This is a genomic window from Streptomyces sp. AA4 (assembly GCF_000158875.1).
GTDB lineage: Bacteria > Actinomycetota > Actinomycetes > Mycobacteriales > Pseudonocardiaceae > Amycolatopsis.
In genome coordinates this window covers 3,408,667-3,456,806 of sequence record NZ_GG657746.1, presented here as the reverse complement: position 1 = coordinate 3,456,806, position 48,140 = coordinate 3,408,667, and the positions used below count along the sequence as shown (strand labels likewise).

The following is a 48,140-nucleotide window of genomic DNA, read 5'->3' as shown; positions in this document are numbered from 1 at the left end:
CGCCGCCGTCGGATCGTCGAGGCCGACCACCACCGGTCCGTCCTGTGCCGCGCTCCCCCGGATGACCACCACCGGACACCGAGCCGACGCCGCCGCCCGCAGCGCCACCGAGCCGATCGCCCCTCCCCGCGCGCCGCCGAGCCCGTGCGCGCCCAGCACGAGCAGCCCGGCTTCGTCGGACAGCGCGGCCAGCAGTTCGGCCGCCGTCCCGAGCCGCACGCACATCCGCACCGGCACCGCGGGCGCGGCCACGCGGGCGGTTTCCGCCGCCTGCCGCAACAGCCGGCGCGCGGGTTCCATCTGCGGTTCGGCGTCGCCGGGTGGTTTGCCGTGCGGCAGGAGGTCCGGGTCGTCGCACAGCTCGGCGTGGAACACCACGAGCCCGGCACCGCGCCGGCCGGCCTCGACCGCCGCCCAGCGGACCGCCGCGAGCGCCGCGGCGGACCCGTCGGCGCCGACGACCACCGGCCGGCTCACTCCCGGATCTCCTCGCTCTGCTTTCCGGGCAGCTCCTGGCTCTCCGGGTCCGGCCCGCCGTGCGCGCCGCGTCCGGCGGGCGGTCGGCGGGCGGCCCCGGGCGACGGGGTCCTCCGCTCCTCGTCCATCACATGCCTCCTCCGGCCGGTTCCCTCGTCGTGTCGCGGCCGACGCTAGGCCGCCGCGCCTCGGGACCACTGCGGGCGGACGTCCGCGGCCCGGGAGTCTTTGGTCCCAGCCGGAAAGGCGCTGCGGCCCTTCGCGCGGGTTCGGCGGGCAGCGGCGGGTCCGCACGCTGGCCCGGGCTGCGCCGATCAGCGGTCCTCGACGGCGAAAGCACCTCCGACGACGCGCAGTTTCCCGCTCGCTCCGCCGACCCGCCGGAACCGGACGACTTGCCCGACGGCACGGCCTGGACCGATCAGCGGAACTCCAGCCGAAATCCCGGTTCCGCAGCAGCGCAACGCCGAACGCGACCCCGGTTCGACGGAACCGATCAACGCAACTCCAGCCAGAAGTCCGGGTGCGGCAGCAGGATCGCTCATCGCACACCCGCCCCGCGGACAACGCTGAACTGCACTTCGCGCACCGCGGAAAATTGCGCCATTCCTCCGAACCGCGTTCCGTCTTTCGGACGTCCCCCGAGGCTCCGGTTATTCCACCGGACGGCCGGATTTCGCGTTCCGCCAATCAGCCGCCACCGTTTCGCGGAGAATGCGCTGCGCGGTCATCCGCGTGGCCTGCAGCGACGAATGCGCTTCCCGCGAATTGAACACCCGCCGCGGGGCCGCGACGCTCAGCGCCGCCACCGCTGTCCCGGTCACGTTGAACACCGGGACCGCCGCCGCGAGCAGCGCGCCCGGGAGCCGCGGGTTGAACGACACCTCGCGCTGCCTGATCTCGCGCAGTTCCGCGCTGAGCCACGCCGGGAGGCCGCCGCCGTTCTCGTCCTCGCCGCGGTATCCGGCGAACACCGCGAAGCGCGCGGCGAGCCCGGGGTCGAACGCCATCAGCACCCGCCCCGCCGCGCTTCCGGCCAGCTGCGAATCGTTTTCGATGCGCTCGGCCAGCGAACAGTAGCCGCTGCTGTAGATCAAATGCACGAAATCGACGACATTGCCGCTGGCCACCCCGAGGCCGACGAGGTAGCCGGTCCGCCAGTGGATGTCGATCAGGGACGGGAGAATGTCTCTGCGCAGCCGCTGCAGTTCCTGCGTCGAACCGGGCCGCGCGAGCCGGCACACCGCTTCCCCGTGCCGGTAATGGTATCCCGCCCGCACGACCATTCCGTATCCCTGCATCTCGGCGAGAAGCCGGTGCACCGTGCTTTTCGGCAGCCGCGTCGAGCGCGAGATTTCGCTCAGCGTTTCGATCCCGCCCGAATCGCGGATCGCGCTCAGGATCGAAAGCGCGCGGGGAATCGGCCTGCGCGGCACCACGCTCGTACAAGTCCACCGCCCGTTGTCGTCGCTCACAGTCACGACCGCACCCTCCACCGAATCCGCCAGTCCCTCGTGCGCACGCGCCGGGGCCGCCCTGCGCGCGTGCTCCGGCGAGGCCGCGCGACCGCTGCCCTCCGCGGTCCCGGCTCCTCCGCCGCTCGCGGGCGGCGCCGCGCCTCACTGCCGCCCGAATCCTTCGCCACCCGCGTCTTTCCCGAGCCATTCCTGCTCTCGCGCCTTCATGCTTGCCCAGCGCCGCGTCCGGCACAACCGGTCGCACCCGTTCACTGAAAGAGATCGCCCCAGTGGCGCAGCGGGTCCGCCTGCCCGTCTCGTCGCGCGACAAGTCCGTCCCCGGAACCGGTGGCCTGCAGTCACTTTCCGTAGCCAACGCGCGTTCGCGCGCCGCCGTGGTCGCACCCCGTGACAATGGCTTCCCACCGCTTCGCCCGTCGGGAAAACTGGACGGAACCGCCTTTCCGCCGGACAACTCCGGGCGGAGCCGCCGTCGCCCGCGGGCCGGGCAGCCCGCGGTCGGCGGGCGAGTCCGGTTCCGGAACGACAATCGGCCGAGCCAGCCACGGCGACCAGGTCGGCGCGTCCGTGCTGACCGCGGGAAACCGCGGGAGCCAGGTCCAGCGGCCGCCGTGTCTCCGCCGAAAGACGATACCAGGACTCAGTCGACGGCGAGCGACCAAATGCGGACGCACAGCGATGTTCCAGCACGCGGAACAGGGTCTTGACTTTCGCGGGAAGCGGCAACCAGCGAACTGCGCTGGCGGTGGCGATTGTGTTGGCGCACAACGCGATGCCGGGCGGAACCCGCGCACGGCGGGTCGGTCACGCCGCTTCCGCGCGCGCGACCAGCCGCGCGCACACTCGCAGAATCGTCCGCCGGTCCGCGATCTGCCAGGGCTGACCGGCCGCGAGCCGCCGAAGCTCCGCGCCCGGTTCGAAGGCCACCGCTTTGCCCACGCAGGGGAAGATTTCGGCGTCCGAAGCGGAATTCCCGATCGCGATCGAGTTTTCCGTGTCGAAACCCGCCGCTTCGGCCAGGCAGCACACGAAAGCGAGTTTGCCTCCGGCCGCGCCGGGAGCGGACAGCAGCCGTCCGGTGAACCTGCCGTCGGCCACCTCCGCGACGGCGCCGTGCCCGCCGGACAGCCCGAGGTCCATCGCCGCCTCCTGCACCGGGAAATCGGGGTTCCCGGACAGCAGATGGATCCGGTACCCGCTCGCGCGCAGCAGCGAAAGCAGCTCCGGCACAAAGGAAAACAGTTTCCCGCGGCTCGCCCGCCAGGTCTTCTCCGCCGCGAACCGGGCCTGCTCGACCGACGCGCCTTTCATCGCGAGCGCGTACCGCCGGCAGATCGCGTCCGCCAGCCCGGCCGGCGGGTTCTCCGCGGCCGCGAACTGCCCGATCGCTTCCAGGCAGGACAGTCCCGCTTGCCGGTCGCAGGCGCCGTCGTCGAGCAGGACCCGCAGATAATGCCGCGAAGTGCGCCCGGGAAGCAGGGTGCCGTCCAAGCCGAGAATGGCGTATTTCGTCGCGCGGTTCATGAGTCGCGCGGAGTCGTCGCAGCCACGAAAACGGTCCTTCCGTGCGCGCTTCCGGTGATGATCCGGGCTGACGGTACAGCGGCGCACGCACGCGCGGAGCGGCTTGTTCCATGCCCCGGGACACCACTGTCCCGGCCCGGCGACGAGGGAAAACCCGCCCTCAGCCGGTCAACCGGCGGGCGATTCCCGCGCGAGTCGAGAGGTCGAGTTTGTTCAGCACCCGAGCCACATGCGCGTCCACCGTCCGCGGGCTCAGGAACAATTCCGCGGCGATTTCTTTCGTCGTCAACCCCCGCACCACCATCTCCGCCACCTGCCGCTCCCGGCGCGAAAGCGTCCGTCCGCCCGAAGGCGACTCCAGTTTGCGCTGCCCGGCCAGCCGCCGCTGCACCTTCGTCGTCTCCCGCAGCAACGCATGGGCGCCCGCGCTCTGGAAAACCTCCCGCGCCTCGCCGATCCGCTGGGTCGCGGCGTCGAAGTTTCCCTGCCGTCCCAATACTTCCGCCACGAACAAGACCGCGCGGCCACGGTGCAGCACCATCGCCGCCCGGCCGAAGGCGACAGCCGCGGCGGAAGCGTCCGTCAATGCGGCGGCGAGGTCGTTGTCGGCAGCTGACACCGTCGCGCGCGCCAGCAACGCAATGCCGAGGTCGCTCTTCAATCCAGTCGCCGCGGCCCGTTCCATCGCCTCGGAAGCCGATCGGCGGGCGTCCGCGAGCGCGCCCTCGGCGAGCGCTCCCCGGCAATCCAGCGCCAATCTGGCTACCCGCAACGGATTCGCTGTCCGCTCCATCGGCTGTTCGACCGCGCCCGGGAACATGCCGAGTTCGAGCCCGGCCTCGGCGAGAATGTGTTCCACCGTCCGCCGCCACCATTCGACGGTCGGCCGCGGCATTTTCTCCACTGTGCGCCACTGTTGTTCGGCGGACGACCGGTCTCCGGTCGCGAGCAGCACTCGCAGCCGGATCGCGGCGGCCATCGGCACCACATCGTGGTGGCCGAAGCGGGTCGCGGCGGTTTCCGCTTCCGCGGCAGCCTCCGCGGCCTCGGCGAGGCGGCCCAGTTTCCACAGCACGTAGCCGCGCACCGAATGCCGGAACGGCAGCCCAGGCGCGCTCAGGTACTGCGCCCTATCCAGCAGCGCGAGCGCTCGCCGGTCATCGTCGAGGAAGCACGAGGCCCAGCACAGCGCGGGCACGGTGTAGAGGACTGAACGCAACTCGTTGTCGTCCAGCAGGTCGAATCCGTCGGCCGCGGCCTGTTGCGCGTGCCGGGCTTCGATGGTCCGCCCGGCGCAGACCAGCCCGATCGCGGCGAGTGCTGCGATCGCGGACTGCACCGCGGGCCCGGCGCTCGGGTCGGCCGCGGTCCGGCGGAGCCGTTCCTGCGCTCCGACGAGGTCGCCGTCCAGCAGCTCCAGGTGTGCCAGTTCAAGTTGTGCCCGCGCGTCCGGCTTGCCCGAAGCGGCGATCGCGGCCTCAGCGATCGCCCGCGCGCGCCGGGTGCGGCCGAGCGCGTGCTCGCACCGGGAAAGCAGCGCCAGTACCCGCGGCGAGTCCGGAAGGCCCGCCAGCAGCGACCGAGCCTTAGCAGGTTGTCCGGACGCGAGCAACGCTTCGGCCCGCAGCACGGACAGGCGGCAGTGCTCGTGCCCGCCGCGCATTCGTTCCGGCAGGTTCGCCACCGCCGCGCCGAGCCAGCGCGCGCATGCCGCGGGATCGGTGCCGAGCACCTCCTCCCCCGCCGACGCCAGTTCGCCGACCGCGACCAGGTCGTGGCGGTACAACGACTTCTCGAGGTGGTAAGCCCGCACCGTGAGCGGCGCGTCGAGTTCGCGCAGATAAGCCGCTGCCCGGTGGTGCGCGCCGGCGGCCCAGCCGCGTCCGGCCAGCCGGGCCGCCGCGACCCGGACGAGCGGATGCCGGAACCGCGGCCCCGCCGCTCCTCCCGCCAGCACGCCCCGGCCGAGCAGCCGTTCGATCGCGCGGCCGACCTCGGCCCGGGGCAGCGCAGTCATGGCCTGGACCAGGTCCGCGTCGATCTGCCCGCCACCGCACGCCGCGGCCTGGGCGACCAGCCGTTCGGGCTCCGGCAGCGCCGACACCTCGGCGAACAGCACGCGTTCCGCCGGCAGCATCGGCCGGTCCCCGTCCGCCGGGCTGTCGTCTCGCCCCGGCCACTCGTGCGGCGGCAAATCGGCCAGCAGCAACAGGTACAGCGGGATCCGCTCGGCCGCCGCGGCGATCCGCGCCCGCTCCGCGGCGGCGTGGCCGGGCAAAAGCCGGGCTACCTCGTCGTCGGTGAACGCGGGCAGAGTCACGTAGCGGACCGGGACGCGCTCGGCATGCAGCAGCCTGGTCAGCGCGGGCTGCCCTTCGCGGACCGACAGCACCAGCCGCCGGCCGCTTTCCGGTCTTCGGACCAGCGACATCAACTGCCGCAACGACGCTTCGTCCGCCCATTGGGCGTCGTCCACGACCACCAGCGATTCCGAACCGAGCGCGTGCGCCAGGCGGCGCGGGAACTCCGGCGCGCCCCCGGGCACCGCGCACACCGGATCCGGCGCCTGCCGGGCGACCTCGGCCAGCAGCCGGGTTTTCCCGATCCCCGGCAGCCCTTCCACCACGGTCACCGCGGCCGCGCGGTCAAGGCACGCGGCCAGTTCCGCCGACCGGCCGACAAACTCCTTCTCGACCACGGTCTCCCCCTTCGCGCGACCCGCGAATTGCGGTAATTATACGGATGCTACCACCCGTTAACTTCCGGTCTATTAAGTGCCGGGACATCCCCGGTAAATCAGCCGGGCGAGCGGGAACAGGTTAGTGCCCGCACCCGGCGCGGGCTATCGGCCAGCAGGGAGAACCTCGGCCGCGCGCCCGGCCGGCCACGAATCGCGCAGGAGGATCGGTGAGCAGCAGCGAACCTGGGCGTTTGCCGCGACCGGGACGAAAGCCGGGCACTCTATCGGAACGCGCCCGCGAAACGTTACCGAAATGGTCCGGCGACTTTCCGCAACCGGACGAGCATCCTTTGCTCGCGATTAATCGGGATTGCTTCCGACGCGCAGTCGGGAATGCTGCTCCGATCGGCCGGATTGCACGTCCGGCCGCCGGTTTCCGCACACCGGAAAAGCACGCCGGACGGCGACGGCACAATTGCCCTCGCGCGGAACGGCGGCGGGCGGAATGAGCGGCAGACGGGTTCTGGTGGCCGGGGCCGGACTGGCCGGTTCGCTCGCCGCGATCCACTTCGCGCAGCTCGGGCACCGGGTGGAGATCCACGAACGCCGCCCGGATCCGCGCGGCGCCGGCGCGGGCGGCGGGCGATCGATCAACCTCGGCCTTTCCCAGCGCGGGATCCGGGCGCTGGACCAGGTCGGGCTGCTCGACCCGGTGCTGGCCGCGGCCGCCCCGATGCGCGGGCGGGTGATCCACCAGCGCGACGGCGAGCTGGATTTCCAGCCCTACGGCAGCCACGAGGACCAGATCCTGCGCTCCGTGCTGCGCGACGACCTCAACCGCATCCTGCTCGCCAAAGCGCTGGAATACCCGAACGTCAGCGCCCGTTTCGGCGTCACCCTCACCGATCTCGACCGCGGCTCGGCGGCCGAGGAACCGGTCTGCACGTTCGACAGCGCCAGTGGTCCATACCATGCTTCCGCCGATCTCGTCGTCGGCGCGGACGGCGCGTTCTCGGCCGTGCGCACCCGGCTGCTGCGCGGCCTCCCCGCCGACTTCCGGCAGCGCGTCCTGCCCTGGGGCTACAAGGAGTTCGCGATCGCCGCCGGCCCGTCCGGCGACGTGCGCAGCAGCCCGGACGCACTGCACGTCTGGCCGGGCGACGACGGGCTGATCGTCGCGCACCCCAACGTCAACGGTTCGCTCACCGCGACCGTGTTCCTCCCGCTGTCCGGCGAGCAGAGCTTCGCCACGCTCACCACCGAAGATTCGGTGCGCGCGCTCTTCGACACCCGGTTCCCGGACGTGCGCCGGCTGGTGCCCGACATCGTCGAGCAGTTCCTCTCGCACCCGACCGGACATCTCGTGACCGTCCGGAGTTCGCCGTGGCAGCACGAGGGCCGCGTCGTGCTGATCGGCGACGCCGCGCACGCCGTGTACCCCTTCTACGGCCAAGGCATGAACTCGGCGCTGGAGGACTGTGCGGTGCTGCGCGAATGCCTCGCGAACGACGACTGGGCCGAAGCGCTCCGCGCCTTCGAACGCCGCCGCAAACCGCACACCGATGTGCTCGCGGACCTCTCCGAGGAGAACTTCGACGAACTGCGCAGCCGGGTGGCCTCGCCGCTGTTCCTGGCCCGCAAGAAGGCGGATCTGGTGCTCAGCCGCGTCTTCCCGAAACGCTGGATGCCGCTCTACACCATGGTTTCGCACACCACGATCCCGTACGCGGACGCCCTGCGCCGCGCCCGGCGCCAGCACGCCGCGCTGGCCTGGGGCAGCGGCGCCGCGGCGCTCGCCCTCGCCCTGACCGGCGGCGCGCTCGCCCGCGGGAAGGCCGCCGGACCGCACTCGCCTGGAGACCGAAGCTGATGCTCATCCATCCGACCGATCCCGGCCGCGTCCTGGTGGAGCGGCACGACCTCGACCCGCTCGCGCTGCCCGAACGCCTGCTGCGGTACGAAATCCACCTGCGGGCGATCTTCGACTGGGGCCGCGGCTACCTGTCCGGCCCGCATCCGGACCTCGGCCGCGCCGGCAACGTGTGCCCGTTCGCGCAGCCGTCGCTCGAGCGCGGCCGGTTCTACCTCGCCGTCGAACCGGGCGTCCCGGCCGCCGGCCCTCGGCTCACCGCGACCCTGCACAGCTACCGCGACTGGTTCCTCGAACTCGCGCCGCGCGGGCATCCGGGCGCGCAGCTGACCACGATCCTGCTGCTGTTCCCGGACGCGCCGCCGGACGACCGCTCCGGCGTGGTCGACACCGTGCAGCACGCGCTGAAATCGGAGTACGTCGCCGAAGGCCTGATGATCGGCGAGTTCCACAACGGGCCGCCGGACAAGGGCGGACTGTGGAACCCCGCGTTCCGCCCGCTGCGCAGCCCGGTGCCGATGCTGGTCGTGCGGCACATGGTGCCCACCGACTACCCGTTCCTGCGCGCCGACCCGGACCAGGCGCGCGCGTACCTGCGGCTGTTCGGCGACCAGGTGCCGGTCCAGCTGCGCGAACTGGTCGAGCACGACCGGCTCGCCCGCGAGCTGGACGAGACCGAGGCCGACCAGGCCGGAATCGGGGCGCCGTGAACGTCTTCCCGTGCTCGCCCGGACAGGAACGGCTGTGGTTCCTCGACCGGCTCGACCCCGGTTCGCCGGTCTACCACGTGCCCACCGTGCTGCGGCTTTCCGGACCGCTCGACGTCGACGCACTGCGCCGAGCCTTCGCCACGATCTCGGCCCGGCACGCCGCGCTGCGCACGATTTTCCGCGAACGCGACGGCGTTCCGGAGCAGGTCGTCACCAAGAACGGCTTTGCCTTCTCCGTCCGCGCGGTGAGTGACTCGATCGAGCAGACGGCCGCGGCGGAAATCCGCACCCCGTTCGACCTGACCGCCGGGCCGCTCGCCCGGGTCCTGCTCCTGCGCCAGGCCGAGGACCAGCACGTTCTGGTCCTTACGCTGCACCATGCCATCGCCGACGGCTGGTCGGTCTCGCTGCTGCTCGACGAACTGGCCGAGAGCTACCGCGCCGAGCTGTCCGGCACGGAACCGGACCTGCCGCCGCTCCCGATGCAGTACACGGATTTCGTGCGCTGGCAACGAGAACACCTCGACGGTCCGGAGGGCGTCGAGCTGCTGCAGGAATGGTCAGACCGGCTGCGCGGCGCACCAGAGCTGATCACGCTGCCGACCGACCGCCCCCGGCCTGCGACGGCGAGCTACGAAGGCGGCATCCACGAGTTCCGCTTCCCGCCCGAACTCACCGAGGCAGTGCGCGCGCTCGCGGATGCTTCTGGCGCAACGGTTTTCATGACCGTACTGGCCGCCTACCACGCGTTGCTCGCCCGGTACAGCGGTCAGGACGACGTGGTGGTCGGCACGGTCGTCGGCCAACGTTCGCAGGTCGAGACCGAGCGGCTGATCGGCTTCTTCGTCAACACCGTCCCGGTCCGAATCTCGACCGCCGACGACCCGACCTTCGCCGAACTGCTCCTCGACGTCTGCGACACGCTGGTCGACGCGCTCGGCGGGGCAGAAATCCCGTTCGAGCGCGTGGTCGAAGCCGTCCGCCCCGAACGCAGCCTCGGACATTCGCCGATCTACCAGGTCGGCTTCAACGGGCACGGCGACGGCTCGCTGCCACAACTGTCCGGGCTGACGGTCACGGACTTCGCCGGCCCGCACACCGGCACCGCGAAGCTCGACCTGATGCTCGGCGTCCGCGACGAAGGCGACTGCCTGCACGGCTACCTCGAGTACCGCACCGACCTGTTCGACGAAGCCAGCATTGTCCGCTTCGCCGAGCACCTGTGCACCTTCCTGACCTCCGTCACCGCCGACCCGGAGCAACAGATCGGCGCGGTCTCCCTGCTGGACAGCGCACAACGCCGCGCGGCTCTGGACAGCGGCCTCACGCGCCCGTTGCCCGCCACGACCGCGCTGGACCTGATCGCGCCGCACGTCCGCGACCGAGGTTCCGCACCCGCGATCGCCGGTTCGCTGACCTACCGCGAACTGGACGCCCGGGCGAACCGGCTCGCGCACGCCCTGCGCCGCCGCGGAGTCGGCCCGGACGTCCCGGTCGGGCTCTGCGTCCGCCGCTCCGCCGAGATGGTGGTGGCGCTGCTGGCGATCTGGAAGGCCGGCGGCGCGTACGTGCCCCTCGATCCGGAATGGCCGCTCGAACGGCACGCCTACGTCATCGCAGAGGCGGGCATCCGGATCGCCGTCGTCGATCGCGAAACCGCCGGTCGGCTGCCCCGGTTCGAGACCTCGCTGGACGTCGACCTCGACTACGCGGAACCGGACACCGCCCCGGACGTGGTATCCGACCCGGCCGATCTGGCATACCTCATCTACACCTCCGGCTCGACCGGTCGGCCCAAGGGCGTCGCGGTGCCGCACCGCGGCGTGGTCAACCTGCTCACCGCATTCGCGGACCGGCTCGGCGTGACCGAGAACGACGTCTGGGCGTCGGTCACCACGCTGGCGTTCGACATGTCGGTGCGGGAACTGCTGATCCCGCTGATCCGCGGCGGCACGGTCGCCGTGCTCAGCACCGAAGACTCCGCCGAGCCGGTCGTGCTGGCGCGGCGGCTGGCGGAATGCGGCGCGACGATCCTGCAGGCCACGCCCACGCGCTGGCGGATGCTGCTGGCGTCCGGCGGCGTGCCCGCGAACGTCCGGGAACGGCTGTGCGGCGGCGAGGCGCTCGACCGGGAACTCGTCGACGCGCTGTCCGACGGCCGGGTCTGGAACCTCTACGGCCCCACGGAAGTCACGATGATCGTCTCGGCGGGCACCGTCCGCTCGGACGCCCCGGTGGTGCCGCTGGGCCAGCCGTTGCCGAACACCCGGCTGCACGTCCTGGACGCCGGGCTGAACCCGGTCCCGCCGGGGGTCGCGGGCGAGATCTTCGTCGGCGGCGCGGGCATCAGCCGGGGGTACCACCGGCGTCCCGGCCTGACCGCCGAACGTTTCCTGCCCGATCCGTTCGCCGCCGACGGGAGCCGGCTCTACGCCACCGGCGACCTCGCGCGCCGCCGCGCCGACGGGACGCTGGAGTTCCTCGGCCGCACCGATCACCAGGTGAAAATCCGCGGTCTGCGCATCGAACTCGGCGAGATCGAAGCCCGGCTGCGCGCCGATCCGCAGGTCTCCGACGCCGTCGTGCTGGCCCGCTCCGCCGGTCCGGACGACGTGCGGCTGGTCGCTTATGCGGTCGCCGAAGAAACCGAATGGGCGCCGCTGCGCGACCGGCTTTCCGCGCAGCTGCCCGCGTACCTGGTCCCGCAGACCGCCGTGTTCCTGCCCGCGCTGCCGCTGACCAAGAACGGCAAGACCGACCGGTCCGCGCTGCCGGAACCCGTCTGGGAATCCCGGGAAATCGACCGGGTCGCCCCGCGCGACGCCGTCGAACGCGAACTGGCCGGGCTGTGGCGGGAGGTGCTGGCAGTCGAGGACCTCGGGGTGCACGACGATTTCTTCCACCTCGGCGGCCATTCGCTGCTCGCCGCGCGGCTGCTGGCGAAGGTGCGCGAGCACTTCCAGTCCGACGTCGGCCTGCGGACGCTGTTCGCCGCTCGCACGATCGCTGCCTTCGCCGCGGCGCTGCGGGCCGCCGAGTCCAGCCCCGGGGCCACCGACGAGATCGCGGACCTGCGGGAACGGATCGCCGCGCTGCCCGACGACGAGGTTCTCGCCCTGCTCCACGCCGATTCCCCTCCAGGAGCGCATCGATGACGCAACCCGAGCGAGAGCGGCTGTTCCGGCTGCTGGCCGCACGCGACGGCCTCGGCGCCGCGTCCGGTTCGATCCCCCGCCGGACCGGCGACGCCCCCGTCCCGCTGCTGCCCGCGCAACGGCAGCTGTGGTTCCTGGACCGGCTCGGCGCGCGCGACGGCGTCTACACGATCTCCCAGTCTTGGCGGCTCACCGGCGCACTCGACGTCGCGGCGCTGCGCCGGGCGCTCGCCGCGGTCGTCGATCGGCACGAGGCGCTGCGGAGCGGGTTCGCCGAATCCGACGGCGAGCCGGTGCAGATTCCCGCGCTTCCCGGAACCGCACCGGACCTGTCCTATGTAGACCTTCGCGCTACGCCGTCTTCGGCGGATTCGGTCCTGGCCGCCGAACGAGCCCGCCCGTTCGATTTGACTCAACCGCCCCTGGTCCGCGGCCTGCTGGTCGCCGTGGCCGACGACGTGCACCTGTTCGTGCTGACCCTGCACCACATCATCGCCGACGCCGCGTCCGTCGGGATCCTCTTGCGCGAGCTGTCCGCGCTCTATCCGGCGAACGCTCCGGCCCTGCCCGAACCGCCTGTGCGCTACGGCGATTACGCGGCCTGGCAGACGGCCAAACCGCTCGAAGCAGGCGAGCGGTACTGGCGCGAGCAGCTCCACGACGCCCCGGCGCTGCTGGAACTGCCGACCGACCGGCCGCGTCCGCCCGCCGAATCCTTCCGCGGCAACGGCCATTCCTTCCACCTGCCCGCCGCTGATCTCACCGCCTTCTGCCACCGGCACGGCGTCACCGCCAACACCGTGCTGCTAACCGCGTACGTGCTGCTGCTGGCCCGGCATGCCGGTCAGGACGACGTCGTGGTCGGCATGCCGATGCGCGACGAGACCGTGCCGGGGATCGAGCAGTGCGTCGGGATGTTCGCCAACACCGTCGCCGTCCGGACCCGGCTGACCGGCGATCCGACGGTCGCTGAGATGCTCGCGCAGGTGCAGGACGCCTGCCTCGGCGCGCTGGAGCACCAGAGCTATCCGTGGGAACGGGTGGCGCAGGACCTGCGGCCGGCCCGCGATCTCAGCCACAATCCGGTGTTCCAGGTGATGTTCGTGCTCAACTCCGCCGGTGCTGGACTCGACCTGCCCGGCGTCCGCGCGGACTGGCTCGACCTCCCGGTCACCACCGCGCGCTTCGACCTGACCCTGGCGCTGGCCACCACCCCCGACGGGATCGAGGGACGGCTCGACTACGCCACCGACCTGTTCGACGCCGCCACCGTCGCGCGATTCGCCGACCAGTACGAACACCTGCTGCGAGCCATGCTCGCCGATCCGGACGCCCCAGTGTCCACAGTGGACGCCCTGCCTGCCGCGGATCGGATCCGGCTGCGGAACGGCGGGCACGCGGCCGCACCGGCGGTCTCCGACGGCACCCTGGTCACCACGCTGATCACGCGCCAGGCCGAGCGGACTCCGGACGCCATCGCCGTAGAGGACGACGGCCTGCTCACCTACGCGGAACTCGTCTCCCGCGCCCGGCGTATCGCCGGAGCCTTGCACGCCTCCGGAATCCGGCGCGGCGACGTCGTCGCACTCGCCTTGCCTGCCGGAGCTGAGGCGACCACCGGCCTGCTCGGCGTGCTCCTGGCGGGTGCCGCGTACCTGCCGCTCGACCCCGGGCACCCGCCCGCGCGACTGGCCGAACTCCTGTCCGACGCGTCCCCGGCCGCCCTGATCGCCCACCACGACCTGGCGTTCGACGGCCCGGTGCTGCGCACCGACGATCTCCCCGCCGGCGACCCGCCCGAGATCGACCTCAGCCCGGACGATCTGGCGTACGTCATCTACACCTCCGGCTCGACCGGAGCCGCGAAACCGGTCGCCGTATGCCACGGCGCACTCGCCGAACTGGCCGATTCGTTTCGCCGGCTGCACGGATTCGGCCCCGGCGAACGCGTGCTGATGATCCCGCCGCTGACCTTCGACGCCGCCGCGGGCGACCTCTTCCCCGCGCTGGTCTCCGGCGCGACCGTCCTGCCCTGGCGCGACCCGGCGTCGCTTACCGGCCCCGGGCTCGTCCGGCTCTGCCGCGACCGCGGGATCACCATGGTCGACACCGCGTCCGCGCTCTGGCAGAAGTGGGTTGCCGAACTGGCAGCGGAAAATACGCCGTTCGACTGTCCACTGCGGACGATGATGGTCGGCGGCGAAGCGGTCCCGGCCACCGCCGTGCGGACGTGGGCCGCCCGCACCGGCGGCCGCGTCGAACTGCACAACCACTACGGCCCCACCGAAGCGACCGTCTGCGCGACCAGCTACCGCACCGTCGACGCCGCGGAACTCGACGGCCGGGTGCAGCTGCCGATCGGCACGCCGCTCCCCCACGCCCGCGTCTACGTCGTCGACGACCGGCTGCGTCCGGTGCTTCCGGGTGCCCCGGGCGAGCTGTGCATCGGCGGCGACGCACCCGCAAGGGGCTACCGGGACCGGCCCGGCGCCACCGCGGAGAAGTTCGTCCCGGACCCGTTCTCGCCGGTGCCCGGCGCGCGGATGTACCGGACCGGCGACCTCGCCCGCCTCGACGCCGAGGGACGGCTGGAATTCCTCGGCCGGGTCGACCGGCAGCTGAAGGTCCGCGGCCACCGCATCGAACCGGCCGAGGTCGAAGCCGCCTGCCGGCGCCACGCCGGCGTCCGGGACGTCCTGGTCACCGCCCGCGCGGACCGGTTGGTCGCCTACCTCGTCGGAGACGCCGACCCGGTGTCGGTCCGCTCCGCACTCCGCGCCGCCTTGCCCGGCTACCTGGTCCCGGACGCCTTCGCGGTGCTCCCGGAGCTGCCGCTGAACGCCCACGGGAAGGTCGACCACCGTGCGCTGCCCGAACCAGCCGCCCCCGCGACTGCCTTCGCCGAACCCGAAGGCGAACTGGAACAACGGCTGGCCGCGATCTGGGCCTCGGTGCTGGACGTGGACCGCATCGGCCGCGACGACGACTTCTTCCTGCGCGGCGGGCATTCCCTGCTGGCCGGGACACTGATGGCGAAGGTGCGAGCGGAACTGGACGTCGAGGTCCCGGTGCGCACCCTCTTCGAAGCCAGCACCCTGGCCGCCTTCGCCGACGCCGTCCGCGCCCCCGGGTATCGCGAGGACGACCGTCTCGCCGAAGTCCTCGCGGACGCCGTGCTGCCCGCCGACATCGACCCGCGCTGCACCCCCGCGCAGGCCGAGGCCGCGATCCAGCGCGCGATGGCCCCGCGGACCGCCCTGCTGACCGGCGCTTCCGGCTTCCTCGGGCCGCACCTGCTCGCCGACTTGCTGCGCCACAGCGACGTCGTGGTGCGCTGCCTGGTCCGAGCCGCCGACGCCGTCGAAGGGGCCGCCCGGATCGAGCAAGTGCTGCGCGACCACCTGCTGTGGGACGACAGCTTCCGTCCCCGCATCATCGCCGTTCCCGGCGACCTCGGCGCTCCTCGGCTGGGTTTGTCCGCGGCTCAGCTGTACGCGCTCGCCGCCGACCTCGACGTCATCTTCCATTGCGGCGGCGAAGCGAACTTCCTGCGCCCGTACGCGCAACTGCGGCCCGGCAACGTCCTCGGCACCGTCGAGTTGCTGCGGCTCGCCTGCCGGGGCGGCGGAACCCCGGTGCACCTCGTGTCGTCGCTGGGCGTCTACCCGCTGGACCGCGAGGCGGTGATCACCGAGGACGTCCCGCCCGACGATCCCGCCGGGTTGGATCGCGGCTACGAACTGAGCAAATGGGCCGCCGACCGGCTGGCCCGGGCCGCGCGCGAACGCGGCCTGCCGGTGACCGTGCACCGTCCGGCGCGGGTCACCGGGCACAGCCGGACCGGCATCGGCCCGCTCGGCGACCGGTTCGCGAACCTGTTGCGCTGCCTGGTCCTGCTCGGCTCCGCACCAGAGGAGGACTTCGACCTCGAGGAAGACATGGCCCCGGTCGACCACGTGGCCGCCGCCATCGGCCACCTTTCGCGACGGCGCACCGGCTACGGCTGCGATTTCCACTTCCACAACCAGCGCACGATGCGGTTCGGCGAGGTGGTCGCCGGATTGCGCGAGTTCGGCTACCCGATCGACGCGATCCCGTTCGACGCTTGGCACACCGCCCTGGCCGCGGCGGCGGTTGAAACGGCAGACCCGGCACTCAGCGCGATCACGGCGATGGTCGAACGGACGTCCTCGCCCCGGCGCACGGTCTTCGACTGCTCGCACACCGAGGTCGTGGTCGCGGCGGGCGGGCTGGTCTGTCCGCCCGCGGATCGCGTGCTGCTGCAACGGTATCTGGCGCACTACGTCCACATCGGACACCTGCCCGCGCCCTCCGCCGCGGGCACCCGAAAGGAGCACCGTTGACCACCATGGGAACACGGGGATTCGTCCTCCTCTGGTCAGCCCAACTGGTCTCGATCGTCGGCTCCGCGCTCACCGGGTTCGTCCTCGGCGTCTGGACCTACGAACGATCCGGCTCAGCCACCCAATTCGCCCTGATCATGCTCTCCGGCGCGATCCCCGCACTGCTCATCGCACCGTTCGCGGGAGCACTGGCCGACCGGCTGCACCGCCGACGGCTCCTGATCGGCGCGGACTGCGTCGCGCTCGTTTCGGTCGGCGCGCTGGCCTTGCTGATCGACGCGGACCAGCTGCAGACCTGGCACGTGTACGTCGTGACCGCGCTGACCGCGATGTGCGGGACCCTGCAGCAGGTCACGTTCAGCGCGATGATTCCCCTGCTGGTGCCGAAGCAGCACCTCAGCCGGGCGAACGGGCTGTCGCAGGTGGTGTTCAGCGCGCAGATCGCCGCGCCGGTCGTCGCCGGGACGCTGCTCGCGCTCACCGGCCTGCGCGGGGTCGTCCTGATCGACCTCGTGACGTTCGCCGCGTCGCTGCTGGTCGTCGCGCTGGTCCCGCTGCCCCGCGCCGCCGTGCGCACCGCCGCCCCCGAGCCCGGCGCTCCCTCGATCTGGCGGCAGGTGCCCGCTGGCTGGGCCGAACTGCGCCGTCGCCCCGGGCTGACCGGACTGCTCGGCGTCCTCGCCGGGTTCTACTTCTGCTTCGGCATCGCCGGAACGCTCGTCCGCCCGCTGGTGCTGTCGTTCGCCAGCCCCGCCGGACTCGGCTTCCAGGTGTTCGCGGGCGGCTGCGGGCTGTTCGCCGGAAGCCTGGTGATGGGCGTCTGGGGAGGGCCGAAGAAGCGGATGCGCGGGATCGCCGCGTTCATGGCGTTCGGCGGGATCGCGCTGGCGGTGCATTCGCTGGCGCCGTCGCTGGCGCTGGTGATCGCGATCGGGCCGTTCTTCCTGTTCACGCTGCCCGTGATCACCGGGACCGCGCAAACCGTGCTGCAGAGCAAGGTCGACCCGGCGAACCTCGGCAAGGTCATGGCGACCTCGCGGGCGGTGTCGCAGGCCGCGAGCCCGGTCGCGTACCTCGTCGCCGGCCCGCTCGCCGACGGCGTGTTCGAACCGCTCATGCGCCCGGGCGGTGCGCTGGCCGGTTCGGTCGGACACCTGATCGGCACCGGCCCCGGCCGCGGCATGGCGCTGATGTTTTTGCTGGCCGGACTGCTGCTGGTCGTCCTGGGCGCTCTCGCCGCCCGCCCTTCGCTGCGGCGCGTCGAGGATCTGCCGGATCTGCTCGAAGAACCCGAACCGGAACCCGCCGCGGTGGCGACGAGCCGAGAGGAGAAGGCACAATGACGACCCTCGAACGGACCATCCCGGTGCGCGTCCTCGCCGCCGACCCGTTCCTGCGCGCCGGACTCGAAAGCGCGCTCCGCGGCTGCGCGGAATTCACCGGGTCCGACGGCGGAGTCGCGGTCCTGGCGGTCGACGAGGTCGACGACGCGGCCGTCTCCGCGATCCGGGCCGCCAAGGAACGCAACGCCGCCGTTCTCCTGGTGACCGGCAAAGTCGACGCGGTCACCGCCGCCCGCGCGATCGAGGCGGGCGCGTGCGGGGTGCTGCGCCGGGAACAGGCCTGCGAGCAGACGCTCGTTTCCGCGGTCCGCGCAGCGGCGACCGGCCACGGCACGATGCCGCCGGACCTGCTGAGCGACCTGTTCGACGCCCGGCACGCAGCACCTCCCGCGCCGACGCTGGACGCCCGGGAACGCGACGTCCTCCGCATGGTCGCCGACGGCCACGAGACCGCCGAGATCGCCTCCGCACTGGCGTATTCGGCCCGCACGGTGACGACGATCGTGCACGACATCACGCACCGGCTGCGGTTGCGGAATCGCGCGCATGCGGTGGCGTTTGCGTTGCGGCAGGGGCTTATTTAGGGAGTGCGGTGGGACCCCGGCCCGACGGGGTTTTCGGACGCGGGATCCGGCGATCCAGATTTCGCAGTGAGCATGGGCGAGCAGTGCTGGGCGGGTCCGCAGCCGGAGGTCCAGCATCGTTCGCCCGTGCGCCGAGGGAACTTGGCGCTGCTACGGGAGCCGCGCGCGCAATTCTCGACTCGGACGCAGAGACACACCCCGTCCAGGGCCTTTGCCGGAACTGGACGATCCTCGGCGGCCGCGCGGACCATTTGGCGCGGCGAATCGGCCTAGATCAAGCCGTTCCGCACCGCGTACGCCGCCGCGTGGGCGCGGTTACGCACTCCCAGCCGGGCCATCAGGTCGTACAGCGCGTTTTTCACCGTGTGTTCCGACCAGCCGAGTTCGGCCGCGATCTCGCTGTTGCTGTACCCCTCGGCGACGAGCCGCAGCACCCGCAGCTCGCGTTCGCCGAGCTGCGGCCGGTATGCCGCCTCGCCGTCCACGCGTCCAGTGTAGGAGATCCGCTCATCCCGGCAGCTCCGAACCGCGCGTCGACGGGGCGGCCGCGACCGTCCGCACGACCTGCGCGAACCGGTCGGCCATCGTCTTCGCCGCGGCTTCGGTGAACAACGCGCGGTCGTAATGCAGCGTCCCGGCCACGCCGTCGGGATGCTCGCGCACCGTCACCAGCACGTCGAACGGATTCCCGCCCTGTCCGGCCCGCCACGGCTCGGCACGCACGCCCTCGAGCCGGAGCCGGTCGGCGAGCGAGCCGAGCGACTGGAACGCCACCTGCGCCACCGGATTCCGGCTCAGATCGCGCGGCGGCCGCAGCGCCGCCACGACCTGGTCGAACGGGACGTCCTGATGCCGGAACCCGCCGAGCACCGCCTCGCGGACCGCGGCCAGCACCTCCGGATACGCCGGATCGCCCGGAACCCGCACGCGCAACGCCAGCGTGTTCACGAACAGCCCGATCAGGTCCTCCGCCTCGACCGACGGCCGGTTGCCCGCGAACGTGCCGACCACGAGATCGTCCCGCCCTGTCACGCGGCGCAAATCGAGGACGAACGCGGCGAGCAATGCCATGAACCCGGTCGCGCCCGCCTCTGTCGCCACAGTTTCCAGCGCCGCGATGTCCTGCCGCGGCAGAGAAAACTCGACCGTGCCTTCCAGCTGCGCTTGCCGAGCCGGTCGCGGGAGGCTGTCCGGGAGTTCGAGCGCCGGCGGCGCACCCGCCAACGTCGACTTCCAATACTCGAGACCGGCCTCGTCCGGTGTGTGCGCGGCTGCGGCCAGCTCCGGCAGCTCGGCCCCTCGCCCGGCGTAGCATTCGGCGAGGTCGCGCCAGAAGATCTCCATCGAGGTGTCGTCGGCGATGATGTGGTGGATCACCGCGAGCAGCGTGAACCGCCCAGGCTCGCCGCGGATCACCGTGCACCGCAGCAGCGGCCCGCGCGCGAGGTCGAACGGCCGCTCAAGTTCCGCGTCGACGACCTCCTCCGCCGACCCGTCCACCACTGTCAACGGAATCTCCGCCTCGGCGGACACGCTGATTTCCGGTTCTCCGCGACGGCTTCGGAAGGTCGTCCGCAAGGTCTCGTGTCGCTGGACTACCTCGGTCAACGCGCGCCGCAACGCCTCGATGTCCAGCTCGGCGGTGCACCGATAGGCCTCGTACATGGTGTAAGTCGAGGACGGTCCGGACAGTTGATCAAGAAACCACATCCGGTGCTGCGCCGCCGAAATCGCCCTTGGTCCATTGTGGATTTCCGGGGCCTGCGGAGCCGCCGCGACCACTTCGGCCAGCTCCGCGACAGTCGGCGCGGTGAACAAATCCGCGACGGACACCTGCCGTCCGGTGCGGCGGGACACCCGGGCGCAGATCCGGGTAGCGGCCAGCGAACGGCCGCCGAGTTCGAGGAACGGGTCGTGGACGCCGACCGGCCGCACCCCGAGTGCGTCTGCCCAGATCTCGGCGAGCTCCGCCTCGGTCGCGTTCCGGGGTCCGACGTAGCCGACGGCCAGCGCGGGACGCGCACCATCCGGCGCGGGCAGCGCGTTGCGGTCGATCTTGCCGCTGGGCGTGAGCGGCAGCGCGGCCAGCGACATCCATGCCGACGGCACCATCGGCTCCGGCAACGTGCGGGCCAGATGCGCCCGCAGCTCGGACGTCGAGGGCACTGACCCTGCTCGGTACACGCAGTAGGCGACCAGCCGATCGTCCCGCACCGCAGCAGCCGCCGCGGCGATCGCCGGATGAGAGTGCAGCGCCGCCTCGACCTCGCCGAGTTCTATGCGGTTGCCGTGGAGCTTGACCTGATGGTCGAACCGGCCGAGGTACTCGAACGCGCCGTCCTCGCGCTGCCGCGCCCGGTCTCCCGTGCGGTACAGCCGCTCCCCCGGCGTCTCCGCGAACGGATTGGGCACGAACTTCTCGGCCGTCAGCGCCGGGCGGTTCAGGTAACCGCGCGCCAACTGGATCCCGGCGATGGTCAACTCGCCGTCCACGAGGTGGATGCGGGTGTTCGCGATGGGATATCCGATGGTGACGGGTTCCCCTGGCAGGCAGCGGGTCGCCGTGACGTCGACTGACGCTTCGGTCGGCCCGTAAAGATTATGCAGCTCCGCGTCGATCACGCGGTGGAAGCGTTCCGCCAGCTCGTCCGGGAGCGCCTCGCCGCTGCACAGGACCCGGCGCAGCGGCAGCTTCGGCACCGGTCCGGACAGGAACGCCCGGAGCATCGACGGCACGAAGTGGACCGTCGTGATCCCCTGCGCCAGGACTTCGGTGAGATAGGCCGGATCGCGGTGCCCACCCGGCCGAGCCATCACGAGTGTCGCGCCGGCGGACAGCGTCCAGAAGAACTCCCAGACCGAGACGTCGAAGCCGAACGGAGTCTTCTGCAGTACGCGATCTTCCGGTGTCAGGCCGTATTCGTCCTGCATCCACCGGAGCCGATTCACGATCCCGCGATGCTCGATGACGACGCCCTTGGGCTTGCCGGTCGACCCCGAGGTGTAAATCACGTACGCCGCGTTCTCCGGCCGCACCATGACATCCACCGGTTCGCAAGGTTCGCGGAGATCCGTCAGATCGCCGGGCTCGATCACCGTCGTGGTGCCCGAATCCTCGACCATGAACCGGAGCCGGTCCTCGGGATAATCCGGATCCAGGGGCAGATACGCGGCTCCCGCCTTGAGGATCCCGATCAGCGCGACCACCATCTCCAGGCCGCGCTCGAGCCGAACCCCCACGACCGACTCCGGCCCCGCCCCTCGCGCGCGCAGCCGGTGCGCCGCCTGATTCGACAGCTCGTCCAACTCGGCATAGGACACTTCCCGACCGTCGGCAACGACCGCGATTCCTCCGGTGGCTGTTCCTTCGGCCAGGAGATCCAGCAGTGTCTCGCTCATGCGTCCTCGCTCACTGGCCGCACCGCCGCACGCGGGCGGATCGTCGCCCGCACAACCGGTTGCGAACCAAGCCCCGGATACCCCGCCACCGCGGCCGCGCTCTCGACCGTCGGGTGGTCAAGCAACGCCCGCACCGGCACGCACGCATCCCAGCCCTCACCAGCGGCCAGCACACCCAGCGACACCCCGCTCACTGGTGCACCATCCTTGTGTCGGTAGCCGTGAGGTTGCCGATGCACCCGAGGTGCTGCCGGGTTATCGCCCCGCTCGCTTGACGCGTTCGACGTCCAGCATGAGTTCCGCGGGACCCGGCAGTTCCCGGGGCGTGCCGACCGTCGACAGGGCTGTGCGCCACCGAGCGCCGATCAGTGAGCGAAGCGGCAGACACGCCCTGGCACCAGAACAAGGGTGCCTCCCCACTGGGATCAGCAGCGAGGAGGCTGTCATGAAGTCTGCCCCGTCCACTCTGCCCGAGGAACCACCCAACAGCGTGACCAGCGGCATCGACTGGGCTCGCGACGATCACGCCGTCGCGGTTGTCGATGGCCGTGGCCGCCTGGTGGCCCGTGAGACGGTCGAGCACAGCAACACCGGTCTGCGCACTCTGCTCGGCCTGCTCGCCGAGCACGGCGCCGCCGAGGTCGCGATCGAACGTCCCGACGGACCAGTCATCGACGCGCTGCTCGAGGCCGGCCTGACCGTCGTGGTGATCAGCCCGAACCAGGTCAAGAACCTGCGCGGCCGATACGGCTCGGCCGGCAACAAGGACGACCGGTTCGACGCGTTCGTCCTGGCCGACACCCTGCGCACCGACCGCGTCCGGCTGCGGCCGCTGACCCCCGACGACGAGACCACCCTCGCCCTGCGACGCGCCTGCCGCGCCCGCAAGGACCTCGTCGCCCACCGCGTGGGCCTGGCCAACCAGCTGCGTGAACATCTCAAACGCGTATTCCCCGGCGCCGTCGCGCTGTTCGCCGACATCGACAGCCCGATCAGCCTGGCGTTCCTGACCCGCTTCGACTGCCAAGACCGCGCCGACTGGCTCAGTCCCCGCCGCCTGGCCGCCTGGCTGGCCAGCGCCGGCTACTGCGGCCGCGTCGACCCCGCCGTGCTGCACCAGCGCCTGACCGCCGCACCCCGCGGCGCGGCCGGTGACCACGGCACCGCCGAAGCCCGCATCACCCGCGCCCTGCTCGCCGTGCTGACCAGCCTGGTCCAGCAAATCAAAACCATCTCCGCACAAATCGCCGAGCAGCTCGCGCTGCACGCCGACGCGCACATCTTCACCAGCCTGCCCCGCGCCGGCCAGGTCCGCGCAGCCCGCCTGCTCGCCGAGATCGGCGACTGCCGCGCCCGCTTCCCCACCCCCGAATCGCTTGCCTGCCTGGCCGGCGTCGCACCCTCGACCCGACAATCCGGCAAGATCCGCGCCGTCGGTTTCCGCTGGGCCTGCGACAAACAACTCCGCGACGCCGTCACCGATTTCGCCGGCGACTCCCGCCGCGCCAACCCCTGGGCCGCCGACCTCTACAACCGAGCCCGAGCCCGCGGCCACGACCACCCCCACGCCGTCCGCATCCTCGCCCGCGCCTGGCTCTACATCATCTGGCACTGCTGGCAGAACAACACCACCTACAACCCCGCCAACCACAGAGCACTCCAACGCCTGATCAAAGATCAACAACAGGCGCCTTGACACAGGGCTACTCATGCGTCCTCACCCACCGACCGCACCACCGCACGCGGACGAATCCTCGCCCGCACACTCGGCTGCGAACCAAGCCCCGGATACCCCGCCACCGCGGCCGCGCTCTCGACCGTCGGGTGGTCAAGCAACGCCCGCACCGGCACGCACGCTTCCCAGCCCTCACCGGCGGCCAGCACATCCAGCGACACCCCGCTCATGCGTCCTCACTCACCGACCGCACCACCGCACGCGGACGAATCCTCGCCCGCACACTCGGCTGCGAACCAAGCCGCGGATAGCCCGCCACCGCAGATGCGAGGCTCGCGACCGTTGGGTGATCGAACAACGCCCGCACCGGGACGTCCGCGTTCAGGGCCGTGCGCAGGCGGACGGCGATCCGGGTGGCGGCTACGGAATGCCCGCCTAGGTCGAAGAAATCGTCGTCAGCGCTGATCCGCTCCGCGCTCAGGACCTCCGCCCACACCCCGGCGACCAGTTCCTCCACCGGACCGCGCGGGGCGACGTACGCGCGTTCGCGCACCATCGGTTCCGGCGCGGGCAGTGCGGCCCGGTCGAGTTTTCCGGCGGGCGTGCGCGGCAGTTCCGGGAGCAGGACGAAGCCGCTGGGGACCAGGTAGTCCGGGAGGACCCCGGAGAGTCCTTTTCGGACGTCCGCAATGGACAGTTCCCCAGCTGCGACGACGTAGGCGGTCAGCTCCAGGCCGTCCGCAGACGGGGTCGGCTGGACGGCGGCGTCCCGGATCCGCGGGTCCGCCCGCAGCGCGGCTTCGACCTCGCCCGGTTCGACGCGGTGTCCGCGCACCTTCACCTGGTCGTCGGCCCGCCCGAGGATCTCCACCGCGCCGTCCAAGCGGCGCCGTGCCAGGTCGCCGGTGCGGTAGAGCCGTCCGCCTGGGCGGGGGCCGTGCGGGTCCGGCGCGAAGCGGTCCGCGGTCAGGCCCGGACGCCCGGCGTAGCCGCGGGCGAGGCCGTCCCCGCCGATCCACACCTCGCCGACCACTCCGAGCGGAACCGGTTCGAGGTCGTCGCCGAGCAGGTAGACGTCGGTGTTCGCCACCGGTTCCCAGGCGACGACCGCGTCCCCGTCCAACTCGGCGACGGTCGACCAGACCGTCGTTTCGGTCGGGCCGTAGAGATCCCACAGCCGCGCCCCGCCCGCCGTGAGCCGCCGCGCCAGGTCGTCCGGCAGCTTCTCGCCGCCCGCGAACACGGTCAGCTCAGCAGGCGGAGTCCACCCCGAATCGACCAGCAGCCGCAAGCCCGACGGCGTCGCCTGCACGACCGACGGCGCGCTCCGTCCGATCAACGCGGCCTGCCGCTGTGGATCAACGCACTCCTCGGCAGTCGCGACGATCACCTGACCGCCCACCAGCAGCGGCAGATACAGCTCCAGCGCGGAGATGTCGAACGAAACCGTCGTCAACGCGAGCACCGCGGCACCCGGCGCGACACCGGGCCGTTCCCGCATGGACAGCAGGAAGTTCGCCAGCGCAGCGTGCCCGATCTGGACGCCCTTGGGCTTGCCCGTGGAGCCAGACGTGTAGATGACGTACGCGAGTTCATCGCCGTGAGGCCGAGGCGCGGGAACGTCCGCCGGGCAGGCCGCGACCGCCGCCGCGTCCCGGTCGAGCAGCACCGCCGAACAGCCGGTCCCCTCCAGCAACCCCACCAGCGACTCTTCGCTGAGCACCACCTCCACTCCTGAATCAGCCAGTACGTAACCGACCCGCTTGGCCGGATAGCGCGGATCGATCGGCAGGTACGCGGCACCCGCCCGATGCACGGCGAGCAACGCGACGAGCAGGTCCGGACCTCGATCGAGCAGCACCCCGACGAGCGCCCCGCGCCGCACACCTTGTTCCTTCAGATACCGCGCCAGCTTAACGACCCGCACCGACAATTCTTGATAAGTCCGCGTCACCTCGCCGCACCGCAGGGCCGGCGCGTCCGGATGTTCCGCCGCGGCGGCCTCGAACAACTCCGGCAGCATCCGGCCGGCCCGCTCGGTCCGCGACGGGTTCCGCAGCAGCAAAGCCCGATCGGGCGCGGGCAGGCCGCACCGCCGCGGACCGGAAGCCGGAGCGGCCACGATCCGCTCCAGAACGTGGCGATAAAGCCGCGCAAGGAACTCAAGATGCGCAGCGGCGATCCGGTAAGTGAACGCCTCCAGCACAAACGCCCCGGGAACCGTCGAGACCGACAAGCCGAACTCGTTGGGCGTGCTGTCCGCCACCTCGGCGAGGTCGACCAGCGCGTCCGCGAGCACGTGCATGTCCGTGTGGTTGAAGAAAACATCCACGAGCGGAGCCTGCCCGCCCCACGCCGCCTGCATCGCCGGCAGCGGGAAATGCCGGTGCGGCCACATCCCGGTCTCCTCCGCGAACACCGCGCGCGCCAGCTCCGGCCAGTCCCGCGCGTCCGCTGGCGAACCGAACGGCACGGTGTTCAGGAACATGCCGCGAACCTGGTCGCCACCAGCGCGTTCGAGCCTGCTGTTGGTCACCACCCCGGTATGAAAGGGCCGATCGTGCCCGGCGACCGTACGCAGCACGGTGAGATGTGCGGCCAGCAGCAGGCTCTTCAGCGGTACCCCGGCCGACGAAGCCACCGCCCGCAACCGGGAAGTCAAGTCGGAGAAGGGCACCCGCACCGTGCGGTAAACCCCGTCGTCCTCGCCTGCCCAGCCCGAAGGCACGGCGAACCGCTCGGCCGCGTTCACCCGGCCCGCCCAGAACTCTCGGTCCACAGTGGACTCCAGCGATTCTCGTTCCCGGGCGACGGTGTCCGCGAACCGGACCGGCGGCGGTTCGACCGGCTCCGCCGCACCCGCCCGGTAGTCCTCGATCAGTTCGGCGACCAGCGAATTCTGGCTCCAGCCGTCGAGAATCGCGTGCACATAGCTGAACGACAGCCGCCATTCCCGGTCGGCGAGCCAGTGGACGTGCAGCCGCAGAAGACAAGGACGGAGCAAGTCGAAACCGCGCGAACGGTCCTCCGCCGGGTACCGCCGCACCCGCTCGGCCTGCTCATCGGTGGGCAACGCGCGCAGATCGTCGCAGGTCACCTCCAGCACGGCGGTCTCGTGCACCCGCTGCAACGGCGGGTCCGCGGCGAAGTCGATGGAAGTACGCAGGATTTCGTGCCGCTCGACCAGCCGGTTCGCCGCCTGCTGCAGTGCGTCCAGGCGGAACTCCTCGTGCACCGGGTAGCCGAGATGGTTCAGGTAGAGGCCGCGGTCGGCCCCGGCGAGCATCTCGTGCACCATGCCCGCCTGCGCGAGCGACAGCGGGTAGGCGTCGAGCACGTCGTCCGGCAACGTTTCGCGCTGCCCGGCGGCAAGCTGCGCGAACGGTTCGACTGCCTCGATCGTTGCCGCTGGACCGCCCAGCCCAGCCGCGAAATCGGCCACGCGCTGCCGACGGAAAAGGTCCGCGACGCTCGCCTCGATGCCCTCCGCGTTCAGCAGTCCCACCGCGCGGATTGCTCGCAGAGAATCGCCGCCCAGTGCGAAAAAGCTGTCCTCCGCTCCGACTCGGTCGACACCGGTCGCGGCCGCGAACGCACGGGCCACCGCGGCCTCCGCCGGGGTGCGCGGCGCGACGTAACCATGGCTCGTGCGCGCACCGTCCGGTGCGGGCAAAGCGTTGCGGTCGATCTTGCCGCTGGCGGTCAACGGCAACGCGTCGAGCGCCAGCCACGCCGACGGCAGCATCGGCTCCGGCAGCGTGCGCGCCAGCTGCGCGCGCAGTTCGGCCGGGTCGGGAGTGTGGCCGGGCTCGGCGACGAAATAGCCGACCAGCCGGTCGTCGCGCACCGCGGCCGCCGCCGCGCGCACGCCGGGATGGGCCAGCAGGGTCGCCTCGACCTCGCCGAGTTCGATCCGGTTGCCGTGGATTTTGACCTGGTGGTCGAGCCGCCCGCGGTACTCGATCCGGCCGTCGGGCAGCCGCCGGGCGAGGTCGCCGGTGCGGTAGAGCCGGTCGCCGGGCTGGCGCGCGAACGGGTCCGGAACGAATTTCTCGGCGGTCAGCGCGGGCCGGTTCAGATAACCGCGCGCCAGCTGGACCCCGGCGATGACCAGCTCGCCCGGCACCCCGACCGGCATCTCGCGCAGCTCGGCGTCCACGATGTACACCCGGGTGTTCGCGATCGCCCGGCCGATCGTGACGGTCTCCCCCGGCAGGCACCGGGTCGCGGTGACGTCGACGGACGCCTCGGTCGGCCCGTAGAGGTTATGCAGCTCTGCGTCGAGCACGCGGTGGAACCGTTGCGCCAGCTCGTCCGGGAGCGCCTCGCCGCTGCACAGGACCCGGCGCAGCGAGGGCACCGGCCCGGACAGGAACGCGCGCAGCATCGACGGTACAAAGTGGACGGTCGTGATCCCCTGGTTCAGGACTTCGGCGAGATAGGTCGGATCGCGGTGTCCGCCCGGCCGAGCCATGACCAGGGTCGCACCGGTGGAGAGCGTCCAGAAGAACTCCCAGACCGACACGTCGAAACCGAACGGAGTTTTCTGCAAAACGCGGTCTTCCGGCGTCAGGCCGTATTCCGCTTGCATCCATCGGAGCCGATTCACGATCCCGCGATGCTCGACCACCACACCCTTCGGCCTGCCCGTGGATCCCGACGTATAGATCACGTACGCCGCGTTCTCCGGCCGCACCACGACATCCACCGCATGCCGCGGTTTGTCCAGCCCAGTGAGGTCGCCCGGCTCGATCACGAGATCAGCACCGGAATCCTCGACCATGAACCGAAGCCGGTCCTCGGGATAATCCGGATCCAACGGCAAGTACGCCGCCCCTGCCTTGAGAATCCCGAGAAGCGCGACCACCATCTCCAACCCGCGCTCCAGCCGAACCCCCACCACTGATTCGACGCCCGCGCCCCGCGCCCGAAGCCAATGCGCCGCCTGGTTCGACAGCTCGTCCAACTCCACATAGGACACTTCGCGGCCACCAGCGACGACCGCGATTCCGCCAGCGGCGACGCCCTCGGCGATGAGCGACAGCAAAGTCCCGGGCTCAAAGGAGACGTCAGTGTCGTTCCACCGCGCCAATTCGATCTTCTCCGCAGCGTTCAGCCAAGGAAGCTCCGCCAGGCGCGCGTGAGGGTTCGCGACAATCCCCCGCAGCAGTTCGGTGAAATGCCTGCCGATCCGCTCCACAGTGGATCGGTCGAACAACGCGACCGGATACTCCAGCACGCCGTCCAGGGCGCCGTCCGGCCGCTCGGTCAGCTCCAGCGTCAGGTCGAATTTCGCACTGTGCCAAGGAGAATGGATCTGTTCGCCGCGCAGTCCGGCTGCGGCGAACCCGGCGTCAGCGGTATTCTGCAATACGAGCATGGCTTGGAAGAGCGGGTTGCGGGACAGATCGCGTTCCGGTGCCAGCTCGTCGGCCAGCCGCTCGAACGGCGCGTCCTGATTGGAGTACGCGTCGAGGGTGTCTCGGCGGACGCTGTCGAGGAAGTCCCCGAACGACCACGCGCCGTCCACTTCGGCCCGCATCACCAGAGTATTCAGGAACAGCCCGATCAAATCCTGTGCCTCGGCCCGCGTGCGTCCGGCGACCGGCGTGCCGACCGTGATATCCGCTTGCCCCGAATACCGGCTCAGCAGAATCTGATACGCGGCCAGCAGCACCATGAACGTGGTCGCGCGATGCGCCCGGCCCAGCGCGGCGACGGCGGCCCCGAGTTCGGAGTCCACAGTGAATCGCAGGATGTCCCCACGCGGATCGTGCACCGGCGGGCGCGGACGGTCGGTCGGGAGGGTCAGCGGGACGACTCTATCGAGGCGGCGGCGCCAGAACTCGACTTGTTCCGTCACCCGCTCGCTGGCCGCGTGCTTCCGTTGCCAGGACGCGAAATCGGCATATTGAACCGGCAGGTGAGGCGGCGTCTTCCCGCCGTACAGCGCCTGCAGTTCGCGCGCGACGACGGACGTCGACCATCCGTCGTACGCGATGTGGTGCACGACCAGCAGCAACACGTGCTCGTCCTCGGACTGGCGCAGCACCCGAACCCGCAACGGCCGGTCCTGCGCCAGATCGAAGGGCACCGAGGCTACTTCCCGCGTGACCGCCTCGACCTCCTCCGCGGCGACGTCCTGGACCGTCAGATCGACCTCGGGTTCGCCGACGACCTGTTCCGGCACGCCGTCGCGTTCGACGTAGGTGGTGCGCAGGATTTCGTGCCGCTCCACGATCGTCTGCCAGCATGTCCGCAGCCGGTCGACGTCCAGCGGGCCGCGCAGCCGCCACGCCGCGGTGACCACATACTCGGTGCCGCCGGGCCGGAGCCGGTCCAGCACCCAGACCCGCTGCTGCGCCGGGGAAAGCGGCAACGGGCGGCTGCGGTCGGCCCGGATCGCCGAAGCGGTACGGGCCGAGGCCGGGTTCGCGGTCAGATAGCGCTCCAGCAGCTCGGCGCGCCGGGACTGTTCGGTGGTCATCGCTCCCCCTGCGGGTCGTTCGGCGGGCACACGCGGCGGGCAGACTCGGCGGCTAGGCCTGAGCGTCCGCCCGCATCCGCTCGCGCAGGCTCTTCGGCCGCATGTCCGTCCACACCTCGTCGATGTGGTCGAGGCATTCCTGCTTCGGCCCGCGCTTCCCCTCGTACCGCCAGCCCGCCGGCAGGTCGCGGCCGACCAGCCAGATCGAGTACTGCTCCTCGTCGTTGAGCACGACGCCGTAGGTGCGTTCGTCCTCGCTCATCCGGGTCCTCCTCGTCCACGCGCCGGGCACACCCGTCCCGTCGCGAGCCGAGCCTTCCCGCGCGGGCGCCGGAGCGACAGAGAAGAACGCGCAGCAACGAGCGCACCGTCCCGGCTCTGTGGCCCTCCGACGGGAACGGCCACCCTGGCGGCCATGACCATGCCCGGCGACCTGCCGCTGTCCTTCTCGCAGGAAAGACTGTGGTTCCTCGACGCGTTGCGGCCCGGCGGGACCGAGTACCTCCTCCCGCTGACCCTGCGAGTCCGCGGCAAGCTGGACGTCGCCGCGCTGAGCCGTGCGCTCGACGCGTTCGTCGCCCGCCACGAGGTGCTGCGGACGCGGTACCGCAGCCGCGAGGGCGTGCCAGTCCAGGTCGTCGGGAAGCCGCAGCCGGTGCCGCTGCCGATCGAGGGCGTCACGGAAAGCGAACTGGACACCGTGGTCGCGGCCGAGCTGACCGTGCCCTTCAATCTGGCGGCCGACCTGCCGTTGCGCGCCCGCCTGCTCCGCCTCGACGCGCGCGAGCACGTGCTGCTGATCGTCGTGCACCACATCGCCTTCGACGGCGCGTCCTGGGACATCCTCGCCGCCGAACTCGCCGAGCTGTACCGCGCGTTCCACGCCGGCACCCTGCCCGAGCTGCCCGCCCTGCCCATCCAGTACGCCGATTTCGCGCTCTGGCAACGGGAGGACGCCCAGACCCGGCTCGCGGGCCAGCTCGCCTACTGGCGCGAGCGGCTCGCCGGACTTACCCCGCTGGAGCTGCCGACCGATCGACCCCGCGGACCGGTGTGGGACCCGGCCGGCGCGGCGGTCCCGGTCGAGGTCCCGGCCGCGCTGGCGGAGCGGCTCACCGCGCTCGGCCGGTCCCGCCGGGCCACGCCGTTCATGGTTCTCCTGGCCGCCTACCAGGTCTTTCTCGCCCGGCACACCGGCGGCACGGACGTCGCCGTCGGCTGCCCGGTCGCCGGGCGCACCCCGGCCGAGGTCGAGGGGCTGGCCGGATTTTTCGTCAACACCCTCGTGCTGCGGGCCGACCTCGGCGGCGACCCGGCGTTCACGGCCTTTCTCGACCAAGTGGCCGGGACCGCGCTGGACGCCTTCGGCAACCAGGACGTCCCGTTCGACTGGCTCGTCGGCGAATTCGAACCGGACCGCGACCTGTCCCGCAACCCGCTGGTCCAGGCGTTCTTCGGCCTGCACGAGGTGGCCGAGCAGCGCTTCCGGCTGCCCGGGCTGGACGTCGAAGAGTCCGATGTGGACTGGACCGCCGCGTCGTTCGACCTCGGCCTGCAGTTCGAACACCGCCCGGACGGGTCGCTGACCGGCACTCTCACCTATCCGACCGCGCTGTTCGACGCCGCCACCGCACACCGGCTGACCGCCCGCTTCCTGCGCCTGCTGGAAAGCATCGCCGACGATCCGGCGCAGCGGCTGAGCGAGCTCGCGCTGACCCCGGACGCGGAACTCGCCCTGCTCGCCGACTGCGCCTCGGCACCAGGCGGCGAGGTGGTGCCGGGGTGTTTCCCCGACCTGTTCGCCCAGCGCGCAGCCGAAACCCCGGACCACCTCGCGGTCCACTGCGGCGGACAGGAACTCACGTACGCGCAGCTCGACGCGGCAGCCAACCGGCTCGCCCGCTACCTGCGCGCGTGCGGGCTCGGCGCGGAAGCAACCGTCGGCGTGTGTCTCGAACGGAGCGTCGATGCGGCCGTCGCACTGGTCGGCGTGCTGAAATCCGGCGCGGCGTATGTCCCGTTCGACCCGGCCAACCCGCCCGACCGGCTCGCCTACCTCGTCGAGGATGCCCGCACCGCCGCCGTCGTCACCGAGGAACGCTACGCCGGACTGTTCGCCGACACCGGCTGCCCAGTCGTCACGCTCGACCAGACTTTCGGATCCTCTTCGGACAGTCTGGATTGGACAGTAGACCCCGACCATCTAGCTTACGTCATCTACACTTCCGGATCGACCGGTCGCCCGAAAGGCGTCCAGATCCAGCACGGCTCCTATGCCGAACACGCGCAGATCATCGCCCGGGAGTACGGAATCACCGCGGCCGACCGAGTGCTCTCGCTCGCCTCGCTGGCCTTCGACGGTTCGCTGGAGCAGATCGGCGCGCCGCTGCTGGCCGGTGCGTCCGTGGTGCTGAGCGATCCGCTGTTCTGGGAACCGGAGGAACTCGCCGACCAGCTGGGCCGGCACCGGATCACCAGCGTCAACCTCACCCCGGCCTACTACCGCGAACTGCTCGGCGTGCTCCGGCCGCGGGACCCGCGGGTCGCGCACCTGAACATGGTGAACGTCGGCGCGGACGTCGTCACGACCGAAGACGCCCGGCGCTGGCGCGAACTCGGCTTGCCAGGCCGTTTCGTGGCCTGCTACGGCCCGACCGAGGCGACGATCTCCAGCATGCTGCAGTGGGCCGACGCCGCCGACCTCGACGCCGCGAGCCTGCCGATCGGCCGTCCGGTCGCCGCGACCAGCGCATACGTGCTCGACCCCGCCGGATACCCGGCTCCGGTCGGCGTCCCCGGCGAACTGCACCTCGGCGGCCTGCGCGTGGCGCGCGGCTACCTCCGCCGCCCCGCGCTCACCGCGGACAAGTTCGTGCCGGACCCGCACTCGCCCGGCGCCCGGCTGTACCGCACCGGAGATCTCGCCCGCTTCCGCGCGGACGGCACGATCGAGTTCCTCGGGCGGCTCGACCGGCAGGTCAAGATCCGCGGTTTCCGGATCGAACTCGGCGAGATCGAAGCCGCCCTCGACGCCCATCCCGCGGTGCGCGCAGCCGCGGTCGTGGTGAAAGACCTGCCGGAACGGACATTGGTCGCCTATGTCGTCGCGGCCTCCGGGGAGCCGGATTTCGCCGCACTGCGGGCAAGTCTGCGGTCCCAGCTGCCGGATTACCTCGTCCCGGGGCACTGGGTCGCGATGGCTGCGCTTCCGCTGACGCCGAGCAAGAAGGTGGACCGCGCCGCACTGCCGGACCCCTCAATCGGGGACACGGTCCGAGCCGAACCGATCGCCGAACCGTCCTCGGAGGTCGAGCACGCTTTGGCGGACATCTGGCGGGAAGTGCTGCGGGTGGAGGAAATCAGCGTCCACGACGACTTCTTCCGCATCGGCGGGCACTCCCTGCTGGCCACCCGGGTGCTCGCGCGGATTCGGAAGAAGCTCGGGGTCCGAGTCTCGCTGCGGGATCTCTTCGCTGCCCGAACGGTCGCCGAGCTGGCCGTGGTCATCGAACAAGCCTGAAGTCCGGCGCTCGCGCACGCATGGGCGAGGAGCTGCCTCCCAGCTCCTCGCCCATGGAGTCCTGACCGCGCTTAGCCCAGCGCGTGCTCGACGTCCACATCGGACAGTGTCGCCACGTACTCTGCCACCGCCCGGTGGACCTCGGCCGCCAGCAGCTCCACCGTCGGCGCCTCGAACACCGTGCGCACCGGCAGTTCCACCGGGAACCGCTCCCCCAGCAACGCGACCACCCGGGTCGCCAGCAGGGAATGGCCGCCCAGGTCGGCGAAGAAATCGTCGTGCACGCCGACGCGTTCGAGGTCCAGCAATTCCCGCCACACCTCGGCGACCGCCTCCTCGACCGGCGTCCGCGGCGCGACGAACTCCGCCGTCGGACCGGCTTCCGCTGGTTCCGGCAACGCCGCGCGGTCGACCTTGCCGTTGGGCGTGATCGGCAGCTCGTCGAGCCAGGACCACAGCGAGGGCACCAAATGCGCGGGCAACCGGGCGAGCAGGAATTCCCGCAGCTCGGCGACGGCGGGCCGCGCGGCTACCACGTGTGCCGCCAGGACCCGGTCGCCGTCGCGTTCGTAGGGCACGACCACGGCCGATCGCACGAGCGGATGAGCGGTGAGCGCCGCTTCGACCTCGCCCGGTTCCACGCGGAAACCCCGGATCTTGACCTGCTGGTCGAGCCGTCCGAAGAAGGCGAATGTCCCGTCCGGCCGGAGTGCGACCTCGTCGCCGGTGCGGTAAAGGCGTCCGCCGCCACCAGCCGGGTCGGGGACGAAGCGTTCCGCGGTCAGCGCGGGACGACGGAAGTACCCGCGGGCGAGACCGGGTCCGCCGAGCAGCAACTCGCCTCGCGCGCCGGGTTCGACCGGCACGCCATCGGCATCCGCGACGAATGCGTGCGTGTTCGCGATCGGCTTGCCGATGGGAATCGGCCCGGCAGTGTCGGCAACGGTCATTCCCCGGTGCACGCAAGCGAAAGTCGTGCACTCCGTCGGACCGTAGCCGTTGCTCATCTCGGCGCCGAGCTGTTCGATCACCCGCCGCGCCTGCACCGGCGGCACGACGTCGCCGCCCGCGATGACGTGCCGCACTCCGGCGAGCGCGGAGACCCGGTCGTCGACCACATGCCCGAACAGCCCGGAGCTGAGCCACACCGTGGTGACCCCGAACCGGCGGACTGCCTCCTCGATCGACGCGGCAGTCGGCACTCCCGGCGGCAGCACGGCGAGCGTCGCGCCGGTGGCGAGCGCACCCCACAGCTCGAACGTCGAGACGTCGAAACACAGCGACGTCAGCAGCAGGAACACTTCCCCGGCACCGAAATCGGCGAAGCCGGAACCGTGCACCAGCCGGACGACCCCGCGGTGGGTCACCTGCACGCCCTTCGGCAGACCGGTGGAGCCGGAGGTGTACATCTGATAGATCAGGTTGTCCGGCACCACGTCCGCGCCCGGCGGAGTGTCCGGCCAGCCGCTGAGGTCGGCTTCGTCGGCGAGAACGACGGTCGGCGCGGCTGAGACCCGGTCCGCCAGCGCCCGTTCGGTCACCGCGACCGTCGCGCCGGAATCGCCGAGCATGAACGCGAGCCGCTCGGGCGGATAAGCCGGGTCGAGCGGGACGTAATAGCCGCCCGCCTTGAGGATGCCGAGCATCGCGACCAGCAGGGTCGTCCCGCGCTCCAGGCACAGCGCGACCGGCGTCTCCGGCCCGATTCCCCGTGCCCGCAGCAGATGCGCGAACCGATTGGCGCGCCGGTCCAGTTCGCGATAGCCGAGCCGTTCGTCGCCGGACAGCACCGCCGCAGCCTCCGGCGCCGCGGCGGCGTGCCGCGCGAACAGCTCGTGCACGCACAGGTCGGGCAGCGGCACGTCCGCGCCGCGCTCAGGCTGCATGGTCATGAAGGCGTCCTCCCGCGTCGAACGGTTCCGACTGGAGCATGACCAGCCGTCCGCGCGCGGGCCAGAGACGAACGCGCAGACATCCGCGCGGAGTCAGCGTTTCAGCGGCCGCCGGACCCCGAGCCACGCACTCCACCCGAACAACCCGGCCAGCAGCGCCGCCGACACCGCCAGCAGCCCCAGATCGGCCGGCAACGCGTCCGAGTCCAGCTGATCCGCCCGATGCGGCGCGACGATGCCCGCCCGGTCCTCCACGACGTCGACCGTCTCGCCGAGCTTCATCCGCGACTTCACCGCCAGGTCCTCGACCAGCAGCGTGCCGTCCGGCCGGTCGACCCGCGCGGTGCAGGCGGTCCCGCCCTTGACGTGATGGCATTCGGAGGACACCGCGGTCGCGCGGTACCGGTCGCCGTCCGCCGCGAGGTAGCCGACCGACGTGACTCCGACGGACACGAGGTAGCAGCCGGTCAGCAGGAAGCCGCCGACGAGGAACCAGCCGCGTCCGGAGAACATGAACACCGCCGAGGTCGCCAAGGCGGCGAGCAGGAGCCCGAAGAGCAGTCCCGCCGCGGCCGCCACCGAACTGGAGCTGACGAACCCCACCGCCGCCGCGCCGCCGAGGACCACCACCGCGAGCCAGCACCACCCGGCACGCAGAGCGACGGCCCGACCGCTCGCCGGAGCCGTTTTCCGCGCGGAATCCCTTGCCGCAGCGGGCTTTTTCGTGGACACGCCGCGAATCATGACACGCCGCGTCCCGGTTACCTACCGGCGAGCGTGCTGCCCCTCGGCCGGCGCCCGGAAGAACGCCCGCACCGGCACGAGCAACCCGGCCAACGACAGCACCACGAAGACCACCTGGTGCACGTGGTCAGTACCCGGCGGCAGCCGGAATACCCAATGCAACAGCCAGAAAACCGGGTAGAACCACAACGCGAACCACGCCCACCGCTCCCCCGCGCGGAAGGGGAACACCGCGAGCAAGCCGCCGAACAACCCGAGCCCGGCGGTGGCGAGCGCGTCGGTGCGGTAGAGCAACGCGTCCCCGGCGGGCGGCACGATGGCCACCACAATCCCGAACCCGAGGATCCCCGCGCTGACCACCGCGAGGCAGATCCAGCCGACCCGCATCGGCGCGCCACCGTTCATCCGGCGAATTTACCCCGGCTCAGCCGGTTCCACTGGCTCAGCAAGACACCGGTCCGCCGGCAACGCATCAGCCAGCCGATGCAGTGCCTTCTTCACCGCCGCAACCGACATTCCGCGTTCATGCCGTTGATTCTGGTACAGATCGGGCGCCAGCGGAGCCAGCAACACGTCCGGCAACGCTTCGTCCCGCAGCCCGGCTTCGCGAACCTGCGCCGCCACGAACACCCGCCAAAACCCGTACGCCCCGGTCTGATACCGCCGAGCCCCGGTCTCTGCGCCCAGCGCCAGCGGCAAATGCTTCTCCAGCAAATCGATCATCGCGTCGTAAAACGCCACCAACCGCTCGCGCGGCGGAGCACCCGGCCCAAGCGGCGGCGGACCGGACAGCATCGCCTCCTGCAGCCGCCGCTCGTGCTCGTCCAGCAACGCGACGGCCACCGCGGCGACGCTGTCGTAGCGCCGGTACAGCGTTCCGCGGCCGACCCCCGCCGCCGCGGCCAGGTCGCCCATCGTGATGTCCGGACCCTTCGTGGCGAACAGGTCCTCGGCCGCGGCGAGGATCCGCTGGCGGTTCGCCGCGGCGTCCGCCCGTTCCGTGACTGGCTTGCTGTTCACCCCGTCACTGTATCTGGACAGCGTGTCCGGATCGAGTACAGTCATAAGTGGACACAGTGTCCACATGACTGATGGGGGGGCAATCCATGCACTCGTTCACGCTCGCCGGCCGTTCCGTGCGCCGGATCGGCTACGGGACCATGCAGCTCGCCGGGCCGAAAGCCCTGGGCGAACCGGCCGACCCGGACCGCGCCAAGGCCGCCGTCCGCGCCGCCGTCGACGCGGGCGTCCGGCTGATCGACACGTCCGGCTACTACGGGCCCGAGGTCGCGAACCGCCTGCTCGCCGAGGCGCTCCGGCCCTATCCGGACGACCTGCTCATCGCCACCAAGGTCGGCGCGCGCCGCAGCCCGGACGGCGGGTTCGTCGCCGATGCCGCGCCGGCAGCGATCCAGGCGGCCGTCCGGGACAACCTCGCGCAACTCGGCGTCGAGCGGCTTCCGTTGGTGCACGCGAGATTCATGCCCGACAGCACGGTGCCGTGGGCGGAGACCGTCGGGGCGCTCGCCGCACTGCGCGACGAGGGCCTGATCGAACACGTCGGCATCTCGAACGTCACGCTCGAGTTGCTGGACCAGGCGCGCGCGGTCACGCCGATCGCGTCCGTCGAGAACGAGTACCACGTCGGCCGCTCCGGCGGCCGGGACGTCCTCGACGCGACCACCGCCGCCGGGATCCCGTATCTGGCGTTCCGTCCGCTCGGCAACGGAGCGCTGGCCGGAGAGGGTTCGCCGTTGACCGAGCACGCCCGGCGGCTCGGCGTTCCGGCGGCGACCCTGGCGCTCGCCTGGCTGCTGGACCTCGCGCCCAACGTCGCCGTCATCCCCGGCACCAGCGATCCCGGCCATCTCGCCGACCTTGTCGCCGCCGAGGAACTGGCCCTGCCGTCCGCCGTGCGCGCCGCGCTCGACGAGGCCTGACGATGGGCTGGATCGCCGTCCTCGCGGCCGGGCTGCTCGAAATCGCCTGGGCGCACAGCATCCGCCTCACCGACGGCTTCACGAAACTCGTCCCGACGCTCGTCTGCGGCGCGCTCACCGTGCTCGTGCTGTACGTGCTCAACGTCGGCATGAAGACGGTCCCGGTCGGGACGGCCTACGCGGTGTTCGTCGGCATCGGCGCGGTCGGCACCGCCGCGGTCGGGATTTTCTGGCTTCGCGAACCGGTCAGCGTGCCGCGGATCCTCGCGCTCGCGCTGATTCTTGGCGGAGTCGTCCTGCTTCAGCTGACCTCCCGGACCGCGTGAGGGCGGGGCCGGTCCAGCCCGGACCGGCCCCGCCGCACCCGTCGCCCGGAGTTCCGCGGAGTTCCCCGGCGTTCCGCGGCCCGGAACCGCTTCGGCCGATCAGGCGTCACCCGTCCGCCGGGATCGCCCACGGGCTGTCGCCTTCCGTCATCCGCCCGTGTGTCCGGCGGCATCGTTAGGGCCCCGGCGACCGGCGCCCGGACACCCCGCAGGAGTGGCTTCCTAGGCCAGAAGAGGCACGCCGGACCGCTCCCGCCAGCCCGCGAGTGAATTCCCGCGAATCGTCTTGTCCGCGCAAAAGAATCCTCGCTAGCCTCGGACGCAGAAGGAGAAAGCCGAGCGCCTCGCGCCAGGACGAAGCGCGCCGGCACAGTTCACCGCGCGCCGACCGGAAATTGCGGTCCGAAAAGGGAGTACATGATGACGTCTGTTGCCCGCCCGGTTGCCCGCACCGCGTATCAGCAGTCGGTCGCCGACTACTGGAACGCCGAAAAGGATCCGGTCAACCTGCGCCTCGGCGACGTCGACGGGCTTTACCACCACCACTACGGCATCGGCGACTACGATCCGTCCGTTCTGGACGGAAGCGGCGAAAAGCGGGACAAGGCGATCATCGCCGAAATGCACCGGCTGGAGACGGCGCAGTCGCAGTTCCTGTTGGGCCACCTCGGAGACATCGCCCCGACCGACCGGCTGCTCGACGCCGGGTGCGGGCGCGGGGGCACGAGCGTGCAGGCGCACCAGCGGTTCGGCTGCCGGGTGGACGGCATCTCCATTTCCGAGCAGCAGGTCGATTTCGCCAATGAACAGGCCCGGCTGCGCGGAATCGACGATTCGGTGCGATTCCATCTCCGGAACATGCTCGACACCGGATTCGAAAGCGGCGATTTCGCCGGGATCTGGAACAACGAAAGCACGATGTACGTCGACCTGCCCGAGCTTTTCGCCGAACACGCGCGGCAGCTCGCCCCGGGCGGCCGGTTCGTGACCATCACCGGATGCTACAACGACCTGACCGGCGGGCGTTCGCGCGCGGTGAGCCAGATCGACCAGCATTACATCTGCAATATCCACGCGCGCGGCGACTATTTCAAAGCGCTCGCCGCGACCGGCTTCGTCCCGATCAACGTGGTGGACCTGACCGAGGCGACGATCCCGTACTGGGAGCTGCGCGAGCAGTCGTCCGTCGCGACCGGCATCGAGAAGCCGTTCCTGACCGCCTACCGCGAGGGCAGCTTCCACTACCTGCTCATCGCCGCCGACCGCGTCTGAGCGGGCCGACATGACCGGAATCGCAGCGGTCCGCCCGGACCTGGCCTGCCCGTCCTCGCTGTGGGCGGGCCCGGTCGGGCTGGGCACGTCGGCCGCGCGGATCGCGGCGCAGTTCGCGCCGTCCGGCGGGCAGGACCCGGCGTACGCGGAACGGGAATGGGGCGACGGCAGCGCGTCGCCGCTGTACTGCCCGGTCGTGCGGCGGGTGGACGAACCGCTCGCCGAGGAGGTCGACCGGCGGCTCGTCGCGTGGGCGGAGGACTGCGGGTTCGACGGCGAGGGGCTGGACCAGATCGCGAACGCCGGCTTCGGCAAGCTCGCGATGCTCGCCCACCCGGACTCCTCCGACCCGGACCGGCTGCTGATCGCCGCGCAGCTCAACGCGGTGTGGTGGGCGGCCGACGACTACTACGCCGACGACAGCTCCCTCGGCGCCTCGCCGACCGAACTCCCGCCGCGGCTGGCGCTCGTGATGGCCGCGATGGACCCGGTGGCGCCCGCAGGCGAGTTCACCGCGCCGCTGGAGGAGGCGCTGCGGGCCGACCCGATCCGGGTCGGGTTCCATTCCGCGGTCGACCATCTCGGCAGGCACGGTTCGCCGGTGCTGGTCCAGCGGGTCTGCTATTCGACGTTCGCGATGTTCGTCAGCTGGGACGCCTACGCCGCGTGGCGCCACACCGGGCGCTACCCCCCGGCCTGGGAGTACCTGGCGGCCCGCCAGCACGACAGTTTCTACACGTCGATGACCCTGATCGACGCCGTCGGCGGGTACGAACTGCCCGCGCCGTTCTACTACGACCCGCGCGTGCGGGAGGCGATGATGCGCGCGGGCACCGCGACGGTCCTGGTCAACGACCTCCATTCGGTGGCCAAGGACGCGGCCGACGAGAACCCGGTCTGCAACATGGTGCTGCAGATCGCCGCCGACCGGAACTGCCCGGTCTCCGAGGCGGTCGAGACCACGGTCGCCCTGCACAACCGGATCGTGCGCGAGTTCGAGGAGGGCCATCGCGCCCTGCTCGCGATCCCGTCGCCGGAGCTGCAGCGCTTCCTCGCCGGCGTCCGCGACTGGATGGGCGGCGGCTTCGAATGGCACGCCACGAACCCCCGCTACCGATCCTGACCCCCGACTCCCGAGCCCAGGCTTCGCAACCGAAGACAAGGTGGTTTCGCTGTGACTGTCACCGACCCGGTCGACTCCGCGGACGTGGAAGACCAGGAACCCTTGAGCCTAGGCCGCGCGGCGGCGCGGCAACTGGCCACGACCACGAAGTCCGTGCCGCAGATGCAGGGCATCAGCACGCGGTGGCTGCTGAAGGTGCTGCCGTGGGTCGAGGTGTCCGCGGGCACGTACCGCGTCAACCGGCGGCTGTCCTACACCGTCGGCGACGGCCGGGTCACGTTCGTGACCAGCGGCTCCGAGGTCCGGGTCATCCCGCCCGAACTCGGGGAGCTCGCGCCGCTGCGCGGATTCGACGACGAGGCGGCGCTGGCCGAGCTGGCCGGCCGGTTCGAACAGCGCGAATACCAGCCGGGCGACGTGCTGGCCGAATTCGGCAGCCGCGCCGACCAGGTGTTCCTCATCGCGCACGGCAAGATCACCAAGGCCGGGGTCGGCGCCTTCGGCGACCAGACCGTGCTCGGCACGATGCTGAACGGCGACTACTTCGGCGAAAACGTGCTGACCACCCCGGACGGGATCTGGGAGTACACCGCGAAGGCGGTCACCGCCGCGACCGTGCTGACGTTGTCGCGCCAGGAGTTCGAAGGCGTGCTCAACCGCTCGGAAGCGCTGCGGGCGCACCTCGACGCCTTCATCTCGGGCGGAGACACGGCCCGCAACGAACACGGCGAGGCCGAGATCGCCCTCGCCGCGGGCCACGACGGCGAACCGAAGCTGCCGGGCACCTTCGTCGACTACGACACGTCCCCGCGCGAGTACGAGCTGAGCGTGGCGCAGACCGTGCTGCGGGTCCACAGCCGGGTCGCCGACCTCTACAGCGAACCGATGAACCAGACCGAGCAGCAGTTGCGGCTGACCGTCGAGGCGCTGCGGGAGCGGCAAGAACACGAGCTGGTCAACAACCCCGACTTCGGCCTGCTGAACAACGCCGACTTCGACCAGCGCGTGCCCACCCGCACCGGCCCGCCGACGCCGGACGATTTCGACGAGCTGCTCTCGCTGGTGTGGAAGGACCCCGCGTTCTTCCTCGCGCACCCGAAGACGATCGCCGCGTTCGGGCGGGAATGCAGCAAGGCCGGCGTCTACCCCGGTTCGGTCGACCTCGGCGGACACCAGGTGCCCGCGTGGCGCGGCGTGCCGATCCTGCCGTGCAACAAGATCCCGGTCACCGAGACCCGCACCAGCTCGGTGCTGCTCATGCGGACCGGCGAGCAGGCGCAAGGCGTCGTCGGGCTCCACCAGACCGGGCTGCCCGACGAGTACCAGCCGGGCCTCAACGTGCGGTTCATGGGCATCAACGAACAGGCCATCCTGTCCTACCTGGTCTCGGCCTACTATTCCGCCGCCGTCCTCGTGCCCGACGCGCTCGCCGTGCTGGAAGCCGCCGAAATCGGCCGGGAGGGCTGAGCCCGGTGCCCGTCACCGAACAACAGGAGCAGCAGCTCTCCCTCGGCGTCAAGGCGGCCCGGACCCTCGCCACGACCACCAAGTCGCGGCCGCAGATGCGCTCGATCACCCCGCGGTGGCTGCTTTCGCAGCTGCCGTGGGTCGAGGTGCCCGGCGGCAGCTACCGGGTCAACCGGCGGCTCACCTACACCGTCGGCGACGGCAAGGTGAGCTTCTTCCAGACCGGGCCGCAGGTGCAGGTCGTCCCGCTCGAGCTGACGGAAATCGAGCTGCTGCGCGGGTTCTCCGACGAAGCGGCGCTCGGCGCGCTGGCCGACGCGTTCGAGCAGCGCGAGTACGAGGCGGGGAGCACGCTCGTCACCGCCGGGCAGGCGCTGGACCAGCTCGTGCTCGTCGTGCACGGCAAGGTTTCCCGGCACGGCCAGGGCCAGTTCGGCGCGGAAACCCATCTCGGCACCTCCACCGACGGAGACCACTTCGGCGGGGAACTCCTCACCGGGAACGACGCCACCTGGGGGTTCACCGCCCGCGCCGCCACCCGGGTGGTCGCGCTGGTGCTGCCCGCCGGCGCGTACGCCCGGCTCAACGGCAGGCTCGACTCCCTGCGCGCGCACGTCGCGCAGGCCGTGTCCCGGCCGCGGAAACCGCAGAACCACAAGGGCGAGGCGAACATCCACCTGTCCGCCGGGCACGACGGCGAACCGGTCCTGGCCGGAACGTACGTCGACTACGAGCCGTCGCCGCGCGAGTACGACCTCGCGGTGGCGCAAACCGTCCTGCGGGTGCACAACCGCGTCGCCGATCTGTACAACGACCCGATGAACCAGTTCGAGGAGCAATTGCGGCTCACCGTGGAGGCGCTGCGGGAACGGCAGGAACACGAACTGGTCAACAACCCGGATTTCGGCCTGCTGCACAATGCCGACCTCAAAACCCGGATCACCACCCGCACCGGTCCGCCGACGCCGGGCGATCTGGACGAACTGCTCTGCCGGCGCCGCAAGACGCGGTTGTTCCTCGCGCATCCGAGGGCCATCGCGGCGATCGGCCGCGAATGCACGCGGGCGGGCATTTATCCGGATCCGGTCGTGGTGGACGGGAAACGCGTCATGGCGTGGCGCGGGGTCCCGATCCTGCCGTGCGACAAAATCCCGGTGAGCGAGGCGGGCATCACCTCCGTGCTCGCGATGCGCACCGGGGAAGACGACGCGGGCGTCATCGGATTGCGGCCGAAAAATCTCGCCGACGAATACCGGCCCGGGCTGAATGTGCGGTTCATGGGCATCGACGACCGCGCGGTCTCGTCCTATTTGGTCAGTGCGTACCACTCCGTCGCGGTTCTCGTGCCGGACGCGCTGGGCATTCTCGAGCACGTCGAGATCGCCCGGTCCTGAGCCGCGCCGATGCTCGCCGGAAGCACTGCGCTTCCGGCGAGCATCGGCGATTGTGCTTGTACGCCAAGCATTACTCGGACTCAGTCCAGATTAGACATTCCTCACCGGTAGATGTGCTTCTCCGGCAAGCGAACCGCCGCGAACCCGTTCGCGAAGTTCGCGTCCACCTGGGCCGACTCCTGTGCGTCGGGCATCGCGTTCTTGCACGTGATCCCCGGCCCGTGCCCAGACATCAGTTCCGAGCAGGGTCCCTCGTAGTGGTCGGGAAGACCGAGGTTGTGGCCGATCTCGTGGGCGATGATCCGGGTCGGGTCGTTGCCCTCGGCGACCTGCTGGGTGTCGATGTAGATGTCGCCGTTGCCGTGCCCGTCGGTCTGGGTGTAGGACCCGCCGCCGGTGGTTTCGTGCATGATGATCGTCGCGGCGCCGCCGCTGTTCAGATGCACGTTGTGCACGGAGTTGTTCCAGTTCGCCGCGGCCTGGGTGGCCTCGGCCTGGTAGTCGGGCAGTCCGCTGGCGTCGTAGTACAGCTCGACCGCGTCGAGCGGCGCGGCCGTCGCCGTGCCGGCTCCGGTCAGCGGCAGCACCAACGCCGCGGCCGCGCCGGCGGCCAGGCGGCCAAAGCGGTGCAGGGTCATGGTTTTCTTCCTCTCCGCACGAGGGGGGTCAGCTTCCGATCTGCTGCTGGATCCACGACATGTACTGGGCGATGCCGGTGTAGAGGGTGGTGGTGGCGCATTCGCCGCCGTTGTCGCCGGGGCCGTGGGTTTCGCCCACCAGCGTCCAGTTCCCGGTGGTGCCGACGATCGCGGGGCCGCCCGAATCGCCGTGGCACGCCGAATGCGCGTAGTCGCCGGAGATGCAGACGTCGCCCGCGCCGCCGCCGCCCTCGGCGCACGCGCTGCTGTCGAGGACCTGAAGGTCGATCTGCTGCAGGGTTTGCGGCGTCTGGCAGTTGGGCCAGCTCGTGCAGCCCCAGCCGAGCAGCCGTGCGGTCGTGCCCGGGGCGGGGTTGCTCTGCGCCATCGCGACCGGCGCGGACTGGGCGGGCTGGCTCAGGTGCATCATCGTGAGATCGGTGCCCTGATCGGTGATCACGTTGTCGATCTGGCCCACTTCGCCGGAATTGATGTCGGTGGACCCGATCCGCGCCTGCGAGGCCTGGCCGCAGTGGTTCGCGGTGATGATCCACTGGGGCGCGACGAGGCTTCCGCCGCAGCCGTTGTCCAGTGACACCATGAACGAGTAGGTTTCGGTGGCGTCGCTGCCTCCGATGATGGCCGGCTGCGCCGCTGCCGCCGGCGCGGCGACCCCGAACAGCAGGGCGGCCGCGCCCATCATCGTCAGCATTGTTTTCCGCATCGCTTTCCCTTCCATAGCAACCGATCCCGCCGAGAGCGGGTTCGGACTTCGGCCGGGATACGGCCGGGGACCACTTCGCGGGCGCCGGGCCCGCGACGGAAACCACAGAGTCCCAGGGCCGCCGGAGTCCGAACACCATCGAAAGGAGGGACAAAGCCGGAAGACGAACCGTGCGCGGCGGCACGAACTGCGATTACCGGGATGAACCGAACGCGGAATACGCCGTTCCGCATCGGCGTCCGCGCTGTTCGCCGAGCCGCTAATGGCGGCGATACGGGACTTCCGTTGAGCGGACCGCGCGAACCGCTGAACAGCAAAGCCGAACGGGATTCGCGACTTTCGTGGGTATAACGGATTGCCCGGCGTCCCTAAACTGCGAATTGCGCCCCGCATTCGCTGACCGCGGCGCGCCATCGTCCTATTCGCAAGAAACGGAGATGTGCATGATCCCAGCACTCAGTCAAAGACACGGCGGACGCGGCGGAGTCGCCTTCGCCGCGGCGGTTCTGGCCGCTGGATCAGTTTTCGCCGCCTCGGGCGTCGCGGCGGCCCAGCCCTCGGCGGCCCCGCTGAACGCGAGAGCCGCGACCGCCATGTCCGCCAGCCTCGCGAAGTCGCTCGGCGACCGCACCGTCGGCTCGTACTACGACCATTCGTCCTCGCGGCTGACGGTCACCGTCACCGACCAGGCCGCCGCCGCCCAGGTCCGTGCGGCCGGCGCGACGCCGAAGTTCGTGAAATACCGTGCGTCGCAACTGAAAGCGGTCACCGCGGAACTGGCCCGCACGGCGAGCGTCCCCCGGCACCGCGTGGCGCGTCGACCCGCGCACCGGCCAGGTGCTCGTCACCGCCGACTCGACGGTCACCGGCGCCAAGCTCGCCCAGGTGACCAACGCCGTCCACCGCTTCGGCGACAAAGCGCGTTTCTCCCAGACGAAAGGCAAGCTCCGCCCCCTGATCAGCGGCGGCGACGCGATCTGGGGCCAGGGCCTGCGCTGCTCGCTGGGCTTCAACGTGCACACCTCGAGCGGCCAGGCCGCGATCCTGACCGCCGGCCACTGCGGCGTGGCGACCAACGACTGGTGGGCCGACCAGGGCAACTCGCAGCACATCGCGAGCACGTCCGCCGCGAACTTCCCGGGCACGGACTACTCGTACGCCACCTACGACGCCGGCGTGGACGCCCCGAGCGCCGTGAACACCGGCCAGCAAATCACCGCGGCAGGCGACGCGACAGTAGGAGAAACCGTCACCCGAAGCGGCTCGACCACCGGCGTACACGACGGCCAGGTCACCGGCCTCAACGCCACGGTGAACTACCAGGAAGGCAGCGTAAGCGGCCTGATCGACACGACAGTGTGCGCAGAACCGGGCGACAGCGGCGGCTCGCTGTTCGACGGATCCACCGCACTGGGCCTCACCTCGGGCGGCAGCGGAGACTGCACCTCCGGCGGAGAAACCTTCTTCCAGCCAGTCCCCGCAGCACTGAGCGCATACGGACTGACCCTGCCGTAAAAAGAGAAACGTGAGGGGAACCCTGAGTGAACTGGGCCCCGGAAGTTGGACTGGTTATGTAGAGGTTAGGCGGCGAGGGTCTGGGCCCGGTATTCGGCCGGGCTCAGGCCTTGGAGCGTGGTGGAGATGCGGGTGGTGTTGTACCAGTCGATGTAGTCGTGCAGTGCCGTGATGAACGTGTCGACGGTGTCGAACTTGGTGTGGTGGAAGAGTTCTTCTTTGAGGTGGCCGAAGAAGTTCTCGGCGACGGCGTTGTCCAGGCAGGTGGCTCGCCGGGACATCGACTGGGTCAGGCCGGCGTCGGCGAGCAGGGAGCGCCAGGAGGCGTGCCGGTACTGGAAGCCCTGGTCGGAGTGCACCAGCGGGCGGGCTCCGGCGGGCAGGGTCGCGATCGCGGCGCGCAGCGAGGAGTTCGTCAGCTCCAGCGTCGGGGACGGCCCGCAGGCGTAGGCGATCACGGACCGGTCGAACAGGTCGATCACGGGCGAGAGGTAGACCTTGCGGTCGCCGATGCGGAACTCGGTCACGTCGGTGACCCATTTGGTGTCCGGGGCCTCGGCGCCGAACTCGCGGTTGAGCAGGTTCTCGGCGGCCGTGCCGGGCCGGCCGGGCCAGGACCGGCGCCGGCGCGGCCGCCGGACCTGGCAGACCAGGCCGAGGGCGTTCATCAGCGCGAGCACGGTTTTCTTCGCCACCCGCCAGCCGGCGCGGGCCAGGACCGTGTGGATCCGCCGGTGCCCGTAGCGGCCGCGGGCGGCCTCGAACGCCTCGGCGATCGCGGCCTTGAGCCCGGCGTGCGGGTCGGGCCGGTCGGGCCGGGCCTGGTGGTAGAAGAACGTCGACCGGGCCAGGCCCGCGACCGCCAGCAGCACCGGCAGCGGATAGTCGGCCTTGAGGGCGGCGACGGCCTGGGTTTTCACCCTCGCCCCTGCTCCCTCAAGGCCCGCAATTTTTTTAGGTAGGCGTTCTCCGCCGACAGCCGCAGGTTCTCCGCCCGCAACCGCTCCAGCTCGCCGGGACCCGGCGAGTCCGCGACACCGGGCGGACGGCCTTTCGGCTTGGGCCGCAACGCGTCCTCTCCCTCGCGCCGATACGCCCGCGCCCAGTTCTCCACGAGTTTGGGCGAGGACAGCCCGTGCTCGCGCGCCAGCTCGGCCGCGGTCGCCTCGCCGCCGACATACCGGCGCACGACCTCCAGCTTGAACTCGAACGCGAACGACCGCCTGCCTGGCTTGTCCATCAGCGCTCCCGCGCTCCGCAGCCTCCAACGATCACGCAAGCGTCGCACGGCACCCGCCGACACCCCCAACCGGGACGCCACGGCCTTCGCGCCATACCCGTCCTCGAACAACGCAACAGCGGACGCCCGCTGCCACTCAGACAACGAACTGCGTGGATGCAACGAACCACTCCCCGGACAGCTGGAACTGGATTCCCAGTCCAACTTCCGGGGCGCAGTTCAGAGGGACTCAGAGTCCCTCAGGGTTCCCCTCACGTCCCTCCGCCGGACGTGAAGGGCTCCTTGAGGGAATTAGATTCCCTCAAGGAGCCCTTCACGGACCGCTCCGCGCCGACCCCGCCGGGATCCCCCAATGTGGCATTGGGTGCGTCAGATGCACCGAACGCCACATTGGGTGCGTCACATGCACCCAATGCCACATTGGGGCGCTACCCGCGACCCGGACGCCGCCCCGCTCGAAGCAACCACGCACCCAAGCCGCGCAACAAACCGCAGCCACTGCACCCAAACACCGGGGGCACCCACCCCTCCCCCATCCCCGATACAAAGCCGCCCTGCGGTTCGGGGGTGCTTGTCAAGGCATCTTTCCCGCCTTGACA

General features: G+C 70.9%; 36 protein-coding genes and 1 pseudogene. 15 read left to right on the top strand and 22 right to left on the bottom strand.

From position 1 onward, the window contains the following. From SSMG_RS45390 to SSMG_RS15950, 5 genes are all read right to left on the bottom strand, one after another. The coding region (locus SSMG_RS45390; protein ID WP_158688041.1) for a universal stress protein at positions 1-477 on the bottom strand (477 nt) is incomplete at its 3' end. Next, the gene (locus SSMG_RS46955) at positions 474-605 is read right to left on the bottom strand and encodes a hypothetical protein (RefSeq protein WP_255409879.1); all 132 of its coding nucleotides are present in this window, start codon (positions 603-605) and stop codon (positions 474-476) included. The genes SSMG_RS45390 and SSMG_RS46955, both read right to left, overlap by 4 nt. Before the next feature lie 525 nt (positions 606-1,130). Then, positions 1,131-1,958, bottom strand: a complete 828-nt coding sequence (locus tag SSMG_RS15960) for an IclR family transcriptional regulator (protein WP_158688040.1) — start codon at positions 1,956-1,958, stop codon at positions 1,131-1,133. Positions 1,959-2,759: 801 nt separating this feature from the next. Next, the gene (locus tag SSMG_RS42425) at positions 2,760-3,479 is read right to left on the bottom strand and encodes an HAD family phosphatase (RefSeq protein ID WP_050788199.1); all 720 of its coding nucleotides are present in this window, start codon (positions 3,477-3,479) and stop codon (positions 2,760-2,762) included. Between the two features lie 160 nt (positions 3,480-3,639). Beyond that, positions 3,640-6,177: a LuxR C-terminal-related transcriptional regulator gene (locus SSMG_RS15950; protein ID WP_009077467.1), complete on the bottom strand. Its 2,538-nt coding sequence runs from the start codon at positions 6,175-6,177 to the stop codon at positions 3,640-3,642. Between the two features lie 352 nt (positions 6,178-6,529). Here SSMG_RS15950 and SSMG_RS15945 point away from each other — a divergent pair, with 352 nt between their 5' ends. Genes SSMG_RS15945 through SSMG_RS15920 form a run of 6 tightly spaced genes read left to right on the top strand, consistent with a single transcriptional unit; the run spans position 6,530 to position 18,185 of the window. Continuing rightward, positions 6,530-8,029, top strand: coding sequence for an NAD(P)/FAD-dependent oxidoreductase (locus SSMG_RS15945; RefSeq protein WP_353611758.1), 1,500 nt, complete (start codon positions 6,530-6,532; stop codon positions 8,027-8,029). Beyond that, a complete protein-coding gene (locus tag SSMG_RS15940) occupies positions 8,029-8,739 on the top strand; it encodes a DUF6875 domain-containing protein (RefSeq protein WP_009077464.1) in 711 nt (236 codons plus the stop codon). The genes SSMG_RS15945 and SSMG_RS15940 overlap by 1 nt, the downstream gene beginning before the upstream one ends. Then, on the top strand, positions 8,736-11,894 hold the full coding sequence (locus SSMG_RS15935) for a non-ribosomal peptide synthetase (protein ID WP_009077463.1): 3,159 nt from the start codon (positions 8,736-8,738) through the stop codon (positions 11,892-11,894). The genes SSMG_RS15940 and SSMG_RS15935 overlap by 4 nt, the downstream gene beginning before the upstream one ends. Continuing rightward, a complete protein-coding gene (locus tag SSMG_RS15930; protein WP_009077461.1) occupies positions 11,891-16,258 on the top strand; it encodes a non-ribosomal peptide synthetase in 4,368 nt (1,455 codons plus the stop codon). Before SSMG_RS15935 ends, SSMG_RS15930 begins: the two co-directional genes overlap by 4 nt. 5 nt (positions 16,259-16,263) lie before the next feature. Then, positions 16,264-17,601, top strand: coding sequence for an MFS transporter (locus SSMG_RS15925; RefSeq protein WP_009077459.1), 1,338 nt, complete (start codon positions 16,264-16,266; stop codon positions 17,599-17,601). Next, a complete protein-coding gene (locus SSMG_RS15920) occupies positions 17,598-18,185 on the top strand; it encodes a response regulator transcription factor (RefSeq protein WP_009077458.1) in 588 nt (195 codons plus the stop codon). The genes SSMG_RS15925 and SSMG_RS15920 overlap by 4 nt, the downstream gene beginning before the upstream one ends. A 269-nt stretch (positions 18,186-18,454) precedes the next feature. On the opposite strand, the gene SSMG_RS46950 is transcribed toward SSMG_RS15920, so the two are convergent. Genes SSMG_RS46950 through SSMG_RS43460 form a run of 3 tightly spaced genes read right to left on the bottom strand, consistent with a single transcriptional unit; the run spans position 18,455 to position 21,778 of the window. Next, the gene (locus SSMG_RS46950) at positions 18,455-18,670 is read right to left on the bottom strand and encodes a response regulator transcription factor (RefSeq protein ID WP_009077456.1); all 216 of its coding nucleotides are present in this window, start codon (positions 18,668-18,670) and stop codon (positions 18,455-18,457) included. 22 nt (positions 18,671-18,692) lie between these two features. Then, positions 18,693-21,584, bottom strand: a complete 2,892-nt coding sequence (locus tag SSMG_RS15910) for a non-ribosomal peptide synthetase (protein ID WP_009077454.1) — start codon at positions 21,582-21,584, stop codon at positions 18,693-18,695. Next, entirely contained in the window at positions 21,581-21,778 is a 198-nt protein-coding gene (locus tag SSMG_RS43460) for a hypothetical protein (RefSeq protein WP_009077452.1), read from the bottom strand. Before SSMG_RS43460 ends, SSMG_RS15910 begins: the two co-directional genes overlap by 4 nt. A 296-nt stretch (positions 21,779-22,074) precedes the next feature. Between SSMG_RS43460 and SSMG_RS15905 the strand changes: the two genes are divergently transcribed. Then, a complete protein-coding gene (locus SSMG_RS15905) occupies positions 22,075-23,280 on the top strand; it encodes an IS110 family transposase (RefSeq protein ID WP_234392833.1) in 1,206 nt (401 codons plus the stop codon). Between the two features lie 11 nt (positions 23,281-23,291). Here SSMG_RS15905 and SSMG_RS15900 read toward each other — a convergent pair whose 3' ends face one another. The 3 genes from SSMG_RS15900 to SSMG_RS15890 are packed head-to-tail and all read right to left on the bottom strand — an operon-like array spanning position 23,292 to position 30,008. Next, entirely contained in the window at positions 23,292-23,489 is a 198-nt protein-coding gene (locus SSMG_RS15900) for a hypothetical protein (RefSeq protein WP_009077449.1), read from the bottom strand. Then, on the bottom strand, positions 23,486-29,746 hold the full coding sequence (locus tag SSMG_RS15895; protein ID WP_050788198.1) for a non-ribosomal peptide synthetase: 6,261 nt from the start codon (positions 29,744-29,746) through the stop codon (positions 23,486-23,488). Before SSMG_RS15895 ends, SSMG_RS15900 begins: the two co-directional genes overlap by 4 nt. Before the next feature lie 52 nt (positions 29,747-29,798). After that, positions 29,799-30,008: an MbtH family NRPS accessory protein gene (locus tag SSMG_RS15890; RefSeq protein ID WP_037713814.1), complete on the bottom strand. Its 210-nt coding sequence runs from the start codon at positions 30,006-30,008 to the stop codon at positions 29,799-29,801. 153 nt (positions 30,009-30,161) lie between these two features. On the opposite strand from SSMG_RS15890, the gene SSMG_RS15885 reads away from it, so the two are divergent. Beyond that, a complete protein-coding gene (locus tag SSMG_RS15885) occupies positions 30,162-33,266 on the top strand; it encodes a non-ribosomal peptide synthetase (RefSeq protein ID WP_009077446.1) in 3,105 nt (1,034 codons plus the stop codon). A gap of 71 nt (positions 33,267-33,337) precedes the next feature. On the opposite strand, the gene SSMG_RS15880 is transcribed toward SSMG_RS15885, so the two are convergent. The 4 genes from SSMG_RS15880 to SSMG_RS15865 form a co-directional block, all read right to left on the bottom strand. Further along, a complete protein-coding gene (locus SSMG_RS15880; RefSeq protein ID WP_009077444.1) occupies positions 33,338-35,158 on the bottom strand; it encodes a non-ribosomal peptide synthetase in 1,821 nt (606 codons plus the stop codon). A gap of 93 nt (positions 35,159-35,251) precedes the next feature. Beyond that, positions 35,252-35,890, bottom strand: a complete 639-nt coding sequence (locus SSMG_RS15875; protein WP_158688039.1) for a hypothetical protein — start codon at positions 35,888-35,890, stop codon at positions 35,252-35,254. A 33-nt stretch (positions 35,891-35,923) separates the two neighbouring features. Then, the gene (locus SSMG_RS15870; protein WP_009077441.1) at positions 35,924-36,307 is read right to left on the bottom strand and encodes a hypothetical protein; all 384 of its coding nucleotides are present in this window, start codon (positions 36,305-36,307) and stop codon (positions 35,924-35,926) included. Positions 36,308-36,316: 9 nt separating this feature from the next. Then, positions 36,317-36,922, bottom strand: coding sequence for a TetR/AcrR family transcriptional regulator (locus SSMG_RS15865; RefSeq protein ID WP_234392832.1), 606 nt, complete (start codon positions 36,920-36,922; stop codon positions 36,317-36,319). An 86-nt stretch (positions 36,923-37,008) separates the two neighbouring features. On the opposite strand from SSMG_RS15865, the gene SSMG_RS15860 reads away from it, so the two are divergent. The 6 genes from SSMG_RS15860 (at position 37,009) to SSMG_RS15835 (ending at position 43,424) form a co-directional block, all read left to right on the top strand. Further along, positions 37,009-37,842: an aldo/keto reductase gene (locus SSMG_RS15860; RefSeq protein WP_050788197.1), complete on the top strand. Its 834-nt coding sequence runs from the start codon at positions 37,009-37,011 to the stop codon at positions 37,840-37,842. 2 nt (positions 37,843-37,844) lie between these two features. Beyond that, complete coding sequence (locus SSMG_RS15855; RefSeq protein ID WP_009077435.1) at positions 37,845-38,168, top strand: multidrug efflux SMR transporter; 324 nt, start codon at positions 37,845-37,847, stop codon at positions 38,166-38,168. Positions 38,169-38,588: 420 nt separating this feature from the next. Further along, positions 38,589-39,440: a geranyl diphosphate 2-C-methyltransferase gene (locus SSMG_RS15850; protein ID WP_037717266.1), complete on the top strand. Its 852-nt coding sequence runs from the start codon at positions 38,589-38,591 to the stop codon at positions 39,438-39,440. A gap of 10 nt (positions 39,441-39,450) precedes the next feature. Then, a complete protein-coding gene (locus SSMG_RS15845; RefSeq protein WP_009077431.1) occupies positions 39,451-40,563 on the top strand; it encodes a family 2 encapsulin nanocompartment cargo protein terpene cyclase in 1,113 nt (370 codons plus the stop codon). A 51-nt stretch (positions 40,564-40,614) separates the two neighbouring features. Further along, on the top strand, positions 40,615-42,030 hold the full coding sequence (locus tag SSMG_RS15840; RefSeq protein WP_037713810.1) for a family 2B encapsulin nanocompartment shell protein: 1,416 nt from the start codon (positions 40,615-40,617) through the stop codon (positions 42,028-42,030). 5 nt (positions 42,031-42,035) lie between these two features. Beyond that, positions 42,036-43,424 (top strand): family 2B encapsulin nanocompartment shell protein, encoded by a 1,389-nt coding sequence (locus SSMG_RS15835; protein ID WP_037713808.1) that lies wholly within the window; start codon positions 42,036-42,038, stop codon positions 43,422-43,424. Positions 43,425-43,525: 101 nt separating this feature from the next. Here SSMG_RS15835 and SSMG_RS15830 read toward each other — a convergent pair whose 3' ends face one another. The 4 genes from SSMG_RS15830 to SSMG_RS47650 form a co-directional block, all read right to left on the bottom strand. Next, positions 43,526-44,062: a snapalysin family zinc-dependent metalloprotease gene (locus tag SSMG_RS15830; RefSeq protein ID WP_009077425.1), complete on the bottom strand. Its 537-nt coding sequence runs from the start codon at positions 44,060-44,062 to the stop codon at positions 43,526-43,528. Between the two features lie 28 nt (positions 44,063-44,090). Then, positions 44,091-44,786, bottom strand: coding sequence for a trypsin-like serine protease (locus tag SSMG_RS15825; protein WP_100267062.1), 696 nt, complete (start codon positions 44,784-44,786; stop codon positions 44,091-44,093). A gap of 460 nt (positions 44,787-45,246) precedes the next feature. After that, positions 45,247-45,381: a hypothetical protein gene (locus tag SSMG_RS47655; RefSeq protein ID WP_353611757.1), complete on the bottom strand. Its 135-nt coding sequence runs from the start codon at positions 45,379-45,381 to the stop codon at positions 45,247-45,249. Positions 45,382-45,429: 48 nt separating this feature from the next. Then, entirely contained in the window at positions 45,430-45,555 is a 126-nt protein-coding gene (locus tag SSMG_RS47650) for a hypothetical protein (RefSeq protein WP_353611756.1), read from the bottom strand. A 68-nt stretch (positions 45,556-45,623) separates the two neighbouring features. Between SSMG_RS47650 and SSMG_RS47645 the strand changes: the two genes are divergently transcribed. Next, positions 45,624-46,301 carry a S1 family peptidase gene (locus SSMG_RS47645; RefSeq protein WP_009077421.1) on the top strand — a complete coding sequence of 226 codons (678 nt, stop codon included), beginning with the start codon at positions 45,624-45,626 and terminating at the stop codon, positions 46,299-46,301. 65 nt (positions 46,302-46,366) lie between these two features. Here the strand turns inward: SSMG_RS47645 and SSMG_RS15815 are convergent, their stop codons facing one another. From SSMG_RS15815 to SSMG_RS47640, 3 genes and pseudogenes are all read right to left on the bottom strand, one after another. Beyond that, positions 46,367-47,221, bottom strand: coding sequence for an IS3 family transposase (locus SSMG_RS15815; protein ID WP_009077419.1), 855 nt, complete (start codon positions 47,219-47,221; stop codon positions 46,367-46,369). Then, on the bottom strand, positions 47,218-47,541 hold the full coding sequence (locus SSMG_RS46945; protein WP_234392755.1) for a helix-turn-helix domain-containing protein: 324 nt from the start codon (positions 47,539-47,541) through the stop codon (positions 47,218-47,220). The genes SSMG_RS15815 and SSMG_RS46945 overlap by 4 nt, the downstream gene beginning before the upstream one ends. Before the next feature lie 39 nt (positions 47,542-47,580). After that, positions 47,581-47,652, bottom strand: a pseudogene (locus SSMG_RS47640) (hypothetical protein); the annotation flags it as partial. Between the last annotated feature and the right edge of the window lie 488 nt (positions 47,653-48,140).

Excerpts from the sequence above, each read along its gene's own strand:
- SSMG_RS46955 (WP_255409879.1), bottom strand. The coding sequence starts at position 605 with ATGGACGAGGAGCGGAGGACCCCGTCGCCCGGGGCCGCCCGCCGACCG.
- SSMG_RS42425 (WP_050788199.1), bottom strand. The coding sequence starts at position 3,479 with ATGAACCGCGCGACGAAATACGCCATTCTCGGCTTGGACGGCACCCTG.
- SSMG_RS15940 (WP_009077464.1), top strand. The coding sequence starts at position 8,029 with ATGCTCATCCATCCGACCGATCCCGGCCGCGTCCTGGTGGAGCGGCAC.
- SSMG_RS15930 (WP_009077461.1), top strand. The coding sequence starts at position 11,891 with ATGACGCAACCCGAGCGAGAGCGGCTGTTCCGGCTGCTGGCCGCACGC.
- SSMG_RS15925 (WP_009077459.1), top strand. The coding sequence starts at position 16,264 with ATGGGAACACGGGGATTCGTCCTCCTCTGGTCAGCCCAACTGGTCTCG.
- SSMG_RS15920 (WP_009077458.1), top strand. The coding sequence starts at position 17,598 with ATGACGACCCTCGAACGGACCATCCCGGTGCGCGTCCTCGCCGCCGAC.
- SSMG_RS15910 (WP_009077454.1), bottom strand. The coding sequence starts at position 21,584 with ATGAGCGAGACACTGCTGGATCTCCTGGCCGAAGGAACAGCCACCGGA.
- SSMG_RS15900 (WP_009077449.1), bottom strand. The coding sequence starts at position 23,489 with ATGAGCGGGGTGTCGCTGGATGTGCTGGCCGCCGGTGAGGGCTGGGAA.
- SSMG_RS15895 (WP_050788198.1), bottom strand. The coding sequence starts at position 29,746 with ATGACCACCGAACAGTCCCGGCGCGCCGAGCTGCTGGAGCGCTATCTG.
- SSMG_RS15890 (WP_037713814.1), bottom strand. The coding sequence starts at position 30,008 with ATGAGCGAGGACGAACGCACCTACGGCGTCGTGCTCAACGACGAGGAG.
- SSMG_RS15885 (WP_009077446.1), top strand. The coding sequence starts at position 30,162 with ATGACCATGCCCGGCGACCTGCCGCTGTCCTTCTCGCAGGAAAGACTG.
- SSMG_RS15880 (WP_009077444.1), bottom strand. The coding sequence starts at position 35,158 with ATGACCATGCAGCCTGAGCGCGGCGCGGACGTGCCGCTGCCCGACCTG.
- SSMG_RS15870 (WP_009077441.1), bottom strand. The coding sequence starts at position 36,307 with ATGAACGGTGGCGCGCCGATGCGGGTCGGCTGGATCTGCCTCGCGGTG.
- SSMG_RS15860 (WP_050788197.1), top strand. The coding sequence starts at position 37,009 with ATGCACTCGTTCACGCTCGCCGGCCGTTCCGTGCGCCGGATCGGCTAC.
- SSMG_RS15855 (WP_009077435.1), top strand. The coding sequence starts at position 37,845 with ATGGGCTGGATCGCCGTCCTCGCGGCCGGGCTGCTCGAAATCGCCTGG.
- SSMG_RS15850 (WP_037717266.1), top strand. The coding sequence starts at position 38,589 with ATGACGTCTGTTGCCCGCCCGGTTGCCCGCACCGCGTATCAGCAGTCG.
- SSMG_RS15845 (WP_009077431.1), top strand. The coding sequence starts at position 39,451 with ATGACCGGAATCGCAGCGGTCCGCCCGGACCTGGCCTGCCCGTCCTCG.
- SSMG_RS15830 (WP_009077425.1), bottom strand. The coding sequence starts at position 44,062 with ATGACCCTGCACCGCTTTGGCCGCCTGGCCGCCGGCGCGGCCGCGGCG.
- SSMG_RS15825 (WP_100267062.1), bottom strand. The coding sequence starts at position 44,786 with ATGCGGAAAACAATGCTGACGATGATGGGCGCGGCCGCCCTGCTGTTC.
- SSMG_RS47655 (WP_353611757.1), bottom strand. The coding sequence starts at position 45,381 with ATGGCGGTCGCGGCTCTCGCGTTCAGCGGGGCCGCCGAGGGCTGGGCC.
- SSMG_RS46945 (WP_234392755.1), bottom strand. The coding sequence starts at position 47,541 with ATGGACAAGCCAGGCAGGCGGTCGTTCGCGTTCGAGTTCAAGCTGGAG.